Source organism: Streptomyces malachitofuscus (assembly GCF_055571035.1).
On sequence record NZ_JBVIGA010000037.1, the window covers coordinates 1 to 57,671 of the forward strand.

Annotated in this window: 38 protein-coding genes; 21 read left to right on the forward strand and 17 right to left on the reverse strand. The window is 73.5% G+C overall.

Annotation, left to right across the window (positions count from 1 at the left end):
• A partial coding sequence (locus ACZ44S_RS35955) for a type I polyketide synthase (RefSeq protein WP_466937016.1) occupies positions 1 to 1,913 on the reverse strand: 1,913 nt, incomplete at its 3' end.
• 36 nt (positions 1,914 to 1,949) lie between these two features.
• Positions 1,950 to 11,450, reverse strand: a complete 9,501-nt coding sequence (locus ACZ44S_RS35960; protein WP_466937018.1) for an SDR family NAD(P)-dependent oxidoreductase — start codon at positions 11,448 to 11,450, stop codon at positions 1,950 to 1,952.
• A gap of 348 nt (positions 11,451 to 11,798) precedes the next feature.
• Here ACZ44S_RS35960 and ACZ44S_RS35965 point away from each other — a divergent pair, with 348 nt between their 5' ends.
• Entirely contained in the window at positions 11,799 to 12,836 is a 1,038-nt protein-coding gene (locus ACZ44S_RS35965; RefSeq protein WP_466937020.1) for a 3-dehydroquinate synthase family protein, read from the forward strand.
• Between the two features lie 53 nt (positions 12,837 to 12,889).
• Here the strand turns inward: ACZ44S_RS35965 and ACZ44S_RS35970 are convergent, their stop codons facing one another.
• The 4 genes from ACZ44S_RS35970 to ACZ44S_RS35985 all read right to left on the reverse strand — a co-directional run bounded on the left by ACZ44S_RS35970 (position 12,890) and on the right by ACZ44S_RS35985 (position 17,864).
• The gene (locus tag ACZ44S_RS35970; RefSeq protein ID WP_466937095.1) at positions 12,890 to 13,795 is read right to left on the reverse strand and encodes an ROK family protein; all 906 of its coding nucleotides are present in this window, start codon (positions 13,793 to 13,795) and stop codon (positions 12,890 to 12,892) included.
• Positions 13,796 to 13,813: 18 nt separating this feature from the next.
• Complete coding sequence (locus ACZ44S_RS35975; protein WP_466937022.1) at positions 13,814 to 16,459, reverse strand: non-ribosomal peptide synthetase; 2,646 nt, start codon at positions 16,457 to 16,459, stop codon at positions 13,814 to 13,816.
• Positions 16,414 to 17,340: a GNAT family N-acetyltransferase gene (locus ACZ44S_RS35980; RefSeq protein WP_466937024.1), complete on the reverse strand. Its 927-nt coding sequence runs from the start codon at positions 17,338 to 17,340 to the stop codon at positions 16,414 to 16,416. Before ACZ44S_RS35980 ends, ACZ44S_RS35975 begins: the two co-directional genes overlap by 46 nt.
• An 86-nt stretch (positions 17,341 to 17,426) precedes the next feature.
• The gene (locus ACZ44S_RS35985) at positions 17,427 to 17,864 is read right to left on the reverse strand and encodes a type II 3-dehydroquinate dehydratase (protein WP_466937026.1); all 438 of its coding nucleotides are present in this window, start codon (positions 17,862 to 17,864) and stop codon (positions 17,427 to 17,429) included.
• Positions 17,865 to 18,210: 346 nt separating this feature from the next.
• Here ACZ44S_RS35985 and ACZ44S_RS35990 point away from each other — a divergent pair, with 346 nt between their 5' ends.
• From ACZ44S_RS35990 to ACZ44S_RS36025, 8 genes are all read left to right on the forward strand, one after another.
• Positions 18,211 to 19,374, forward strand: coding sequence for a DegT/DnrJ/EryC1/StrS family aminotransferase (locus ACZ44S_RS35990; RefSeq protein WP_466937028.1), 1,164 nt, complete (start codon positions 18,211 to 18,213; stop codon positions 19,372 to 19,374).
• On the forward strand, positions 19,371 to 20,486 hold the full coding sequence (locus tag ACZ44S_RS35995) for a Gfo/Idh/MocA family protein (protein ID WP_466937030.1): 1,116 nt from the start codon (positions 19,371 to 19,373) through the stop codon (positions 20,484 to 20,486). The genes ACZ44S_RS35990 and ACZ44S_RS35995 overlap by 4 nt, the downstream gene beginning before the upstream one ends.
• Before the next feature lie 77 nt (positions 20,487 to 20,563).
• Entirely contained in the window at positions 20,564 to 21,298 is a 735-nt protein-coding gene (locus ACZ44S_RS36000) for an HAD-IA family hydrolase (RefSeq protein WP_466937032.1), read from the forward strand.
• A 227-nt stretch (positions 21,299 to 21,525) separates the two neighbouring features.
• Positions 21,526 to 22,830, forward strand: coding sequence for a 3-deoxy-7-phosphoheptulonate synthase (locus ACZ44S_RS36005; protein WP_466937034.1), 1,305 nt, complete (start codon positions 21,526 to 21,528; stop codon positions 22,828 to 22,830).
• Between the two features lie 132 nt (positions 22,831 to 22,962).
• The gene (gene aroA, locus ACZ44S_RS36010; protein WP_466937036.1) at positions 22,963 to 26,034 is read left to right on the forward strand and encodes a 3-phosphoshikimate 1-carboxyvinyltransferase; all 3,072 of its coding nucleotides are present in this window, start codon (positions 22,963 to 22,965) and stop codon (positions 26,032 to 26,034) included.
• 51 nt (positions 26,035 to 26,085) lie between these two features.
• Positions 26,086 to 27,255 carry an acyl-CoA dehydrogenase family protein gene (locus ACZ44S_RS36015; protein WP_466937038.1) on the forward strand — a complete coding sequence of 390 codons (1,170 nt, stop codon included), beginning with the start codon at positions 26,086 to 26,088 and terminating at the stop codon, positions 27,253 to 27,255.
• Complete coding sequence (chcA, locus tag ACZ44S_RS36020; RefSeq protein WP_466937040.1) at positions 27,252 to 28,091, forward strand: 1-cyclohexenylcarbonyl-CoA reductase; 840 nt, start codon at positions 27,252 to 27,254, stop codon at positions 28,089 to 28,091. The genes ACZ44S_RS36015 and chcA overlap by 4 nt, the downstream gene beginning before the upstream one ends.
• Positions 28,092 to 28,129: 38 nt before the next feature.
• A complete protein-coding gene (locus tag ACZ44S_RS36025) occupies positions 28,130 to 30,205 on the forward strand; it encodes an oxidoreductase (protein WP_466937042.1) in 2,076 nt (691 codons plus the stop codon).
• Between the two features lie 65 nt (positions 30,206 to 30,270).
• Here the strand turns inward: ACZ44S_RS36025 and ACZ44S_RS36030 are convergent, their stop codons facing one another.
• Entirely contained in the window at positions 30,271 to 33,060 is a 2,790-nt protein-coding gene (locus tag ACZ44S_RS36030) for a helix-turn-helix transcriptional regulator (protein ID WP_466937044.1), read from the reverse strand.
• Positions 33,061 to 33,898: 838 nt separating this feature from the next.
• Between ACZ44S_RS36030 and ACZ44S_RS36035 the strand changes: the two genes are divergently transcribed.
• Positions 33,899 to 34,867 (forward strand): alpha/beta fold hydrolase, encoded by a 969-nt coding sequence (locus ACZ44S_RS36035; RefSeq protein ID WP_466937046.1) that lies wholly within the window; start codon positions 33,899 to 33,901, stop codon positions 34,865 to 34,867.
• A gap of 66 nt (positions 34,868 to 34,933) precedes the next feature.
• Here ACZ44S_RS36035 and ACZ44S_RS36040 read toward each other — a convergent pair whose 3' ends face one another.
• The 4 genes from ACZ44S_RS36040 to ACZ44S_RS36055 form a co-directional block, all read right to left on the reverse strand.
• Positions 34,934 to 35,212, reverse strand: coding sequence for a hypothetical protein (locus tag ACZ44S_RS36040; protein WP_466937048.1), 279 nt, complete (start codon positions 35,210 to 35,212; stop codon positions 34,934 to 34,936).
• Positions 35,213 to 35,356: 144 nt separating this feature from the next.
• Positions 35,357 to 35,626 carry a hypothetical protein gene (locus tag ACZ44S_RS36045; protein ID WP_466937050.1) on the reverse strand — a complete coding sequence of 90 codons (270 nt, stop codon included), beginning with the start codon at positions 35,624 to 35,626 and terminating at the stop codon, positions 35,357 to 35,359.
• A gap of 211 nt (positions 35,627 to 35,837) precedes the next feature.
• Positions 35,838 to 36,107, reverse strand: a complete 270-nt coding sequence (locus ACZ44S_RS36050; RefSeq protein WP_466937052.1) for a hypothetical protein — start codon at positions 36,105 to 36,107, stop codon at positions 35,838 to 35,840.
• Positions 36,108 to 36,218: 111 nt separating this feature from the next.
• Complete coding sequence (locus ACZ44S_RS36055) at positions 36,219 to 36,479, reverse strand: hypothetical protein (protein ID WP_466937054.1); 261 nt, start codon at positions 36,477 to 36,479, stop codon at positions 36,219 to 36,221.
• A gap of 317 nt (positions 36,480 to 36,796) precedes the next feature.
• Between ACZ44S_RS36055 and ACZ44S_RS36060 the strand changes: the two genes are divergently transcribed.
• Positions 36,797 to 37,036, forward strand: coding sequence for a chaplin (locus ACZ44S_RS36060; protein WP_466937056.1), 240 nt, complete (start codon positions 36,797 to 36,799; stop codon positions 37,034 to 37,036).
• Between the two features lie 200 nt (positions 37,037 to 37,236).
• Here the strand turns inward: ACZ44S_RS36060 and ACZ44S_RS36065 are convergent, their stop codons facing one another.
• Together ACZ44S_RS36065 and ACZ44S_RS36070 are read right to left on the reverse strand one after the other, a co-directional pair.
• Positions 37,237 to 37,509 carry a hypothetical protein gene (locus ACZ44S_RS36065; RefSeq protein WP_466937058.1) on the reverse strand — a complete coding sequence of 91 codons (273 nt, stop codon included), beginning with the start codon at positions 37,507 to 37,509 and terminating at the stop codon, positions 37,237 to 37,239.
• Positions 37,510 to 37,667: 158 nt separating this feature from the next.
• Positions 37,668 to 38,498, reverse strand: a complete 831-nt coding sequence (locus tag ACZ44S_RS36070) for a hypothetical protein (RefSeq protein WP_466937060.1) — start codon at positions 38,496 to 38,498, stop codon at positions 37,668 to 37,670.
• Between the two features lie 317 nt (positions 38,499 to 38,815).
• Between ACZ44S_RS36070 and ACZ44S_RS36075 the strand changes: the two genes are divergently transcribed.
• The 8 genes from ACZ44S_RS36075 to ACZ44S_RS36110 all read left to right on the forward strand — a co-directional run bounded on the left by ACZ44S_RS36075 (position 38,816) and on the right by ACZ44S_RS36110 (position 48,714).
• Positions 38,816 to 39,895 carry a DUF3344 domain-containing protein gene (locus tag ACZ44S_RS36075; protein WP_466937062.1) on the forward strand — a complete coding sequence of 360 codons (1,080 nt, stop codon included), beginning with the start codon at positions 38,816 to 38,818 and terminating at the stop codon, positions 39,893 to 39,895.
• Positions 39,896 to 39,939: 44 nt separating this feature from the next.
• Entirely contained in the window at positions 39,940 to 41,190 is a 1,251-nt protein-coding gene (locus tag ACZ44S_RS36080) for a glycosyltransferase (RefSeq protein ID WP_466937064.1), read from the forward strand.
• Positions 41,187 to 42,614, forward strand: coding sequence for an exopolysaccharide biosynthesis polyprenyl glycosylphosphotransferase (locus ACZ44S_RS36085; protein ID WP_466937066.1), 1,428 nt, complete (start codon positions 41,187 to 41,189; stop codon positions 42,612 to 42,614). The genes ACZ44S_RS36080 and ACZ44S_RS36085 overlap by 4 nt, the downstream gene beginning before the upstream one ends.
• A 6-nt stretch (positions 42,615 to 42,620) precedes the next feature.
• Positions 42,621 to 43,964, forward strand: coding sequence for an O-antigen ligase family protein (locus tag ACZ44S_RS36090; protein WP_466937068.1), 1,344 nt, complete (start codon positions 42,621 to 42,623; stop codon positions 43,962 to 43,964).
• 635 nt (positions 43,965 to 44,599) lie between these two features.
• Positions 44,600 to 46,135, forward strand: coding sequence for a lipid II flippase MurJ (locus tag ACZ44S_RS36095; protein WP_466937097.1), 1,536 nt, complete (start codon positions 44,600 to 44,602; stop codon positions 46,133 to 46,135).
• The gene (locus ACZ44S_RS36100) at positions 46,119 to 46,883 is read left to right on the forward strand and encodes a polysaccharide deacetylase family protein (protein WP_466937070.1); all 765 of its coding nucleotides are present in this window, start codon (positions 46,119 to 46,121) and stop codon (positions 46,881 to 46,883) included. The genes ACZ44S_RS36095 and ACZ44S_RS36100 overlap by 17 nt, the downstream gene beginning before the upstream one ends.
• Positions 46,883 to 48,067 (forward strand): glycosyltransferase, encoded by a 1,185-nt coding sequence (locus ACZ44S_RS36105; RefSeq protein ID WP_466937072.1) that lies wholly within the window; start codon positions 46,883 to 46,885, stop codon positions 48,065 to 48,067. The genes ACZ44S_RS36100 and ACZ44S_RS36105 overlap by 1 nt, the downstream gene beginning before the upstream one ends.
• Positions 48,064 to 48,714: a YveK family protein gene (locus ACZ44S_RS36110; protein WP_466937074.1), complete on the forward strand. Its 651-nt coding sequence runs from the start codon at positions 48,064 to 48,066 to the stop codon at positions 48,712 to 48,714. The genes ACZ44S_RS36105 and ACZ44S_RS36110 overlap by 4 nt, the downstream gene beginning before the upstream one ends.
• Positions 48,715 to 48,746: 32 nt before the next feature.
• Here ACZ44S_RS36110 and ACZ44S_RS36115 read toward each other — a convergent pair whose 3' ends face one another.
• Positions 48,747 to 50,066, reverse strand: a complete 1,320-nt coding sequence (locus tag ACZ44S_RS36115; protein ID WP_466937076.1) for a glycoside hydrolase family 26 protein — start codon at positions 50,064 to 50,066, stop codon at positions 48,747 to 48,749.
• A gap of 169 nt (positions 50,067 to 50,235) precedes the next feature.
• Between ACZ44S_RS36115 and ACZ44S_RS36120 the strand changes: the two genes are divergently transcribed.
• On the forward strand, positions 50,236 to 51,543 hold the full coding sequence (locus ACZ44S_RS36120; protein WP_466937078.1) for a carboxylate--amine ligase: 1,308 nt from the start codon (positions 50,236 to 50,238) through the stop codon (positions 51,541 to 51,543).
• A 2-nt stretch (positions 51,544 to 51,545) separates the two neighbouring features.
• Positions 51,546 to 52,811: an FAD-dependent oxidoreductase gene (locus ACZ44S_RS36125; protein WP_466937099.1), complete on the forward strand. Its 1,266-nt coding sequence runs from the start codon at positions 51,546 to 51,548 to the stop codon at positions 52,809 to 52,811.
• Between the two features lie 104 nt (positions 52,812 to 52,915).
• Here the strand turns inward: ACZ44S_RS36125 and ACZ44S_RS36130 are convergent, their stop codons facing one another.
• The 3 genes from ACZ44S_RS36130 to ACZ44S_RS36140 all read right to left on the reverse strand — a co-directional run bounded on the left by ACZ44S_RS36130 (position 52,916) and on the right by ACZ44S_RS36140 (position 57,548).
• On the reverse strand, positions 52,916 to 53,845 hold the full coding sequence (locus ACZ44S_RS36130) for a chaplin (protein WP_466937080.1): 930 nt from the start codon (positions 53,843 to 53,845) through the stop codon (positions 52,916 to 52,918).
• A 152-nt stretch (positions 53,846 to 53,997) separates the two neighbouring features.
• On the reverse strand, positions 53,998 to 54,894 hold the full coding sequence (locus ACZ44S_RS36135) for an ABC transporter permease (protein ID WP_466937082.1): 897 nt from the start codon (positions 54,892 to 54,894) through the stop codon (positions 53,998 to 54,000).
• A complete protein-coding gene (locus ACZ44S_RS36140) occupies positions 54,891 to 57,548 on the reverse strand; it encodes an alpha/beta fold hydrolase (RefSeq protein ID WP_466937084.1) in 2,658 nt (885 codons plus the stop codon). The genes ACZ44S_RS36135 and ACZ44S_RS36140 overlap by 4 nt, the downstream gene beginning before the upstream one ends.
• Positions 57,549 to 57,671: the final 123 nt, after the last annotated feature.

Sequence of the window (57,671 nt, forward strand, 5' to 3'; positions counted from 1 at the left end):
CACAACCCCGCCAACGACACCATCACAGCCCACAACACCGGCTGCACCACATCAACCCGCTCCAACGCCTCCTCATCACCCAGCACATCCACCAAAGACCACTCAACAAACGGCGCCAACGCCTCCCCACAACGCCCCATCCACTCCGCGAACACCACCGACTCCGCCAGCAACTCCACCGCCATCCCCACCCACTGCGCCCCCTGACCCGGGAACACAAACACCACACCCCCGCAACCACCCGCAGAAACAGACCCGGACACCTCCCCGGCAAAAGCACCCAGACGCTCCACCGCCTCCTCACGACCACCGGCAACAACCACACCCCGATGACCGAACACCGGACGCGACATCAAAGACAGCGCCACATCAGGCAGAGCAACCCCCTCACGCTCCGCCAGAAACGCACCCAGCCGACCCGCCTGCGCACGCAACGCCTCAGGACTCCTACCGGACAGAACCAACGGCACCGGAACCCCGGAAACCGCGGGAGCCGCAGGAGCCGCGGGGGTCCCGGCGGGCTCCTCCGCCGGGGCCTGCTCCAGGATGACGTGGGCGTTGGTGCCGCTGATCCCGAAGGAGGAGACGCCCGCGCGCCGCGGTTCGTCGCGCTCCGGCCAGTCGCGGGCCTCGGTGAGGAGCTCCACCGCGCCGGAGGTCCAGTCGACCTCGGGCGTGGGGGCGTCGACGTGCAGCGTCTTCGGCAGCACCCCGTGCCGCATCGCCTGCACCATCTTGATCACACCCGCCACGCCCGCGGCGGCCTGCGTGTGGCCGACGTTCGACTTCAGCGAGCCCAGCCACAGCGGCGCGCCCTCCGGGCGGGAGCGCCCGTAGGTGGCGAGGAGGGCCTGGGCCTCGATCGGGTCGCCGAGGGACGTGCCGGTGCCGTGGGCCTCCACCACGTCGACGTCGGCGGGCGAGAGGCGGGCGTTCTCCAGTGCCTGGCGGATCACCCGCTGCTGCGAGGGACCGTTCGGCGCGGTCAGGCCGTTGGACGCGCCGTCCTGGTTCACCGCGCTGCCCCGCACCACAGCCAGGACCTGATGGCCGTTGCGGCGGGCGTCCGACAGACGCTCCAGCAGCAGCACGCCCACGCCCTCGGCCCAGGCGGTGCCGTCGGCGCCGGCGGCGAAGGCCTTGACGCGGCCGTCCGCGGCCAGGCCGCGCTGCCGGGAGAACTCCACGAAGGCGCCCGGGGTGGACATGACGGCCACGCCGCCCGCGAGGGCGAGGGTGCACTCGCCGCTGCGCAGCGACTGGGCGGCGAGGTGGATGGCGACCAGCGACGAGGAGCAGGCGGTGTCGATCGTCACGGCGGGGCCCTCGAGGCCGAGGGTGTACGCGACGCGGCCGGACACGACGCTGCCGGCGCCGCCGGTGAGGACGTACCCCTCGATCTCCTCGGAGCCGGTGCCCATGCGCGGGGCGTACTCCTGGCCGGCGACGCCGGTGAAGACGCCGACGCTCTCGCCCTTGAGGGCGGTGGGGTCGATCCCGGCGCGCTCCAGGGTCTCCCAGGAGGTCTCCAGGAGGAGCCGCTGCTGCGGGTCCATCGCCAGTGCCTCGCGCGGCGAGATCCCGAAGAACTCGGCGTCGAAGCCGGCCACGTCGTCGAGGAACCCGCCCTCGCGGACGTAGGACGTGCCGGACACGTCGGGGTCGGGGTCGTAGAGGCCGTCGAGGTCCCAGCCGCGGTCGGCGGGGAACGGGCCGACGGCGTCGACGCCGTCGGACACCAGCCGCCACAGGTCGTCGGGGGAGGTCACTCCGCCGGGCAGCCGGCATCCCATGGCGACGACGGCGACGGGTTCGGTGCGCCGGTTCTGCTCGTCGCGCAGCTTCTCCCGCGTCTGCTGCAGCTCGGCCGAGACCCGCTTGAGGTAGGTGAGCGCCTTGTCGTCGGTGGTCATGGAACCTGATCTCCTCTTGGGGTGCCTGAGGGCGGGTCAGCCGAGCCCGAGCTCGTTGTCGATGAAGGCGTAGACGTCGTCGGCGGAGGCGGCTTCGAGCCCCCGGGTCCGGTCGGTGTTCTCGGCGGGGCCGCCGGCCAGGCCGGCCTCTTCGAGGCGCGATCCGAGGAAGCGCAGGCGGGAGTGGATGCCGGAGTGCTCCAGCTCCTCCGCCAGCAGGGCGTCGAGCGCCGCTTCCAGGGCGTCGAGTTTGGTGGTGACCGGGTCGGACTCCTGGTCGATGGCCTTGAGCAGGTAATCGGCGAGAGCGGTGGGCGCCGGGTAGTCGAAGACGGCCGTCGTCGGCAGTCCGGTGCCGGCCGCCTTGGCGAGCCGGTTGCGCAGTTCCACCGCGGTGAGCGAGTCGAACCCGGCCTCCTTGAAGGCGCGTTCGGGGACGACCAGTGAGGCGTCGGCGTGGCCGAGGACGGTGGCGGCCTCGCGGCGGACCACGTCCAGGACGAGGGCGGCCTTCTCCGCCGCGGGGAGTCCGGCGAGCCGTTCGGCCAGGGTGTGACCGGGGGCCGTGGCGGCGGCCGCGGTCCGGCGTGGCGCGCGCACGAGCGCGCGCAGCATCGGCGGGAGGGTGCCGGTCGCGGCGCGTTCGCGCAGCACACCGAGGTCGAGGCGGGTCGGTACGAGGACCGGTTCGGCGCTCGTCAGGGCGGCGTCGAGGAGGGCCAGGCCGTCCTCGGCCGTCAGTCCCACCATGCCGTCGCGCGCGGTGCGCCGCAGGTCGGCCTCGGCGAGGCTGCCGGTCATGCCGCTGGCGTGGGACCACAGGCCCCAGGCGAGTGACGTGGCGGGCAGTCCCTCGGACCGGCGGGCGCGGGCGAGGCCGTCCAGGAAGGAGTTGGCGGCCGCGTAGTTGGCCTGTCCGGGGTTGCCGAGGGTGCCTGCGGCCGAGGAGAACAGCACCAGGGCGGCGAGGTCGAGGTCCCGGGTCAGGTCGTGCAGGTGGAGGGCGGCGTCGGCCTTGGGGCGCAGGACGCCGGCCGTTCGCGCGGGGGTGAGGGAGGCCAGGACGCCGTCGTCGACGACGCCCGCGGTGTGCACGACCGCCGTGAGGGGCGCGGTCGCCGGGACGGAGGCCAGCAGCGCGGCCAGCGCGTCGCGGTCGGCGGCGTCGCAGGCCTCGACGGTGACGTTCGCGCCCAGTGCGGTGAGTTCGGCGGCGAGGTCGCGGGCGCCGGGCGCGTCGGGGCCGCTCCTGCTGGTGAGGAGCAGGTTGCGGGCGCCATGGGCGGTGACGAGGTGGCGGGCGACGAGCGCGCCGAGGGAGCCGGTGCCGCCGGTGACCAGGACGGTGCCGTCGGGGTCGGGCCGGCGCGGCAGGGTCAGGACGGCCTTGCCGGTGTGGCGGGCCCTGCTGAGGTGCCGGAAGGCGTCCGGGGCCCGGCGTACGTCCCACGCGGTGACGGGCAGGGGGGTGAGGGCGCCGCGGTCGAAGAGGCCGGCGAGTTCGTCGAGCAGTTCGCGCACCCGGTCGTGGTCGGCCTCGACGAGGTCATAGGCGCGGTACCGCACGCCCGGGTGGCGTTCGGCGACCTCGGTGGCGTCGCGGATGTCGGTCTTGCCCATTTCGAGGAAGCGGCCGCCGCGCGGGAGCAGGCGCAGTGACGCGTCGACGAACTCGCCGGCCAGGGCGTCGAGGACGACGTCGACGCCGCGTCCGCCGGTGGTGTCGAGGAAGCGCTGTTCGAAGTCGGTGGTGCGGGAGTTGGCGATGTGGGCGTCGTCGAGTCCCTGGGCGCGCAGGCTGTCCCACTTGCCGGGGCTCGCGGTGCCGAGGACGTCGGCGCCGAGGTGGCGCGCGATCTGGACGGCGGCCATGCCGACGCCGCCGGCCGCGGCGTGGACGAGGACGGTCTCGCCGGGCCGGACGTCGGCCAGGTCGCGCAGGCCGTAGAGGGCGGTGAGGAACGCGATGGGCGCGGCGGCGGCCTGGGCGAAGGTCCAGCCGGCGGGGACGCGGACGAGTCTGCGGTGGTCGGTGGTGGCCTCGGGGCCGAAGGCGCCGCCCGGGAACAGTCCCATGACCCGGTCGCCGGGCTCCAGTCCGTCGACGCCGGGGCCGGTGGCGAGGACGACGCCGGCGGCCTCGCCGCCGATCGCGGCGTCGCCGGGGTACATGTCCAGGGCGACCATGACGTCGCGGAAGTTGATGCCCGCGGCACGGACGGCGACGCGTACCTGGCCGTGGGCCGGGGGTCCGGGGTCGGCGTCCGGCACGAGGGCAAGGTTCTCCAGGGTGCCGGGCCCGGTGGTGTCGAGGTGCCAGGCGCCGGTGTCGGCGGGGACGGCCAGGGCGGGCGCGGCGGCGGACACGAGGCGGGGCACGGTGACCTCGCCGTCCCGTACCGCGAACTGCGTCTCCTCCAGCGCGTCGGCGACGGCGGGGATCCCGGTGAGCGCGTCGCGGGAGGTGTCGAGGGGGTCGGTGTCGGCGAGGAGGAGGCGGCCGGGGTGCTCGGACTGGGCGGAGCGCACGAGGCCCCACACGGCGGCCGCGGCCGGGTCGGTGACGGTCTCGCCGTCGCGGACGGTGACGGCGCCGTGGGTGAGCACCAGGAGGCGTGCGGCCTCGTCGGTCCCGGTGTCGGCGAGGAACGTCTGCAGGTGGGCGAGGACGCGTGCGGTCAGCGCGTGCACGTCCTCGGGCCGGGTGCCGTCGCCGGTGGCGTCCAGGACGCGGACGCCGTCGAGGCCGTCGGGGCGGGCCGTGACCGTCAGCGGTGTCCACTCGGTGCGGAACAGCGACGCGTGTCCGGTCGGGCCGGTGGCGCGCAGCCGTTCGGCGGCCACGGGGCGCAGGACGAGGGAGTCGACGTCGGCGACCGGTGCGCCGGCGGGGTCGGTGACGCGCAGGCGGACCGTGTTCTCCCCGGCGGGGGTGAGCCGTACCCTCAGGGCCTCGGCGCCGGTGGCGTGCAGGCGTACGCCGTTCCACGCGAAGGGCAGCAGGCGGGATCCGTCGGCGGGTTCGTCGACGGCGCCGAAGGCGCTGGGGTGCAGGGCGGCGTCGAAGAGGGCGGGGTGCAGGCCGAAGAGGGCCGCGTCGTCGCGGTGTTCGTCGTCGAGGGCGACCTCGGCGAAGACCTCCTCGCCGAGCGTCCACGCGGCGCGCAGTCCCTGGAAGGCGGGGCCGTAGGCGTAGCCCTCGCGGGCGCGCCGCGGGTAGAAGTCGGTGACGGGCACGGCCGTGGCGCCCGGCGGGGGCCAGGCTCCGGTGTCGGGGGCGGGGGCGTCGGCGGGTGCGGTGAGGGTGCCGCTCGCGTGGCGGGTCCAGGGTCCCTCGTCGCCGTCGGGGCGGGAGTGGACGGAGACGGGGCGGTCACCGGCCTCGTCGGGGGCGCCGGCGTGCACCCGGATGCGGACGGCGCCGGTCTCGGGCAGGACCAGGGGTGCGGCCAGGACGAGTTCGCGGACGGCGCCGCAGCCGACCTCGTCGCCGGCCCGGAGGGCCATCTCGACGAGGGCCGTGCCGGGCAGCAGGACGGTGCCGCCCACGGCGTGGTCGGCGAGCCAGGGCCGGTCGGCCGGGGAGAGGCGGCCGGTGAGGGTGACGGCGTCGGCCTCGGGCACGTCCACGGTCGCGTCGAGCAGCGGGTGCCGGGCCGCGGTGATGCCCGCGGCGTCCAGGTCGCCGGCGGCGGGGGCGGCGTCGAGCCAGTAGCGCCGGTGCTGGAAGGCGTAGGTGGGGACGACGGGGGTGGGGCGGGCGGAGCCGCCCGCGAGCAGGGCGGTCCAGTCGACGGGGGCGCCCCTGGTGTGGGCGCGGCCGACGGCCGTGAGGAGCGTCGCGGGTTCGGGCCGGCCGTCGCGCAGGGCGGCCACACAGTCGACGTCCTCGGGGAGGGCGTCCTGCGCCATGGCGGTCAGCACACCGCCCGGGCCGAGTTCGAGCACGGTGGTGACGCCCTGTTCGCGCAGGGTGCGCAGGCCGTCGGCGAAGCGGACGGTGCCGCGGACGTGCCGCACCCAGTAGTCGGGGGTGCGCAGTGCGCCGGGGTCGGCGAGGGCGCCGGTGAGGTTGGAGACGACGGGCAGGTCCGGGGCGTGGAAGTCGAGCCGGGCGGCGACGTCGCGGAAGGCGTCGAGCATGGGTTCCATGCGGGCCGAGTGGAAGGCGTGCGAGACGCGCAGCCGCTTCGTCCTGCGGCCGAGGGCCGCGAACCGGGCGGCCACCGCCTCGACGGCGGAGGTGTCGCCGGAGAGGACCACGGCCTCGGGGCCGTTGAGCGCCGCGACGGCGACCGCCCCGGTCGTCTCGGCGGCGACCTCGTCCTCGGTGGCCTGCACGGCGATCATGGCGCCGCCCTCGGGGAGGCGCTGCATCATCGCGCCGCGGGCGGCGACGAGGGCCGCGGCGTCCTCCAGGGACCAGACGCCGGCGACGTGGGCGGCGGCGAGTTCGCCGATGGAGTGGCCGGCGACCAGGTCGGGGCGCAGGCCCCAGGACTCGACGAGCCGGTGGAGGGCGACGCCCACGGCGAAGAGGGCCGCCTGGGTGTAGGCGGTACGGTCGAGCAGTTCCGCCTCGGGGGTGCCGGGTGCGGCGAAGACGACGTCGCGCAGGGGGCGTTCGAGTCCGTGGTCGAGGGCGGCGCAGGCCGCGTCGAAGGCGCGGGCGTAGGCGGGGAAGGCGTCGTACAGCTCGCGGCCCGCTCCGGGGCGTTGGGCGCCCTGGCCGGAGAAGACGAACGCGAGCCGGCCGCCGGTGGCGGTGCCGGTGGTGCCGTCGCCGTCGGCGAGGGCGGTCAGGGCGGTGCGGGCCTCCCGCGCGCAGGAGGCGACGACGACCCCCCGGTGGTCGAAGGCCCGGCGTCCGGCGAGGGTGAGGGCGACGTCGGCCGGGTCGGGGGCGTCCTCGGCCCCGAGGAGGGCGGCGACGCGTCCGGCCTGGGCGCGCAGGGCCTCGGGGGACTTGGCGGACAGGACGTACGGGAGGAGTCCGTCGGGCAGGGCGCGTTCCGGCGTGCCGGCCGGGGACGGTACGCCGACGGGCGGGGCCGCGGGGTTCTCGGGCTGTTCGAGGAGGACGTGGGCGTTGGTGCCGCTGATCCCGAAGGAGGAGACGCCCGCGCGGCGCGGGTGCCCGGTCTCGGGCCAGGGCCGGGACTCGGTGAGGAGTTCGACGGCGCCGCGGGTCCAGTCGACCTCGGGCGTGGGGGCGTCGACGTGCAGCGTCTTCGGCAGCACGCCGTGCCGCATCGCCTGCACCATCTTGATCACACCCGCCGCGCCCGCGGCGGCCTGGGCGTGTCCGATGTTCGACTTCAACGACCCCAGCCACAGCGGCCGGTCGTCGCCGGGGCGTTCCTGCCCGTAGGTGGCGAGGAGAGCCTGGGCCTCGATGGGGTCGCCGAGGGACGTGCCGGTGCCGTGGGCCTCGACCGCGTCCACGTCGGCCGCCGACAGACCGGCGTTGGCCAGCGCCTGCCGGATCACCCGCTGCTGCGCAGGACCGTTCGGCGCGGTCAGGCCGTTGGACGCTCCGTCCTGGTTCACCGCGCTGCCCCGCACCACGGCCAGGACCTCGTGGCCGTTGCGGCGGGCGTCGGAGAGCCGTTCGAGGAGCAGCAGGGCCACTCCCTCGGACCAGTTCGTGCCGTTCGCGCCCGCGGCGAAGGCCTTGACGCGGCCGTCGGGGGCGAGGCCGCGCTGCCGCGAGAACTCGACGAAGCTGGAGGGGGTCGACATCACGGCGACGCCGCCGGCCAGCGCCAGGGAGCACTCCCCGGTGCGCAGCGCCTGGGCGGCCAGGTGCAGGGCGACCAGCGAGGACGAGCAGGCGGTGTCCACCGTCACGGCGGGGCCCTCGAAGCCGAAGGTGTAGGACACCCGGCCGGAGAGGACGCTGCCGGCGCCGCCGACGCCGAGGTAGCCCTCGACCTCCTTGGCGGGCCGTACCGCGCGGGTGGTGTAGTCGTGGTACATGGATCCGGCGAAGACGCCGATGTCGGCGCCGCGCAGCGTGTCCACGTCCAGTCCGGCGCGTTCGAAGACCTCCCAGGAGGTCTCCAGGAGGAGCCGCTGCTGGGGGTCCATCGCGACGGCCTCGCGCGGGGAGATCCCGAAGAACTCGGCGTCGAAGCCGGCGACGTCGTCGAGGAACCCGCCCTCCATGACGTAGGACTTCCCGGCCGCGTCGGGGTCGGGGTCGTACAGGTCGCCGAGGTTCCAGCCGCGGTCGGCGGGGAACGGGGAGCGGCCCTCGCCGCCGTCGGCAACGAGGCGCCACAGGTCCTCGGGCGAGGAGACGCCGCCGGGCAGCCGGCAGCCCATCGAGACGATGGCGATCGGGTCGTCGTCGGGGGCCGCCGCGCGGCGGGCGGAGGGGGCGGGCTCGTCGGCCGGCCCGCCGTAGACCTCGCGCAGCAGTTGCCGGGCCAGGGCCTCGGGGGTGGGGTGGTCGAAGGCGCTGGTGGCGGGGAGCCGCAGTCCGGTGGCGGTGTTGAGCCGGTCGCGCAGGGAGACCGCCATCAGGGAGGTGAACCCCAGTTCCTTGAAGGCGCGGCCGGCCCGGACGTCCTCGGGGCCGTCGTGACCGAGGACGGTGGCGGTCTCGTCCCGCACCAGCCGCAGGAGGTGCTCCTCGCGCTCCTCCTCGGGCAGGCCCTCCAGCCGGTCGCGCAGGTCGGCGTTCCCGGCCGGCTCCCGGCGGGCCGTGATGTCGATCAGTCCGCGCAGCGGGGCGGGGACCGGGCCGGTGAGCAGGGCGGCGTTGTCGAGGCGCATCGCGACGAACGCGGCCTCTCCCACGGCGTGCGCGGCGTCGAACATCACCAGCGCCTGCTGTTCGGTGAGTTCGCCCGCCCCGTAGGGGACGGCGCCCGCGGCGGCGCCGTCGGCCCAGGGGCCCCAGGACAGGGACAGGGAGGGCAGGCCGTCGGCGCGCCGGTGATGGGCCAGGGCGTCCAGGGCGGCGCACTCGGAGGCGATGTCGCCGGCGCCGGGGGCGCCGAGGACGCCGACGGGCGAGGAGCACAGGACGAACGCGCGCAGGTCGAGGCCGGCGGTCAGGTCGTGCAGTGCGTGGGCGGCGGCGGACACCGCGCCGGTGCCGGTGATCTCCTCCGCGTGCACGACGGCCGTCAGCGGGGGCCTGCCCCGGTCGGCCAGCAGTGCGGAGAGGGCGTCCCGGTCGCTCGGGTCGCAGGCGACGGCGGTGGCGCGGGCGCCGGTCCGGGCGATGTCCTCGCACAGGCTCTGTACGCTCTCGTCGCCGTGGCCCGGCGTGTGGGCGAGGAGCAGGTGGCGGGCGCCGTGCGCGGTCGCGAGGTGGCGGGCGAGGACCGCGCCCTGGATCGTGGCGGCGCCGGTGACGAGGACCGTCCCGTCGGGGTCGAGCAGCGGACGCGGCGCCTCCTCGACGTCCATGGAGACGCGGGCCAGTCGCGGCAGGAGGGCGACGCCGGAGCGGACGGCGAACTGCGGCTCGCCGGCGGCGACCGCGGCGACCAGGGGCCGTGCGCCGTCGGCGCCGAGGCCGTCGGTGTCGAGGTCGGCGAGGACGAGCCGGCCGGGGTACTGGGTCTGCAGGGCGCGGACGAGGCCCCACAGCGGGGTGTGCGCGGGATCCAGCACGTCCTCGCCGTCGCCGGCGGCCACGGCGCGCCGGGTGAGCACGACGAGCGTGACGTGCCGGTCGTGGTCGTCGGCCAGCCGGTCCTGGAGGGAGGCGGTGAACTCCTCGATGCCCGCGCCGGAGTCGTAGGCGGTGCGGTCCAGGAGGAGGACGTCGGTGCCGTGGGCCGGGGTGCGGACGGCGGCCCGGTCGGAGAGGACCTCGCACGGGGTGCCGGTGTCGCGCAGCGCGGCGGCCACGCCGAGCGGGTCGGGGCCGGCCAGGGCCCAGCCGCGCTGCCCGTCCCGGGTCCCGCCGAGCGGGAGCGGGGAGCTGGGTATCCAGTCGACGCGGAACAGCGAGTCGTACAGGCCGCTGCTGGTGGCGCGCAGCCGCGCGGGTGTCTCCAGGAGCCGGTGCCGGACGATCTTGCCGGAGGCGGTGCGCGGGATCGCCTCGATCTCGTAGAGCTCCTCGGGCACCTTGAAGTAGGAGAGGCGGTCGCGGCACGCGGCGAACAGCGCTTCGGTGTCCGGTCCCTGGGGGCCGGGGACGATGAACGCGACCGGTACCTCGCCGAGCACGTCGTGCGGCTTGCCGACCACCGCGACGTCGGCGACGCCGGGGACGGCGCGCAGGACCTCCTCCACCTCGCCGGGGTGGATGTTCTCCCCCGCGCGGATGATCAGTTCCTTCCTGCGGCCGGTGATGGTGAAGTACCCGGCCTCGTCGCAGCGGGCCAGGTCGCCGGTGCGGTACCAGCCGTCGTGGAAGGCGGCCGCAGTGGCCTCGGGCTGGTTGTGGTAGCCGGCCATGACGCTCGGGCCGCGCACCCACACCTCGCCCTCACGGCCGTCGGCGACGTCCTCGCCGGTCTGCGTGTCGACCAGGCGCACGCCCAGTCCCACCACCGGCAGTCCGCAGGAGCCCTCCGTGCGGGCGCCCGAGGGCCAGTTGACGGTGATGGCGCCGCAGGTCTCGGTGGAGCCGTAGGCGTCGATGAGGGGGATGCCGAAGACGCTCTCGAACGAGCGGCGCAGCGAGGCGGTGGTGACCGCGCCGCCGACCAGGGCCACCCGGAGCCGGGGGGCGGTGAAGCCGCGGTCGCGGGCGGCGTCGAGCAGGTAGTGCAGCAGAGTGGGGACGCCGGCCAGGAAGGTGGCGCGCTCCTCCTCCAGTGCGGTCAGCACGTCCTCGGCGGACAGGCCGTCGACGATGCGGGCGGTGGCGCCGACGGCCACCACGGAGAGCACGCAGGCGATGTGCGAGAGGCTGTGGAAGAGGGGGAGCGGCCAGACGACCCGGTCCTCGGGGCCCAGTCCGGGCACCGGCACGTAGCAGGCGGCCACCGACCACAGGCAGTTGCGCTGGGTGGAGAGGACTCCCTTGGGCAGACCGGTGGTTCCGGAGGTGTAGAGCATCCATGCGTGGTCGTCGAGCCCGAGGTCGTCCCGGGCCGGCGTGGCGGGCTCACGGGTCGCGAAGGCCTCGTAGGAGAGGAAGCCGGGCGGCAGCGGCTCGTCGCCGACCAGGACCACGGTCAGGTGGGGCCGGTCGGGCAGCAGGCGCCGCAGTTGTTCCACGTGCGGGTGGTCGGTGACGACGACCCGGGCGCCGCTGTCGTCGAGGAGGTGGGCGAGTTCCGCGTCGCTGCTGCGCGGGTTGACCGGGACGCCGATGGCACTGGCGCGCGTGATGGCGTAGTAGCTCTCGACGGTCTCGACGCGGTTGCCCAGACAGATCGCGGCACGATCACCCGGTTGCAGTCGCACATCAACGAGGTGCCCGGCCAGCCGCCTCGTGCGTGCCTCCAGATCGGCGTAACTGACGCTCCGTCGGGCATCGCGGTAGGCGACCTTGGCTCCGAAGTGCCGTGCCTGGTGGGCCAGCAGCTCGGGGAGCGGCCGGATCAGCTCCGTACGCAACATGTGTCGACATCCCTCCGGGGCGACAGCAGACGGGCAGCCCGCAATGGCAGATGGTTCGCCCTACCCGGGACAGTCTTGTCACCCGTCACGTCTCACGGCCCCCCTCATCACCCCCCTAGGCATCCCTAACCTGAAGAGTGACCAGAATTAATTCGCAGGGCGTTTGGTGCGGCGGGCCTGCGACATTAGGCTCCGGCGCCGGACCACTAGTCACTGCGTTGTCGGCCGTCGGCCCGAAATACCCCCGCGGAAAGCGGGCGTCGCATTCCGCCGCCGCCTCGGGATCGGGACGTTTCCCGGGTCGCCTCCGCCGTGGCGGGACCCTCAGGAAAAGGGACACGCGCAGACATGACGGATTCCGTACACCCCTACACCCGCATCCAGGTGGAACTCGGTGAGCGCTCCTACCCGGTCGACATCGGCCCCGGGGTGCGGCACTCGCTCTCCGGCGTCGTCGAGCGGCTGGGAGCGCGGCGCGCCGCGGTGGTCTCGGCCCGGCCCGACGCCTGGGTGCCCGACCCCGGGGTGCCCTCGCTGGTCGTGCAGGCACGCGACGGCGAGAAGGACAAGACCCTCGGCACGGTCGAGTCCCTGTGCCGGGAGTTCGTGCGGTTCGGCCTGACCCGTGACGACGTGGTCGTCTCCGTGGGCGGCGGCACGACGACGGACGTCGTGGGTCTCGCCGCCGCCCTGTTCCACCGCGGGGTGCCCGTGGTGCATCTGCCGACGACGCTGCTCGCGCAGGTGGACGCCAGCGTCGGCGGCAAGACCGCGGTGAACACGCCCGAGGGCAAGAACCTCGTCGGCGCCTACTGGCAGCCCAGCGCCGTGCTGTGCGACACGGACTATCTGGAGACCCTGCCGGAGCGGGAGATGCTCAACGGCTACGGGGAGATCGCCCGCTGCCACTTCATCGGCGCCGGCGACCTGCGGGAGCTGTCGCTGCCCGGGCAGATCGCGGCGAGCGTGGCGCGCAAGGCGCAGATCGTGTCCGCCGACGAGCGCGACACCGGTCTGCGTCATCTCCTCAACTACGGCCACACGCTGGGCCACGCGCTGGAGCTGGCGACGGACTTCCGGCTGCGGCACGGGGAGGCGGTGGCGGTCGGCACCGTGTTCGCGGGGCGGCTCGCCCTGGCCCTGGACCGGATCGACGAGCGGCGGGCGGAGGAGCACCTGGAGGTGGTGCGCCACTACGGGCTGCCGCACGAGCTGCCCGCGGACGTCTCCCCGGACCGGCTGGTCGAGCTCGTGCGGCTGGACAAGAAGGCGACGAAGGGGCTGACGTTCGTGCTGGACGGCAAGGAGGGGGCCGAGTTGGTGCGCGACCTGCCGGAGGACGTCGTCGCGCGGGTGCTGGCGGAGATGCCGCGTTCGGCGGAGTGAGAACGGCTGAGGGGGAGGTGTGAGGGCCGGGGCGTCCGCGGGTGCCCCGGCCCTCACGCCTCCGCGTTCCCGGTCCTGGCCAGCAGGACGGCGCCGTGCAGTGAGGAGAGGCCGCCGAGCCGGGCGGGCCGTACGGCCGGCGCCGGATGGCCGGGGCGGGCCAGGAGCGCCGTCCGGGCGGCGAGCATGTCGGTGAGGCCGGGCAGGCCGTCGGCGAATCCGCCGCCGACCACGACGGTCATGGGGTGCAGGAGTTCGCACACCCCGACGGCCGCGGCGGCCAGGGCCGCGCACCCCTCGCCCACCGGGCCGGTGGCCCAGGGGGCGCCGTCGGCGAATCCCCGCACCAGTTCCTCGTAGGCGACCTCGGCGCCGCGGGCGCGCGCGGCGGCGCGCAGCAGGGCGGGACCGGAGGCGACGGACTGCACGCAGCCGCGCCGCCCGCAGTCGCACCGCTGCCCGGACCGATGGTCGACGATCAGGTGGCCGATCTCGCAGGAGCCCAGCGCGGGGCCGGGCAGCAGCCGGCCGCCGAGCACGACGCCGCCGCCGATCCCGGTCCCGACCCCGAGGTACAGCAGGTCAGACAGGCCGGCGGCGTGCGCCTCCGCGAGGGCCGCGAGGTCGCCGTCGTCGGCGCAGACGACGTCCGCGGCGGCGAGGGCGTCGCGCAGCGCGCCGCCGACGTCGAGGCCGTTCCAGGCGGGCCGGTTGGGCCAGGCGGTGACGACGCCCTTCGCGTCCAGGGTGGCGGGCAGCGCCACGCCGACGCCCGCCGGTCCGTCCGGGGCGCCGGCGCACAGCTCACGGACCTCCCGGACCAGCAGATCCAGGTCGCGTACCGGGTCGGCGGTGCCGCGGGGCCACCGGAAGCCGGCCTCGCGGACGGTGCCGTCCGGGTACTCCGCGCGCAGGGCGACCTTGGTGCCGCCGACGTCGATGCCCAGGTGGTAGGCGATGGCTGTCTCCCGGCCCGGTCAGTCGGCGAGGTGACCGGAGACGATCTCGGCGACCGTGCCGAGCACGCGGGGGCTGCTGAGCATCTCCTCGTGACCGCAGCCCAGTTCGTGGCGGACGATGTCGCCCGCGACGTAGGGGGCCCAGGCCTCGCTGGAGGCGGCCTCGGCCACCGGGCTGGGGTCGGCCGCGAACAGGTGCATCGTGCCGCTGTACTTCTCCGGCGTGTGCGCCTTCCAGGCTCCGAGGTCGGTGAGCATGGTCTCGACGAAGGTCTCGGCCGCGCTCTTCCTGCCCCGCCAGGCGAAGTTGGTCGCCATGTCGGCGAACTCCGCGATGTCCTCGTAGCGCAGAGGCCGCTCGTACGCGTCGAGGTCCTTGCCGTTGATCAGCAGGATCAGCTCGATGAGGCCCTGCTCGTCGCGGTCCTCCTTGTCCGTGATGTGCGGGTTGGTGTTGAAGACACCGAGGAACTCGATCTGCTCGCCGCGCTTCTGGAACTCGGCGGCCACGGCGTGCGCGAGGATGCCGCCGAAGGACCAGCCCAGGATGCGGTAGGGGCCCTCCGGCTGCACGCCGGTGATGCGGTCCGCGTAGTCCGCCGCCATGGCCGCGATGGTGTCGACGGGGGTGTCGAACTCCTGGAAGGTGTGCGACTGCAGCCCGTAGATGGGGTAGTCGAGGCTGAAGTGCTGGGCGAGGACGCCGTAGCACCAGGCGGTGCCGCCGAGGTGGCGCATGCAGAACAGCGGCCGCGCCGAGCCCTTGGTCATCAGGGGCAGCAGCACGTCGAAGGAGTCCTGGGGCTCCTCGCCGGTCAGCCGCCGGGACAGCTCGGCGGGCGTCGGGGACTCCACGAGCATCCGGATCGACATCTCCAGGCCCATCTCGGCACGCACCCGGGCCAGGAGCCGGGCCGCGAGCACGGAGGAGCCGCCGAGGTCGAAAAAGCTGTCGCGCGGTCCGACCTGGCCGGCGCCGAGCACCTCGGCGAAGATCCTGGCGAGCAGCAGCTCGGACTGGGTGAGGTGGGTCTCGACCATGGCCGTCGCGGCGACGACGGGGGCGGGCAGCGCCTTGCGGTCGAGCTTGCCGTTGGGCGTGAGCGGGAACGCGTCGAGGGTCACCACGGCGGACGGCACCATGTACAGGGGCAGTGCCTCGGCGACCTGGTCGCGCAGCTGCCCGGCGTCGGGCGTGCGGTCCGCGGCGGCGGTCACGTAGGCCACCAGACGCCGGTCGCCCGGCCGGTCCTCGCGGACCGTCGCGGCCGCCTGGTCGACGTCGTCGGACCGCTCCAGGGCGGCCTCGATCTCGCCGAGCTCGATGCGGAAGCCGTGCAGCTTGACCTGGTGGTCGGCGCGGCCGACGTACTCCAGGTCGCCGTCGGGGCGCAGCCGTACCACGTCGCCGGTGCGGTACATCAGGCCGTCGCCGTCGCGGTCGGGCAGGAAGCGCTCGGCGGTCAGTTCGGGCCGGTTGAGGTAGCCGCGCGCCACGCCGTCACCGGCGATGAACAGCTCGCCCTCGGTGCCGGGGGCGACGGGCTCGAGGGCCTCGTCCAGGACGTACAGCCGGGTGTTGCGCAGCGGCCGGCCGATGACGGCGGCGTCCTCGGGTCCGGTGACCGGGTGGACGGTGGACCACACGGTCGTCTCGGTGGGCCCGTACCACTGGACGACCTCGGCGCCGAGGTCGAGGAGGGTCGCGGCGAGCTTCTCGGAGAGCGCCTCACCGCCGATGAGGATGCGCAGGCCGCGCAGCACCTCGGGGCTGACGGTGGACAGCATGTGCCAGTGGGTGGGCGTGGCCTGCGCGGTGCCGATCCTGCGGCGGGCGATCAGGTCGCCGAGCGCCTGCGGGTCCTGTCCGGTGGCCCGGGGCGCGATGACCGCGCGGGCGCCGGTGTAGTACGGCAGGAACAGCTCGGGCACCGACATGTCGAAGGTGGCGGTGGTCACCGAGAGCATGCGGTCGCCGGGGCCCAGGCCCAGCCGCTCCCGCATCGCCTCCAGGAGGTTGTGCAGGGCGCGCACGGGGATCTCGACGCCCTTGGGGGTGCCGGTGGAGCCCGAGGTGTAGATGACGTAGGCGAGGTCCTCGGGGCCCGTCGGGGCGTTCCGTTCGGCGTCCGTGAGGTGCCCGGCGGGCAGGGCGGCCAGGGTCGCGGCGGTCGCCGGGTCGTCGAGGACGACGGTGGGCAGGCCCAGCCGGGTGCGGTCGGCGTCGATGCGGGACGAGGTCAGCAGCACGACGGGGGCGGCGTCACGGACCTGGAACGCGACGCGCTCGGCGGGGTGCTCCGGGTCGAGCGCGAGGTAGGCTCCGCCCGCCTTCAGCACCGCGAGGAGCGCCACCAGGAGGTCCGTGGAGCGCGGCAGCATGACCGCGACGACGCGGTCGGGTCCCACCCCCAGGGCGACCAGGTGGCGGGCGAGCCGGTCGGCCCGCTCGTGCGCCTCCCGGAAGGTGAGTTCCTCGCCCTCGCATTCGAGGGCCGTGCGGTCCGAAACGGTGGCGGCCCGCTCCTCGAGCGCCTGCACCAGCATGTTCTTCTCCACGGGGTTCGTACGAATTCTCGCCGGGGTGCCGTCGGACGGCCGGGTGCGCGTCCAGGCCGTCAGACGGCCGGGGTGCGCATCCAGCGGTTCCAGTACGGACGCCATCCGTGCCGGTGCCAGAACGGCGTGGAGATCGGGTTGAACATCGCGTGGTAGCCGACCGAGGCGCCCATGCCCATGGCGTCCAGGTCGGCGTGGACCTGGTTGGCGAGGGCGGTGCCGATGCCCAGGCCTCGGTAGCCCTCCTTGACGGCCTGGCAGACCAGGTGCGCGACGGGGGTGGCGGTGATCTTCGTGGCGAGCCAGGCCTGCTGCATCTCGGAGGGGTCCTCGCCGCGGTGCATGCCGACGATGTCGCCCTCGTACTCGGCGACCCAGATCAGCGGCTCGTCGCGCTTGAACGAGGCGGTGATCTCCTCGCGCAGCAGCGCCTCGGTCGTGGACCGCTCCTCCGCGCCGCTGACGGCGGCGTCGAACCGGGTCTCCACCATCTGGAGTTCGCAGACGGCCTCGACGTCCGCGGTGGTGGCGCGGCGCACATGGACCCGGCGGGTCTCCGGCACCGGGGCGGTGCCCTTGATCCGGCCGATCATCACGAACTCGGGCACGAAGCCGAAGGAGCGCAGCACCTTGGTCATGGCCACGTCGCGGCTGGGCCATTCGACGGCGGCCATCGAGTCCGCGCCGGGGGCCTGCGGGTGGCCGCGCATGTGGTCCTGCCAGCGGGTCAGCAGGGCGGCCATCGCCTCGGGGCTCGCGACCCGCGGGGTCAGCTCCCACCGGTCCAGCGGGCCGAGCACGGCCTCCAGCGCCTCGGGGTCGACCCGGACGTGGGTCAGGTGGCCCTGCGCCCCCTCGGCCTCCAGGATCTCTTCGCCCTCGCCGGGCTCCGGCAGCGCGGCGGCCTCCGGGATCAGCCGGTCGACGGGGCGCAGCCGGTCACGGTGGGCGGCCAGCACTGCTTCCGCCGTCTGTATCTGGGGCATGGTGTCGTGTCCTCGGATCTCAGTCGTGTGCGGGGCGGCGTCGCGACACGCGACGGCCCGGGGGTGCGGGCGCGGGTGGCACCGGGTCAGTGGTCGGTGACCTTCTCCAGCAGCGCGCGGGCGGCGAGCCGGTATCCCGTGGCGCCCAGGCCGAAGATCACTCCGGTGGCGAGCGGGCCGGTGACGGACTCATGGCGGAACTGCTCGCGGGCCCAGACGTTGGAGAGGTGAACCTCGATCCACGGGCGCGGGTAGTTGGCGAGCGCGTCCCTCAGTCCCCAGCCGGCCATCATCAGGGCGGCGGGGTTGACGATCGCGCCGACCGAGTCGTAGTTGCCCTGGATCGTGCGGATCATCTCCGCCTCGCCGTCGTGCTGGAAGGCGTCGACTTTCCAGCCGCGGTCCGCCACTTCCTCGGCCACCCATCGTTCGATGTCGGCGAGCGTGTCCGTCCCGTATATCTCGGGCTGCCGATTCCCGAGAATTCCGAGATTCGGCCCGTTCACCAAGAGAAGCCTGCTCACTGCGCACCTTTGTCCGTAATACGGAAACACCGGGAGGTGGTTTTTATAGCACGGGGGCGGACCGCGGAGCACCGGATCCCGGTATGCGTGCAATCACAAGGGGGAACATAGGGGGTGCGACAGGGGAATGACGTCTCGCCAAGCACGGGTTAACGTGCTAACAGCGACGACCGAGCCCCTCCCGGGCCTGCTGCCCGGCGCGCGGACCGCGCCGGCGGTCGCGCTTCCCCATGCCGGCATCCGCGTGAACACCCCCGTCCGTGTCGGCCGGTTCGCCCGGTGACCCCCGCGGCGATCGCCGGCGGCAGCATTCGCATGCGCACAGACCGAAGGAGCAGGGAACAGCATGAGCAGTGGTGTCCAACTCGGTTCGGACCTTCCCGCGTGGCCCCAGTACGACGACGCGGAGCGGACCGGCCTCATCCGTGCCCTGGAGCAGGGCCAGTGGTGGCGCATGGGCGGCGGTGAAGTCGAGGCCTTCGAGGCGGAGTTCGCCGAGTACCACGGCAGCGAGCACGCCCTGGCCGTCACGAACGGCACGCACGCCCTCGAACTGGCCCTGGAGGTCATGGGGGTGGGACCGGACACCGAGGTGATCGTGCCGGCCTTCACCTTCATCTCCTCGTCCCAGGCCGCGCAGCGCCTCGGCGCGGTCGTGGTGCCGGTGGACGTGGACCCGGAGACGTACTGCCTGGACGCGGCCGAGGCGGCGAAGGCCGTGACCTCGAGGACCCGCGCCATCATGCCCGTGCACATGGCCGGCCAGTTCGCCGACATGGACGCCCTCGCCAAGGTCTCCGCCGACACGGGCGTGCCCCTGATCCAGGACGCCGCCCACGCGCAGGGCGCCACCTGGAACGGCAAGCGGGTCGGTGAGCTGGGCTCGGTCGCCGCCTTCTCCTTCCAGAACGGCAAGCTGATGACCGCGGGCGAGGGCGGCGCGGTGCTGTTCCCGACCGCGGACATGGCCGAGCACGCCTTCGTCCGGCACAGCTGCGGACGCCCCCGCGGCGACCGCGGCTACTTCCACCGCACCTCGGGCTCCAACTTCCGGCTGAACGAGTTCTCCGCGTCGGTGCTGCGCGCCCAGCTCGCGCGCCTGGGCGGGCAGATCGACACGCGCGAGAAGCGCTGGCCGGTGCTGTCCTCCCTGCTCGCGGAGATCCCCGGCGTCGTGCCGCAGCGGATGGACCCGCGCGCCGACCGCAACCCGCACTACATGGCGATGTTCCGGGTGCCGGGCATCACCGTGGAGCGGCGCGCGCAGGTCGTCGACACGCTCATCGAGCGGGGCGTTCCGGCGTTCGTCGCGTTCCGGTCCGTCTTCCGCACGGACGCCTTCTGGGAGAGGGGCGCGCCGGAGCTGTCGGTGGACGAACTGGCCCGCCGCTGCCCGAACTCGGAGGCGCTGACGTCCGACTGCATCTGGCTGCACCACCGGACCCTGCTGGGGACCGAGGAGCAGATGCACGAGGTCGCCGCCGTCGTCGCCGACGTGCTCGGCTCATGACGACGGCGCACCAGGACGGCCGGCCGGTCCGCACCGCGGTGGTGGGGCTCGGGTGGGCGGCCCGCTCCATCTGGCTGCCCCGGCTGGGCGGCCACCCGGGCTTCGCCGTGACCGCGGCGGTCGATCCCGACACGGCCTCGCGGGCGGCGGTCACCGCCGAATTCCCCGACGTGCCGGTCCTGGCGGCCGTGCACGAGGTCGACCCGGCCCAGGTGGACCTGGCCATCGTGGCCGTCCCCAACCACCTGCACTGCGAGATCGCGCGCAGCCTGCTCCTCAAGGGCATCCCGGTCTTCCTCGAGAAGCCGGTGTGCCTGACGTCGGCGGAGGCCGGGCAGCTGGCCGAGGCCGAACGCGCGGGCGGGGCACGGCTCCTGGCCGGCAGCGCCGCCCGCCACCGCGGTGACGTGCGGGCCCTGCTCTCGGCCGCCGGAGAGCTGGGCACCGTCCGCCACATCGAGCTGTCCTGGGTGCGGGCCCGCGGTGTTCCGGACGCGGGCGGCTGGTTCACCCTCGGCCGGCTGTCGGGCGGCGGCGCCCTGGTGGACCTGGGGTGGCACCTGTTCGACATCGCCGCCCCGCTGCTGGGCACCGCGGACTTCGCGCAGGTCACCGGCGCGGTCTCGGGCGACTTCATCGCGCGGGACACCGCCCGGGTCTCCTGGCGTGCCGAGGACGGCGGGGAGAGCGCCCGCTCCGGCGTCATCGACGTCGAGGACACCGCCCGCGCCTTCCTCGTCACCGACGACGGCGTCTCCGTCTCGCTGCACGCCAGTTGGGCCTCGCACGAGGAGCGCGACGTCACCCGCGTCCGGGTGGAGGGCACCGAGGGCTCCGCGACGCTGCGATGCACGTTCGGCTTCAGCCCCAACCGCCTGGAGCACCCGGAGCTGACCGTCACCGCCGACGGCCGGACCCGCACGCTCCCGCTGCCCGCCGAGGCCATCGGCACGGAGTACGACCGGCAGCTGGACGAGCTGCTCGCCCAGCTGCGCGGCCCGGACGGCCCGCACCGGGCCGTCGAGGAGGCGCGCCGCACCGTCGGCGCCATCGAGCGGATCTACTCCTCGGCGGACGCCGCCCGGGAGAAGGCCCCGTCGCACCGCGCGTGACAGGCACCGGCCGACCACCGGTTCGACCAGTCCCCCACACCAAGCCACCGCCCTGCGAAAGAGAGCACCACAGCGCCATGGACCGTCTTGGCACCACCCAAGGCCATGCCCTTCCCGCCCACCCCGGCGCTCCCGACGGCCACGGCCGCCCGGACGGCGTGGCGCGGGGGACGACCGCTGTCGTCTTCGACCTCGACGGGGTGCTGGTCAACAGCTTCCTCGTGATGCGGCAGGCGTTCACCACCGCCTACGCCGAGGTCGTGGGGGACGGCGAGCCTCCGTTCGAGGAGTACGAGCGGCACCTGGGCCGGTACTTCCCCGACATCATGGAGATCATGGGGCTGCCGCTGGAGATGGAGGAACCCTTCGTCCGCGAAAGCTACCGGCTCGCGCACCTGGTGCCCGCCTTCGACGGCGTGCCGGAGATGCTGCGGGAGCTGCGCGCGCACGGCATCGGGCTCGCCGTGGCCACCGGCAAGAGCGGGCCGCGGGCCCGGTCGCTCCTCGAACAGCTCGGGCTGCTCGACCTGTTCACCGTGGTGATCGGCTCCGACGAGGTGGACCGGCCCAAGCCCGCTCCCGACATCGTTCTCAAGGCGCTGGCCGTGCTGGGCTCGGACCCCGCGCGGACGGTGATGGTCGGCGACGCGGTCACCGACCTGAACAGCGCGCGGGGCGCCGGCGTCACCGCCGTCGCCGCCCTGTGGGGCGAGACCGACGAGCCGACCCTCCTCGCGGAGAACCCCGACATCGTGCTGCGCGCGCCGGCCGAACTGCTCGACGCGTGCTTCGGCCGGGCCCGTACCCCCTGAATCCGGGACGCGAATAAGGGGTGTGTAGGGGATCCCCAGGGGATTGGGGCGGGCCGCCGGCCGGTGAAAAACTCGGACCGGAACATTCACGGTGCGGTTCCCGCCCCCGGGGCGCGCAGCCCGTTCCCGGCCTTTCACGGCGCTCTGCGGAGAAAGCCGGAGGGTCTTCGAGGAGCATCCCCGCCGATCGCAGTCTTCATCCGACCGATTTTCACCGGAGACCCAACGTGGGAAAAGCCGTGACCGACATGCGTAAGCCGGCCCTGCAACAACCCGAGTGGGACGACCCGTCACAGGTCCGGCGCATCCGGGAGGTACTGGCCGCGCGTCCGCCGCTGGTGCGGTCCGAGGACGTCGCCGCGCTGCGGACGCGGCTGGCTCGCGCGGCCCGCGGCGAGGCGCTGGTGCTGCAGGCCGGGGACTGTGCGGAGAACCCGGCGGAGTGCGACGCCGTGCACGTGGCGCGCAAGATCGCGGTGCTCGACGTGCTCGCCACGACGATGGAGGCGGCCACCGGCAACCCCGTCGTGCGGATCGGGCGCGTCGCCGGCCAGTTCGCCAAGCCGCGGTCCCGGCCCGTGGAGCGGGTCGGGGATCTCGAACTGCCGGTGTACCGGGGCCACATGGTCAACGGTCCCGAGGCGGACGCGGAGAGCCGGCGGCACGACCCGCTGCGCCTGCTCACGTCGTACATGACGGCCAGCGACGTCATGGAGCACCTCGGGTGGCGCGCCCCGGCGGCCCCCGGCGGCCCGCCCCCGGACGAGACCCGGCTGTGGACGAGTCACGAGGCGCTCGTCCTCGACTACGAGGAGCCGATGGTCCGCGAGACGGGCGACGGGCGCCGCTGGCTCGGCTCCACCCACCTGCCGTGGATCGGCGAGCGGACGCGTCAGTTGGACGGCGCGCACGTCGACCTCGTCGCCGGTGTCGACAACCCGGTCGGCGTGAAGATCGGTCCGACCACCACGGCGGCCGAGGTCACCGCCCTGTGCGAGCTGCTCGACCCGCTCCGGGACCCGGGCCGGCTCGTCCTGGTCGCGCGCATGGGCGCCGATCTGGTGGCGGACCGCCTGCCCGCGCTCGTCGAGGCGGTCCGGGCGGCCGGCCACCCGGTGATCTGGCTCTGCGACCCCATGCACGGCAACACCGTCACCGCGCCCGACGGGCACAAGACCCGTCTGCTGGAGACCATGGCACGGGAGGTGCGGGGGTTCCTGCGGGCCGTGACGGAAGCGGGCAGCACGGCCGGCGGGCTGCATCTGGAGACCACGCCGGACGACGTCATGGAGTGCGCCGCCGATCTCTCCGTGTACGAGGGGGAGGCCGTGCGGCGCACGAGTCTGTGCGACCCGCGGCTCAACGCGGAGCAGGCCGTCGAGCTGCTTGCCGCGTGGTCCGGCACCGGGGCGGTCCCGGCCCCCGGGCGCTCCGGCACGCCCCGCGCGGCAGACAGAGAGGTCCTTGCCGAACAGGGCGCCGGTGTCCCCGCCGGAAGGCACCGGAGCACATGCGATGTCCCGATCCTCTGAATTCCACGACACCGGCGTCCCCCTTGTCCGTGTGCGTGTTCTCGATGCTCGGCATCGGTGTGCCGTGAGGATGCGGACGCTTTCCTTCTCCTGTCCCGGCCACCGTCCCAAAATCAGGGAGTAGTAGGGCCCATGCACCTTCTCGTCAAGGGAATTCAGCACCGGGCGACCGGTGAGATTCTCGTCCCGAACTCGAAGTACCACGCGCACCGCGCGCTGATCCTCGCCTCCCTCGCCGACGGTGTCAGCCGCATCCGGGGGCTGTCCGACGCGCGGCACGTCGAGTACACCGTGCGGCTGCTGCGCGACCTGGGCGTGCGGATCACTCGGGACGGCGACACCTTCGTGGTCCACGGGCTCGGCGGGCAGTACCGGCCGCGCCGGGAGACGGTCTCGGCCGGCAGCTCCGGCACCACGCTCTACTTCATGATCGGTCTCGCCTCGCTGTCGGACCGCGCCGTGTCGGTGTCCGGGCAGAAGTACTTCAGACGGCGCCCGGTCGGCCCCCTGTTGCGCGCCCTGGAGGAGATGGGTGTCGAGCTGGAGTCGGCGGACGACTGCCCGCCCGTCCTCGTCCGGGGCAGCAGGCCCGCGGGCGGCCACGTCCGGATCGCGGGCACCCTGTCCCAGTGGATATCGGGGCTGATCCTGCTGGCCCCGTTCGCGGCGCGGCACACCACGATCGAGGTGGAGGGAGAGCTCAACGAGCGGCCCTACCTGGAGCTGACCGTGGCGATGATGCGCCGGTTCGGCCTGGAGGTGACCGTCTCCGAGGACTGGCGGCGCTTCGACATCGAGCCGGGGCAGCAGGCGCGGACGGTCGAGCTGACCCTGCCGCCGGACATCGGCTCGGCCGCGTTCGGCATCGCCGCCGCCGCGCTGCACCCCAGCGACGTGCTGCTGCGCGGGATCACCACGCTGGAGGGCGGCCCGGCCGACCACCCCGAGTTCCACTTCCTCGACGTCGCGCGCTCCATGGGGGTGCCGATGGAGATCGACGAGGCGGCCGGCGGGCTGCGCATCCGGCAGGACGCGCCCCGGCTCACCGGGGTCGACGTCGACTGCCGGGACATCCCCGACATGCTGCCGGTCCTGTCCGCCCTCGCCACCTTCGCGCGCGGCGAGTCGGTGTTCCGCAACATCGCGCACACCCGGCTCAAGGAGTCCGACCGGGCGGCCGCGATGATCCAGCTCAACCGCATGGGCGGCCGCCTCGAACTCTCGGAGAACGAGCTGCGGGTGCACGGGGTGGACGCTCTGCGGGGCGCCAGGCTGTCCTCGTTCAACGACCACCGCGTCCTGATGTCGCTCGCGGTGGCCTCGTCGCGTGCCGAGGGGCGCTCGACGCTGACCTACCCGAACGCGTACCGCATCTCGTACCCGCGGTTCCTCGACGACATGAACACGCTCAACGTGCCGCTGACGGTGGAGGACGGCACGGCGAGGACCGCCGGCGACGGCACGGACACCGGTGCGCCCGCCGCGGAGACGGCGGGGACGGTGCCCGCCGCGGCGCCCGCGCCGGAGACGGCGGCGGGGACGGCGGAGCCCGTCGGTCCCGAGGCCGCCGCACGGTCCACGCTGCCGCAGTTGCTGCGCCGCCTGGCCGAGGAGCGGCCGCAGGAGACGGCCGTCGTGGACGTGCGCTCCGACCGCGACGAGCTGGTCACCTGGGGCCAGTTGGCCGAGCGGGTCGACCGGGCGGCGGCGCTGCTGCTACGGCTCGGGGTCCGGCCGGGCGAGAACGTGGCGTACCAGCTCCCGAACCGCGCCGAGTTCGTGGTCCTGTCGCTGGCCGCGCTGCGCATCGGGGCCGTGTGCTGCCCGGTCATCCCCTTCTTCCGCAAGCGCGAGCTCGGCTTCGTCCTGAAGCGGTCCTCGGCGCGGGTGCTGGTGGTGGCCGACCGGCACCGCTCGCGCCGGCCCGCCGAGGAGGTGCTGGACCTGGTCGGTGAGCACGGCTCGGGACTGGGTCTGGAACACATGGTGGTCCTGGCCTCCGCCGGCGATTCCACCCCGCTGCCGGACTCCCCGGCGGGCGTCGTGGCGGTGCACGACTGGGAGCAGGCGCTGGCGGCGACCACCGTGGACCGTGCGGCGCTCGACGCCCTGGCCCCGACGCCGGACGCGACGGCACAGCTGCTCTTCACCTCGGGCACCACCGGTGAGCCGAAGGGCGTCACCCAGCCCTCGCGGAACCTGGTCAGGGCCGCCGCGATGGAGATCGCGCACCTCGGGCTCCACGAGCGGGACGCGATCTGGGTGCCGTCGCCCCTGGCGCACCAGACGGGCTTCCTCTACGGCATGGTGCTCGCCCTGGTGCGCGGTGTGCCGCAGATCCTGCAGCCCGAGTGGAACGCCAAGCGGGCGCTGCAGTCGCTCAACGACCACCGGGCGACGTTCGTGCAGGCGGCGACGCCGTTCCTGTCGGACCTCGTGAAGGCCGTGGAGGAGAGCGGCGAGACGCCGCGCCACCTGCGGATCTTCGTGGCGACCGGGGCGACCGTGCCGCGGGCGCTGGCCGAGCGCGCGGGCCGTGTCCTGGACACCGCCGTCTGCGGGGCCTTCGGCACCACGGAGACCTGCCTGGGTGCGCTGTCCGCGCCCGGCGACGAGGCCCGGCAGCGCTGGGGCTCCGACGGCCGCGCGCTGGACGGCATCACCCTGCGGATCACCGACGACGCGGGGCGGGAACTGCCCGCCGGCACGGAGGGCAACTTCGAGCTGCGCTCCCCCACCGTCTTCGACGGCTACCTGGAACGTCCCGATCTGACGTCCGAGGCGTTCACCGAGGACGGCTGGTACCGCACCGGCGACCTGGCGACGATCGACACCGAGGGCTTCCTGCGGATCACCGGCCGGGTCAAGGACGTCATCAACCGGGGCGGCGAGAAGGTGCCCGTCGCAGAGATCGAGCAGCTGCTGTTCGAGCACCCCGCTGTGGACGACGTCGCGGTGGTGGCCATGCCGGACGAGCGGCTGGGCGAGCGGGCCTGCGCCTTCGTCGTCCCGGCGGGCGGCGCGGAGCTGACCTTCGAGGAGATGCGGCGCCACCTCGACGGGCACGAGGTGGCCAAGCAGTACTGGCCGGAACGCCTGGAGCGGATCGAGGCGCTGCCGCGCAACCCGATCGGCAAGGTGCAGAAGACCGAACTGCGGTCACTGGCCCGCGGACTGCGGCCCCACGACGAGGACCCCGGCTGACGCACGGCGACGGACAGCGGACCGGAACGAGAACAGGAACAGAGGCGGCACATGACGGACGAGCAGCGGTTCCAGGAGCTGCGCACCCAGGTCGAGCAGTGGGTGCAGGGGCCCGGCGAACGCTGGGCGGAGCGCATCGAGGAGACCGGGCAGGTGCCCGAGGAGCTGTGGTCGGAGCTGAACGGCCTGGGCTTCCTGCGGATGGCGGCTCCCGAGGAGTACGGCGGCCGGGGCCTCGGCTTCGCCCGCTGGATGGAGCTGATGGAGGTCTTCTCCCGCTCGCACGGCTCCATCCGCATGATCGTGCACGTGGTCAACGGCATCTGGCGGTCGATGGACGGCCACGCCGACGACGCGCAGCGCAAGCGCTTCGTGATCCCCTCGGTCACCGGTGAGATCAAGATCGCCTTCACCCTCACCGAGCCGGGCAACGGCACCGGCGCCGACATCACCACGTCGGTGGTGCGCAAGGGCGACACGTACTACCTCTCGGGACGCAAGCACCTGATCACCTTCGGTGTGCGCTGCGACTACTACCTGCTGGCCGCCCGCGTCGAGGGCAGTGCGGGGCACGAGGGCACGGTGGCCCTGCTGGTGCCGCGCGACGCCCCGGGCGTCACGGTCGAGGACACCTCCCGCACCATGGGCGTCACGGGCACCGACCACGCGTCGCTGGTCTTCGACGAGACGCCGGTCCCGGTCGACCACCGGCTGGGGGCCGAGGGCCAGGGCCTGGAGGTCTTCCTCGGCGGCTTCCTGACGCCGTCGCGGATCTCCGTCGCGATGAGCTGCGTCGGACTGGCCCAGCGCGCCCAGCAGCTGGCCGTCGACTACGCCCGCAACCGGGTGACCTTCGGCAAGACGCTGACCCAGCGCCAGGCCATCCAGTTCATGCTCGCCGAGAACGCCGCCGACATCGAGGCGGCCCGGCAGCTCGTCCTGCACGCGGCCCGGCGTTTCGAGGCGGGCGCCGACGACGCGTCCATGCAGTCGTCGATGGCGAAGATGCACGCGGTGACGATGCTGACGAACGTCACCGACAAGGCGCTCCAGGTGCACGGCGGCCTGGGCTACTGGAAGTCGCAGAAGATCGAGCGCGTGTACCGCGACGCGCGGGCCCAGCGCTTCGAGGAGGGCACCAACGAGGTGCAGAAGGCCGTCGTCTTCCGCGAGTTGCTCCAGCGCGCCACGTCCTGGGACGGAGAGGGAACGAACCGATGAACAGCACGCAGCAGCCGACGCCCGCCCGCGAACGGGTCTCGCTGATCACGGGGGCCTCGCGCGGCATCGGCCGTGCCCTGGCCCTCACCCTCGCCGCCCGCGGCGGCACGGTGGTCGTCAACTACAAGAAGAACACCGACCTGGCGCAGAAGACCGTCGCGGAGATCGAGGAGGTGGGCGGTCAGGGGTTCGCCGTGCAGGCGGACGTCGAGACCACCGAGGGCGTCACCGCCCTGTTCGACGAGGTGGCGGAGCGCTGCGGGCGGCTCGACCACTTCGTCTCCAACGCCGCGGCGAGCGCGTTCAAGAACATCGTCGACCTCGGCCCGCACCACCTGGACCGCTCGTACGCGATGAATCTGCGGCCCTTCGTGCTGGGCGCGCAGCAGGCGGTGCGGCTGATGGACAACGGGGGCCGCATCGTCGCACTGTCCTCCTACGGCTCCACCCGCGCCTACCCCACCTACGCGATGCTGGGCGGAATGAAAGCCGCCATCGAGTCCTGGGTGCGGTACATGGCGGTGGAGTTCGCCCCCTACGGCATCAACGTCAACGGGGTCAACGGCGGTCTGATCGACTCCGACTCGCTGGAGTTCTTCTACAACGTCGAGGGCATGCCGCCCATGCAGGGCGTCCTGGACCGCATTCCGGCGCGCCGCCCGGGCAGCGTGCAGGAGATGGCCGACACCGTCGACTTCCTGCTCGGCGAGGGGGCGGGCTACATCACCGGGCAGACGCTCGTGGTGGACGGCGGACTCAGTGTCGTCGCGCCGCCGTTCTTCGCGGACGCCGGGGAGGCCCTGGCGCTGCCGCCGCGGCCGACGCGCGACACCTGAGCCGGACGACGCAGCAACGGGGAGAGGGACGGATTCAGGTGTTGGAGCATGTCTTCAGGCCGCTCGCGATCGGCGGTCTGACGGTGCCGCACCGCATCGTCATGGGTGCCATGCACCTGAACCTGGAGGCTCTCGGCGACGACGGCGCCGCACTGGCCGCGTTCTACGCGGAGCGGGTACGCGGCGGTGCCGGGCTCGTCGTCACCGGCGGCTCGGCGGTGAACCCCGCGGGGTCCGGCGGCCCCGGCTACGGCGTGCTCGACGACGAGCGGCACCGGTCGGCGCTGCGCCGGGCCGTCGACGCCGTGCACGACGCCGGGGGTCTCATCGCCCTCCAGCTCTTCCACGCCGGGCGGTACGCGCCCAGCGGCCCGGACGGCGGGGAGCCGCCGGCGCCGTCCGCCGTGTACAGCCGGTTCTCCCGCACCGTTCCCCGGGCCATGACGCAGGAGGAGGTCGCCGACACCGTCGCCGCCTTCGGCCGGGGGGCACGGGCGGCGTGCGCGCTGGGCTTCGACGCCGTCGAGGTGATGGGCTCGGAGGGCTATCTGATCAACCAGTTCACCGCGCCCCTGACCAATCGGCGCGACGACGCGTGGGGCGGCGACCCGGCCCGGCGCCGCCGCTTCCCCGTCGAGGTGCTGCGGGCCGTGCGGGCCTCGGTGGAGCCGGGCTTCCCGGTGCTGTTCCGGATGTCCGGCGCCGATCTCGTCGAGGACGGCACCCCGTGGCAGGAGACGGCGGCGCTCGCCGTGGAGCTGGCCGGGGCCGGCGCGGACGCGCTCGCGGTGGGCATCGGATGGCATGAGTCACCCGTGCCCACGGTGCAGTCCCAGGTCCCGCCGGGTACCTGGGCCGGGTACGCCCAGCGGATCAAGCGGGCGCTGCGCGCGGCGGGGCACGGGGCGGTGCCGGTGATCGCCTCCAACCGTTTCAACCGGCTCACGCAGGCCGAGGAGGTCCTGGCCGGCGGCGACGTCGACCTGGTGGCCATGGCCCGTCCGTTCCTCGCGGACCCGGCCATCGTCGACAAGTCCCGTACGGGCTCGGACGCCTCGGTCGACCTGTGCATCGCCTGCAACGAGGCGTGCATCGACCGGTCCTTCGGCACCGAGCGGGTGTCCTGCCTGGTCAACCCGCGGGCGGGTCACGAGCGGGACTTCCCGGCCCGGCCGTCCGCCGGACGCCGCGGCAGGTACGCCGTGGTCGGCGCGGGTCTCGCGGGCCTGGAGGCCGCGCGCACCCTGGCGCGGCTCGGACACAAGGTCGAGGTGTACGAGGAGGCCGACGAACCCGGCGGGCAGTTCCGGCTGGCCGCCCGGGTGCCGGGCAAGGCGGACTTCGCCGCCACCGTGCGGCAGCGCGAGGAGGAACTCGACGGCCTGGGGGTGCCCGTGTACCTGGGCCACCGCGTCGGTGCCCGGGACGTGCCCCTCCTGCGCACCATGGACGGGGTGGTGCTCGCCACCGGTGTCCGTCCGCACCGGCCGGGGCTGCCGGGCGCGGACCTGCCGCACGTCCTGGACTACGTTCGGGCGCTGGCCGACCCCGACGCGCTCGGTCCGCGGGTCGTCGTCATCGGCGGCGGCGGGATCGCGGTGGACCTGGCACATCTCCTGGCCGGCGGCTCCCCGGCGCCCACCGCGCAGGAGTTCCTCGCCTCCCGTGCCCTGACCGCGCCGTCCGGGTCGGTCACCGCGCCCGCGCCGGCCCCCGTCCGGCAGGTCACGGTGATGCGGCGCGGCGGCAGGATCGGCACCGGGATCGGCCCGTCCACCCGATGGGTGGTCATGGAGGAGCTGCGGGCGCGCGGCGTGCGCCTGCTGACCGGCGTCACGTACCGGAAGATCACGCCCGCCGGTGTCGTCGTCGAGGCCGAGGGAAGGACGACGCTGGTCGGCGCCGACCACGTCGTCCTCGCCACGGGCCAGGAGAGCCGGCAGGAGGTCGCCGCCGTGCTGCGCGCGGCCGGCGTCCCGTTCGAGATCGCCGGCGGGGCCGCCGACGCCCGTGCGCTGAACGCCGTGCGGGCCACGGCGCAGGGGCTGCGGGCCGCGCACCGCGTGGTGGAACGCGCCGGGGCGCCCGGGACGGGGAAGCAACGGTGGCCGTGACGGGACGGACAGGGGGAGCGCCGAGGACGCCGGCGGCCGCCGGGCGCGGCACGTCGCCGGGCGGGTCAGCCGGCCTCGCCGCGCAGGTAGCCCGGCAGGCTCTGCCGGTTCTTGACGGCCAGTTTGCGGTAGACCCTGGTCAGGTGCTGTTCGACCGTGCTGGGTGTGATGAACAGCTTCTCCGCGATCTCCCGGTTCGTGTACCCCATGACGGCCATGGAGGCGATCCTGCGTTCGGAGTTGGTCAGGGAGGCCACGGCCATGGCCCGTTCCTCGTCCTCCGGCGGCTCCGTCTCGACGCCCGTGTCCGGCAGCAGTTCCCTGCACAGGGGTTCCGCCTGGCACAGATGCGCCACGTGCCAGGCGCGGCGGATGACGACGCGGGCGCGGCGGTGCTTCCCCAGCGCGTGGTAGGCCCGGCCCAGGTCGCCCAGCGTCCGGGCCAGTTCGTACGTCGCGCCGCCCGCTTCCAGGATGTCGGCGGCCTCGGTCAGCAGGCGGGGGCGCTGGCCGAGCGAGCTGAACACGGCCATCAGCCGCAGGGCGAGGGCCCGGCTGACGGTGTCCTCCAGGCCGGGGAGCGAGAGCTGCTCCTTGACCAGGCGTTTGGCCTGGTCACGGTTGCCCTGGAGCAGCCACGCCTCCGACGCGCTGGTCCGCCAGGGCACGATGCCGGGCAGGTCCAGGCCCCACTTGCCCATGAGTTCGCCGCAGGACAGGAAGTCGCCGAGCGCCGCGCGGGTCCGGTTCATGGCCAGGTAGTAGTGCCCGCGCGCGTAGAGGTAGTGCAGCCCGTAGCGGCTCTGGAACATCTCGTCCGGGACGCCCTGGGTGACGAGGGCCGTGGCGCGGTCGAGGTCTCCCATGCGGGTGTGGGCCAGGATCAGGGTGCCGAGCGGGAGGCCGACGGCGGTTCCCCATCCCTGGACGGAGACGTGTTCCAGGGCGCGCTCGCCGTGGGTCACGGCCTCCGCGAGGTCGCCCCCGCGCAGCCGGATCTCGGCGGCCGCGGCGTTCAGGATGCCCTGCCACATCGGGGAGGGGCTGCCGGTGCGGCGCTCGTCCAGGCTCCGGCAGCGGTTGGCGGCCTCGCTGAGCCGGCCGCTGTAGACGAGGGACATCAGCGCGAGGAGCGTGGCCTCCTCGGCCCAGGGGGCGTTGTGGTTGAGGTCGAGCTGGCCCAGGACGTGCGAGGCCCACTCCTGCATCTCGCCGCTGCGTCTGCGCACGAGGCCGCCGGCGAGGGCGCCGATCGACTGGAGCCAGAAGGCGCGGCCGCGGGTGGTGGGTGCGCCCTCGGGGCCGGTGGGCGCGGGTCCGCTCTGCACGCGTCCCGCGAGCGGCGGATAGGCGCAGGCCAGCCACACCTCCATGTCGTGCAGTTCGGCCGGCCGGCCGGACGTGCCGGACGACGCCGCGAGGCCCGCGGACGGCAGGCGGGTGGCCCGTTTGCGCAGCAGGGCCAGAATGTCGACGGCCTCCTGGGTGCGGTGCAGCCACAGCAGTTGCCGGACGAGCAGCATCGCCTCGTAGTGGTCGAGCTGGTCGCTGCGCACGGCCTCGGTGAGTGCGAGCAGGTGGCGCAGTGAGGCCGAGGGGTTGAGCTGCCATTCGACCTGGGCGAGCCGGGCGCGGGCCGTCCAGCGGTCCCGCTCGTCGGTGGCGGCGTCCTGGGCGGAGTTGAGGTACCTCAGGGCGCGTTGCACCCTGCCGTGCAGCAGCGCCTCCGAGGACGCCTCCAGCAGGACGCGCAGGGCCCAGGGTTCCGAGACCCCTCCGGCCTCGGCCAGGTGGTGGGCGGCGTCGCCGACCGCGCCGCCCTGGTGGTACAGCAGCCGTGCGGCCCGCTGGTGCAGCTGGGCGCGGTCCTCGGCCGGCAGGTCGTCCAGGAGGGTGCGCGCGGCCAGTTCGTGCCGGAACCGGCCGTCCTCGAGCAGCCCCGCCTGGGTCATGGTGCGCAACGCCCGTTCGACGGTGCCCGGATCGGTGCCGGCGAGCTCTCCGAGCTGCTCCGGCGTGGCCCCGTCTCCGTACACGGCCATGGCGCGCGCCACGCGCAGGGTGTGGGAGCGGCTGCGGTGCAGGCAGGTGAGGAGGGCGCGTCCGAAGGCCGGCTGGCGCGTGCCGTCGCCGTGCCTCTCGTCGTGGATCAGGGCGTCGAGCAGCAGCGGGTTGCCGCCGCTGCGCCGGGCGAAGGAGTCGCCGAGCTCCCGGCCGCCGGGGATTCCGAGCCGCAGCCCCGCCAGGGTGTGCACGGCCTGCGCGGAGAGCGGTCCGATGCGAGCGGAGGCGACGGAGGACTGGCGCAGCAGTTCGGCGTGGAACGGGGAGTGGGTTCCGTCGGACTCGGCCAGTTCGGTCAGCACCATCAGGATCGGCGCCATGCTCAGTCTGCGGACCAGGAAGAGCAGGCACTGCTGGGAGGCGGCGTCCATGTGGTCGATGTCGTCCACGCACACCACGACGGGCGTGGTGGCGGCCAGTTCCGTGACGGGCCGGAAGAGGTCGTACAGGATCTCGGCCCTGTTGCTCTCCACGGCCTCGTGCATGTTCTCGGCCCGGGTGGTCGCCATCAGCCCGCGCAGCACCGGGGTGATGCGTTGGCGCAGTTCGGCGGGGAGGACCGGGCTGTCGAACAGCTGGCTCAGCGCCCCGAAGGGCAGGTCCCGCTCCTCCGCGGAGCAGACGGCGTTGAGGAGGACGACCTCGCTGGTGTGGGCGAGCTGCACCACCGCGCGCAGGAACTCCGTCTTGCCCGCTCCCACGGTCCCTTCCAGGAGCAGCACCTGCCCCGCGGCGGGCTGTTCCGCGGCCAGCCAGGTCTTCACACGCGCGAGCTGTTCCTCGCGCTCCATCAGGACGGTGCTCCACGGCCCGTATGGAACGGAACCGACCGGAAATGCCCCCGGGGGCAGGTCCCCAGTCATGTCTTCCCTCGCGTCGCACTCGGACCGTCGACATTCCGCGCTGTTTCTGCGGACATCACAGTTGAGGAACTCATACGTCTTCCCTGAGAGGCGTCTCGCTGTTCCAAGTGCCCACGCTAACCCGGCAGATAGCGTTTTCACGGGTGTCGTGTTTCCCATGCACCACCGTTACGCAGGGGAAGCACCACTGCACCCAGCGTCGACATGGGGCCGATTCGGCTCGTCATGAGCCCACCCTTGTGGACATTCCAAGCATTTTCCAGGGGGTGTTTTCGGACCGTGCAGCGCGACGAGAATCGAGAGGGGGGGAGAGAATCCCTGGGGAAACTTCCAGCAATCAACCAATGTTGAAACGATTCATCGCGTCCACGGCGCCTCGACCGTCCCATTCCGGTCGGCTGCTGACGCAATTCTTCCGTGAAGGCGCCTTTGCGACGTCGTCGCCGACGCGCCGACCGCGCCTGGGCCGGACGAGTCCGATGATCGTCCGCGGACGGCGCGAGGCGCTTCACGGTTCCGACGGCAAACGGCCCGGACGGTCGCCGGCGACCGGCGAGACGCTTCCGAGTGGCGCCCAGCCCTCGCCCCTTCCGGCGTCCGGCGAGCGCCCGCGGGAACGATCGCGGTCGGTCCGCGGCACGAATGACCCGGCAGGGACGCGAGCCTTCCTCCGGGATCGCCCACAATTGAGTGATTACGCCCGAATGGCACGTATCCGGGTCATCATGGGGCGGTTCCCCGTTGTCCGCCCTTCCCGGAGCCGCTCATGCGCACTGCCGTTGTCGCCGACCAGGATCCAGCGCCCGCCGGGGGCTCCGGGCCCCCACCTCCCGCGTCCGAGCGGGTGGAGGAGCGACAGCTCGTCTTCGGGGGTTTCGCGTACACCTGCCGGATCGTCCATCAGGACGCCCCGCGGACGGCTCCGCTGCTGCTGCTCGGCGGGTCGTCGCAGAACCGGTACTCCTGGCAGAGCCACGAGAAATGGCTGTCGCCGCTGTGCACGCTGATCACGGTGGATCTTCCCGGTTACGGCAGCTCGGACTTCCTCCCGGCCCACTACGACATCGACTTCCTCGCGGACGCGGTCCAGCACATGCTGACGGAGATCGATGTACCGCAGGTGAATCTGTTCGGCGGCTGCTTCGGCGAGGTGGTGGGACTGCGGTTCGCCCAGCGGCATCCGGAGTCGGTCCGGCGCATCGTCTTCGCGGCCGCGGCGATCCGCCTCCCCGAGCTCTACAGCGAGGCCGTCCCGCGACTGTCGCAGACGCTCGCGCGGGGCGACATCGCGCACGCCGCCGACGGGCTGGTGCGGCTGTTCATGTCCAACCCGGAGGCCGGCAAGGTACGCAGGCACGCGGCCGTGGCGCGGTTGCTCCAGCACCAGTTCATGAACCAGACGCCGGAGGACATCCGGAAGGCGGTCGAGCACAACACACGGCTGGTGACGCACGGCTGTTACCGGCCGCTGCCGGTCCCCGCCGTGCCGTCCCTGGTGTTCACCGGGGAGTACGACACCCTGTGCACCCCGCGCATGGGGCGCGAGCTCGCGGCGACCATGCCCGGGGCTCTGTTCACCACCGTCAAGGAGGCCGACCACCTGGTCACGGTCGAGCGCAGGCAGGAATCCGCGGACCTGATCGCCCGGTTCTGCACCGACCGCCCCGTCGACGACCTGCCGTACTGCACTCCCGTCGAGGTTCCGCGCGCCGGAACCGCACCCGCCCCGGCGTGACGCCGATCGTGCGGAAGGGCCGGATCCCGAAGCGGGTTCCGGCCCTTTCGCACGACCGCGGCAGTGTCAGGACTCCTCGCCGTCGACGAGGACTCTGGTGGCGCAGGAGACCTTCGCACCGCTACCGGAGCACTGCTGCTTCATGTCGTTGACGACGTGAATCGTCCCGTGCTTCTCGCTGGTGATCCGATCCTTGCGCACGTCCTCACAGCGCACATGACCCCTGCCGTCGTCGGTGCACTTGCCGGGACTCTCGACAGCGGCTGCCTGGACGGCGCCGAGGCCGATCAGGGCGGAGCTCCCCAGAACCCCTGCCATCACCGTGATCTTGATCGACTTGAACATCTACCTTTTCCTCAACGCTCGGCACCGCCGCGACCGCGCGGCGGCGCCGTTAGGGATGCCAGAACGGCCAACGAAGCGGGGCAGGCCCGGAGCCCGGATCGCATGCGACCGAACGCCAGGGCCTGCCCCATCACCCGAGGGTGGTCACTCGCCACCGAGGGCGAGGTTGCTGGCGCACTCCACGGCGTTCGTCTCCTTGTTCTCGGCGTTGCCGAGGCCGAGGATGCCCACCGCGAGGTTGATGTCGTCGATGGCGATCAGCGACTGGACCGAGTTGTCCTGCGCGCAGGTGGTGGTCTGGCTGTTGTTGATCTCCACCTCCGGCTCGTCACCGGCGTGGCCGACGCCGGCACCGAGGAAGCTGACGCTGCCGAGCATCGCCACGACAACAGCAGCCTTCTGGAACTTGCGCATTTACTGCTCCATTCTGGATTTGACGCGACCCCGGACGGGCCGGTCGGTGACAGCCGCCAAATGTAGAGCGACCTTTGCGACAATTGATAGCGAAACGCCGAACGGTATTCACATGACAGAAAAAGACCCCGTCACACTGCTGTCGCCATTTCACACAATCAGCCTGGCAATTCGACGGTCGAGCGACACGCGTTTGCGCGTCGCCGCGCAGTCAGGACTTCTCGCGCTCGACGACGAGGGTGCTGCTGCAGGTGAGCTCACCCTTGCCGGAGCAGCTCTGTGACGTCTTGTTGTCGACGCGGACCGTGCCGTCCTGTTCGGTGACGCGGTACTCGCTCACCTGGACGCAGCGAACCTGACCCTTGTCGTTCTTGGTGCAGCTGCCGGGACTCTCGACACCGACGGCCTGGGCGGCGCCGACAGCGATCAGCGCGAGGCTCCCCAGGAGGCCCGCCGCCGCGATCTTCTTCGACTGGAACATCAACCTTTTTCCTTGACGGTCGTGGGGTGGCCGAGGAGGCCGGGCGGGCCCGGGTCCGCGCCACGAGGGCGCGGAACCCGGTGCCCGCCGGGCTCACCTGACAGCGACTGCTCAGCCGAGGTTCGAGGAGCAGGCCACGGCGTTGGTCTCGGTGTTCTCCGCGTTGCCCAGGCCGAGGAGCGCGCCGACACCGGCGTTGACGTCGTCGACCGAGATCAGCGACTGAACCGAGTTGTCCTGGGCGCAGGTCGTCGTCTGCTTGCTGTTGAGCTCGAAGCTCGGGTCGTCACCGGCGTAGCTGACGCCGGCACCAAGGAAGCTGACGCTGCCGAGCATGGCCGCGACGACAGCGGCCTTCTGGAACTTGCGCATTACCTCTCCGTTCTCGTGTGGACGCAGCCCGTTATGGGCCGGTCACTGACAGTTGTTAACGTAAGCGAGCTTCGCGACTTTGGGTAGCTGAAACGCCTATATGCGTAAGTTTCTTGTGAAGGTGCAGGTCAGAGTCGTGTTCGACTGCCTCAAACGGTCGACAGAGACGGCGGGTCGAGGTCACCGTTCGCCCCAAAGACGGATCAACGAGTGATCTCTGGACATTAGCCGTGACCCGGTACACCGCCCTCGCGTTGAGCGGGGAGTGCGGCCGCTCGTCATGCTGCCGCGCTTACCAGACCAGTAAGGAGAACGTGATGTCTCGCATCGCGAAGGCGGCCACCCTGGCTCTCGGCACGGGTGCCGTGGTGTTCAGCGGGGCCGGTATGGCCTCTGCCCACTCCGGCGCCGAGGGTGCGGCGGTTCACTCGCCCGGTGTCGCGTCCGGCAATGTGATCCAGGTTCCGGTCCACGTGCCCGTCAATGTGTGCGGCAACACCGTGAACATCATCGGCTTCCTCAACCCGGCCGCCGGCAATGTCTGCGTGAACGACTGACGTATCACAGGGACTTACGGCTACGGACGTCCGTCGTAGTGCCCCCGAGAGCCCCGGCCGCCTCGCGCGCCGGGGCTCTTGCCGTACTCGAGCGACACCTCGAGCGACACCTTGAGCGACACCCGTTACCGAGCGACAGCGGCGCCACAACAATTCGGCCCCCGGTGGGAAACCGGGGGCCGAATTCGCTGGTCCTTGTTTCAGGCGCGCAGCCCCACATCGCCGTGCACCGGCTTGGCCTCGTTCACGACGGCGGCCGCTTCCTTCGTGGTGCCCAGAACCGAGTCCTCGTCGGAGTCGACGAGCGAGTCCGACTCGTACAGCGGCATGAGCTCGAAGGGGACCGCGGTGCGCAGGCCGGTGTCGAGGCCGGTGGACGCCAGGTCGGTGGAGTCCGCGGCGTACGCGGGGGCGGCGACACCGGCGGCGATCAGGGACCCGGCAAGGACGGCGGCAACCTTCAGGGACTTCATCGTGTTCCTTTCTTCGGCAACGCGGGGCGCCGGAGGGGAATTGTGTCGCCGTGCTCAACGATCCCCGGCCCGGGCGGAAACCGGGAAGTCGAAGATTGCCAAGTCCTCATATGAAATCTATGAACGACTGATGGGGTGAATCCCGCTTCGTACGGGGTTCACGAAGTCGGCAGAAGGAGCGAGGTGAGCGCGGGGAGCGTGGTCGGCGTGGTGGACTGCGACGGCGTCGCGGCGGCGGGTGCGGGCAGGGTGGTGACCTGGGTGTCGGCACCGGTCAGCGCCTGGACGAGGGCGTCGACCCGGGCGAGCAGGTTGCCGACCGGTGACGTGGCCGCGTCGATGGAGGCATCCGCGGACTCGTCCGTCGTCGCGGCGGTGGACTCGTCGGTGGTCTCGGTCGTCGACTCCTCGGCCGTCGACTCCTCGGCGGCCGTCCCGGTCGTCGACTCCTCGGCGGCCGCGGTGTCGTCCTTCGGCAGGAGCATGCCCAGGAGGTTGTCGAGGGCTTCCCTCACGGTTCCGAGCGCGTCGCTCGTGGGGTCGGGGGCGGTCTCGCTCGCCTGCGGCAGGAGCACACCCGTCGCAGGAGCGGTGACGGCCGGAACCGTCGCCTCGGACGAGGACGAGGACGAGGACGAGGACGTGGACGAGGACGTGGTCACCGAGGTCATCATGACCGTGGTCGAGGGGGCGTCGTCCGCCGCCCTGGCCACGGCGGCCCGCGCGGCGTCGCCCAGTTTCATGGCCCGGTCCCGGGGCAGTTGACCGCCGGGCGCCTCGAGCACGGCGTTCACCAGGTCGGCGACCGGGGCGAGTTCGCTGCCGCGTGCGTCGACGTGCCCGATCTGCGTGAGCAGCGCGGCGGACGACGCCGCGCGGGCGCTGTCCGGGGCCGGGTCCGCTGCCATGGCGGCAGGGCCGGTGGTTCCGGCCAGTAGGGCGGCGCACAGTGCGCCGAGTGCGATACGCCGTGCCGGCAGAGCGCGCATGGAGATTCCTTTCGCGGGGTTTCGGATCTTGAACTCACCGTGGGAGCGCCCACGACCTCCCGCAACCGGGCGTACGCCGTTCAGTGCCGGCCTTCACTCTCTTGCACGTTCTGCCTGGTCAGGCGGCGCACCGGGCCGGGCGCCACGCAAACCTGGCTTCACATTTCCAACACACTTGGCACCCTTAGCGGAATTTCGATGCATTTGTCCGTTTGGTGACTAGAGTTGCGAACCTCCGAAGCACCCTCATGGGCGGACGCATCGCACTCGTCCCCGTTGCCTGCCGCCGCCACCCGTTCCGAAAGGCTCCGACGGACATGCGTCAAACCCTGGGTCAGCTGCTTCGCCGTACGACGGTGGGTGCCCTCGTGCTCGCCGCATTGTGGGCACCCTGCGGCCCTGCCGCCGCCGCACCGGCCGCGCCCGCGCCGGAGGCCGAGGGCCTCGCCTTCGGCGAGCGCTACCGGGCGCTCCAGCACGGCAACATCGTGCGCGCGGCCAACTCCTCGGCCACCTGCCGCACCTCGGTGTCCTCCTGCCGCAAGGTGCGCAACGGCGACGCCGACGGTGTGAACGGCGACTTCGACATGGGCTACATCGATGTCGACGACGACCCGAACACGTACAACTCCTCCCGCGCGGAGGTCCGGCTGCCCGCCGGCGCCCGCGTCACGTACGCCCGTCTGTACTGGGGCGGCAATCTCCTCGTGGGCGAGCAGAAGCCGGCCGCCGACAACGAGCGGGTGCTGATCGCCGAACCCGGCGGCGCCTACAAGGAGCTGCTCGCGGACACGGTCGTGGGCCACCGCGTGGCGGACGGCGCGGACGCCTTCCAGGCCTCCGCGGATGTGACGCGGCTGGTGCGGGACAGCGCGCCGGGCCTGTACACGGTGGCGCAGCTCAATGTGGCCTCCGGCAAGTCGGCGGCAGGTGCCTGGGGCGGCTGGACGCTGGTGGTGGCGTACGAGGACCCGGCGGAGCCGCTGCGGCACCTCTCGATCTGGGACGGCTTCACGGCGCTGTCCGGCGGGGGCGCGGAGATGGCGCTGCACGACATGCCGTACGCCGCGAACGCCGACGGGCAGGTGGGACTGGTCGCGTACAACGGCGACCGCGGCACCACCGGCGACTCCCTCACCATGAGCGCGGGCGACGCCTCGGCCACCGCGCTGGGTGACCGGGCCAACCCGCTCGACGACGTGCTGAACTCCACCGTCTCCGGGGGCGCCCCGGCCCGCGTACCGGCGTACGCCAACACCCTCGGCTACGACTCCGACGTGTTCGGCCTCGGCGCGCACCTGACGCGCGCCGGTGACCGGGCCACGGTCCGCCTCACGTCCCAGCGGGACGCCGCGTGGGCGGGTGTGCTGTTCGCCGTCGTCGACGCCCGTCCGTGACCGTGTCGCCGCCCGTCCCCGACCCCTGCCCGAGCGAGGAAACCGTGCCCACGGAGCTGTCAGCGTCCGGACACCGGCCGCGGGTCCTGCACCTCACCCAGCCCGTGGACGGCGGGGTCGCGCGGGTCGTGACGGACCTGGTCCGGGCCCAGCTGGCGGACGGACTGCACGTCACCGCGATCTGTCCCGACAGCGCGCTCGCCGGTCAGTTGCGCTCGCTCGGCGCGCACGTACGGCACTGGCGGGCGACCCGCTCGCCGGGTGCGTCGCTGGTCCGGGAGGTGCGACAGCTGGCCCGGCTGCTCGACGAGGTGCGCCCCGATCTGGTGCACGCGCACAGTGCGAAGGCCGGACTCGCCGGGCGGCTCGCGGTGCGCGGGCGGATCCCCACCGTGTTCCAGCCGCACGCCTGGTCGTTCGAGGCGGTGGGCGGCTCCACCGCGGCCCTCGCGCTGCGTTGGGAGCGGTGGGCGGCACGCTGGGCCGCCCGGGTGGTGTGCGTGAGCGAGGCCGAACGCGCCACCGGCGTGCACGCGGGGATCACCGGCCGGTGGGCCGTCGTACCCAACGGCATCGACCCCGAGCGTTTCCGCCCGGCCCCCGCGGACACCGTACGGGCCGGGCTCGCGCCGCTGGCCGGTCTGCGCGCGCAGGCGCCGCTCGCCGTGTGCGTGGGCCGGCTGTGCCGGCAGAAGGGGCAGGACGTCCTGCTGCGGGCCTGGAACGCCGTACTGCGCCAGGTTCCGGACGCGCGGCTCGTCCTGGTCGGCGACGGGCCGGACCGTGACCGGCTGCGCGCCGCCGCCCCCGCCTCCGTCCTCTTCGCGGGGGCGGTCGCGGACGCCTCGCCCTGGTACCAGGCCGCCGACCTCGTCGTCCTGCCGTCCCGCTGGGAGGGCATGGCGCTGGCCCCGCTGGAGGCGATGGCCTGCGGGCGGCCCGTGGTCGTCACGGACGTCGACGGCGCCCGCGAGAGCCTGCCGCGTTCCTTCGCCGCCCCGTGCGTGGTGCCGCCGGAGGACCCGGAGGCCCTGGCGGGCGCCGTGGCCGCGCTGCTGCTCGACCCGCCGCTGCGTACCTCCCTCGGCGACCGGGGCCGCCGCCACGTGCTGTCCCTCCACGACGTGCGGCACACCGCGAGGGCGGTCACCGGCGTCTACCGCGATCTGCTCGGCACCTGGCCGGCCGCGAGCGCGACATGGGCGCGTGTGCACCGGGTGGCCGAGGACGCCGGCGCCCAGCGGACGTCACAGCCCGTCGAGCCCTCCGAGCACAGGGAGTCCATCCACTCGTGACCGCCGAACGCACCGTGCCCTCCCCCGGCGTACCGCCACGGGACCACGGATTCTCGCCCGTCTCCGTCATGCCGCCGCGCGGCACCGACGACGGTCCCCGGCTGCCCGCCTCGCGGCCCCCGGCCCGGCCGGACTCTCCGGTGCCGCTGCTCGTCGCGGACGGTGCGGCCGTCCTGCTCGCGGTGCCGGTGCTCGTCGGCGCGCGGCCGCATCCCCTGCTTGTGGCCCTGCTGATCGGGGCGTCGCTGCTGCCGCGTCCGCGCGGTCCACGGCCGTGGACGCCGGGGCTGCTGGACGAGCTGCCCGCCGTGTGCGGTCGTGCCGCGGTGGCCTGGCTGGCGACCGCGGCGCTGTGGGCGGCGTACCGGCCGGAGTCGGCGCTGTCCGCCGGGACCCTGCTGGCGGGGCTCGCCGTGCAGGTGACGGCGGGCGGTGTGCTGCGGGCGGTGGTGCACGGGCGGCGGCGTGCCGCGCTGCGGCGGCACCCGCACGCCGCGCTCGTCATCGGGCCGGCGGCGACCGCGCGGCGCGTGGCCGCCGCCGTGCTGCGCCACCCGGGGTGCGGGGTGCGGCCGGTGGGGATCGTCGCCGGGCAGGCCGACGGAGGCGAGGGCGTGCCCGTGCTGCGCACGGACGAGGAGGTCGAACGGGCGGTCATCCAGAACGGGGTACGGGCGGTGCTCGCCGTCCATCCGTCGGTGCGTGCCGAACAGGAGCCGCTGCGGCGGTCGCTGGCCGCCTCCGGATGCGCGGTCTGGGAGATCGACGCCGACGCCGCGCCCTGCCCGGCACGGGAACGGCTGGCCGGATTCGCCTGCCGGCGGCTGGACTTGGGCCCGGCGCACGGCGGCGGCGTCAGCAAGCGGCTGCTCGACATCCTGGTGTCGGGGGCGCTGCTGCTGCTGGTCAGCCCGCTGCTGCTGGTGTGCGCCGTGACGCTGCGGCTCAGTGACGGGCCGGGTGTGGTGTTCCGGCAGGAACGCATCGGCCGGAACGGGAAGCCGTTCACGCTGCTGAAGTTCCGCACCCACCGCCCGGCCGACGAGCACGAGTCGGCGACCCGGTGGAGCGTGGCCGGCGAGCACGAGATGGGACGGTTCTGCCGCATGCTGCGGCGCACCTCGCTCGACGAGCTGCTCCAACTGTGGAACGTGCTCCGCGGCGACATGAGCCTGGTCGGTCCACGCCCCGAACGGCCGTACTTCGTGACGCAGTTCAGCCAGACGTACCCGGGATACGCGGCCCGGCACCGGATGCGCACCGGCATCACCGGACTGGCGCAGGTCCACGGGCTGCGCGGTGACACCTCGATCGAGGACCGCTGCCGGTTCGACAACGCCTACATCGACGACTGGTCGCTGTGGGGGGACGTCTGCATCCTGCTGCGCACCGCGGTCACGCTGGTCCGTCCGACGGGGAGCTGACGATCCGTGAGCCACGTCCTCGTCCCCCTGCCGCGCCGGGCCGCCGCACTGGTGCCGGTCCTGCCGCTGGTGGCGGTGGTCGTCCTGCTGGCCCTGCCGCCGGCGGGGGACGGCGCGGGGCCCGCCGACGTGGTGTCCGCGCTGGTGGTGGGGTACTGCGTGATCCGGCTGCTGCGGGAACGGCGGCGGCCCCTGTCGCCCCGCGCGGCGGTGGTGCTGGGGCTGCCGGTCGTGGGGCTCGCGCTCGCCGCCATGGGGTCGGACTCGACGGCGGCGGGGATCGGCGGCATGTGCCGCTATCTGCAGGTCTTCGTGCTGGTTCCGGTGGCGGTGCTGGTGCTGCTCCGGGGCCGGGCCGACTTCCGGGTGCTGGCCTGGTCGTTCGTGGGGCTCGCACTCTGGCAGGGGGCCGTGGGGGTGCACCAGTACGTCACCGGGACCGGCGCCTCCTACCGAGGGGAGACCATCCGGGCGGTCGGTACCTTCGGGGCGCAGGACGTGATGGGCATGGCGACGGCGGTGTCTCTGGGCCTGGTGTGCGCGGCCGGTCTCGCACTGGGCCCGGCGCCGCTGCGGCAGCGGGTGGCCGCCGCCGCGTGCGCGCTGGTTCTGGTGCTGCCGCTGGCGCTGTCCTTCAGCCGGGGTGCCTGGATCGCGACCGCTCTCACCTGCTCCGTGCAGCTGGCCCTCGCGGGGCTGCGGCGCGCGCTGAAGGCGGGGGCGGCCCTGGTCGCCGCGGGGGTGATCCTGACGGGCGGATTCGGGGTCGGTACGGCGATGCTGCAGGAGCGGATCGACAGCATCACGGAGGTCACCGACGCCCCGGACCAGTCCGTGATCGACCGGTACACCCTGTGGGCGGCGGCCGCCGGCATGTGGCGCGAGCACCCGCTGACCGGTGTGGGACTGAAGGGTTTTCCCGAGTACCGCGACGGACACGCGACGCTGGCGCTGTCGTCGGGCAGCGATGTCGAGGGTGCGGGCCAGACGTACCAGAGGCAGCCGCTGCTCTCCCCGCACAGCATGTATCTGCTGGTGCTGAGCGAGCAGGGCCTGGTCGGGCTGATCACGCTCGCCGGGAGCTGGCTGGCGCTGCTGGTGTGCGCGGTGCGCGGGCTGCTGCGGGTGCGCCGGCGCGGGCCCGGCCTGGACTGCGCGCTCATCGCGTGCGGCCTGCTGCTCTGGCAGCTCACCGACTTCGTGTACGGCGACATCGGCGGACCCTCGACCGTACTGACGGGCCTGGCCCTGGGGCTGACGGCGTGGTGGGCCCTCCCCCGTGACGAGCGGCTGGACGCCGCGTGCCGGGACGAGGTGCCCGGGCGGCTCGAGGAGGCCGTGGCGCGATGACGGTGGTGCCTTCGCAGACACCCGGTCCCGGCCCTGGTCCCGGGCACCCCGTGCACGGCCCCGACGCCCCGGAGCCCAGCGGCACGAGGACCGGCGACACGGGGACCGGCGGCACGAGGACCGGCGACACGGGGACCGGCGGCACGAGGACCGGGGACACGAAGGCCGGCCTCCGCAAGCCCGACGGTCCGGCGCCGGATCCGGGCGCGTCCGAGGGCCGCCCGTCCGCGCCCGGCGGTCACGAACATCGCGGCCCGGCGCCGAGCCGGCCCACGGCGGGCAGGCCCACCCCGACGGGACCGCGGACCGGTCGGTCGCTCGGCGACGGCAGCCGTCCCGCCGGAGCCACGACCGTGACGGGCCGGCCGGGCGACACCGCCCCGGACACACCCCCCACCGGCACACCCACCGCCCACCGGCACGCGGCCCGGGACTCCGAGGGCGACGAGGCCCGGCCCCGGCCGAACGGGACCGACGCGGGCACGCCCGTCGACACCGCACCCCCGACCCAACGACCGGGCACACCTCCCACCGGCGCGTCCACTCCCGCGGGGGCCGGGGCCCGGGAGAGGGAGGTCGGGGGCGGGAAGGCGGCGTCGCGGGGGTTCTTGGCGCGGGCGGCGATGGTCACGGCGGTGTTGTCGATCGCCGGGTCCGTGCTCGGGCTGGTGCGGGACCAGTCGCTGGCGCGGTTGTTCGGGGCCGGGAGCGACACGGACGCGTTCCTGGTCGCGTGGACGGTGCCGGAGATCGCCGCCACGCTGCTGATCGAGGACGGGCTGGCGATCGCGCTGATCCCGGCGTTCAGCGTGGCGCTGGCGCGCCGGGCGCGGGGCGTTCCCGGTGACCCGGTGCGGGAGTTGGTGCGAGCCACCCTGCCGCGGTTGTGCCTGGCCTTCGCCGCGGTGGCCGCGCTGACCGCCGCCGGGGCTCCGTTCCTGGTCCGGGTGCTGGCGCCCGGTCTGCCCGATCCGCGCCTGGCCGTCGACTGCACCCGGCTCACCGCGCTCAGCCTGCTGGCCTTCGGGCTCGCCGGGTACTGCAGCGCCGCCCTGCGGGCGCACCGGCGCTTCTTCGCGCCGGCGGCGATCTACGTCGCCTACAACACCGGCATCATCGCGACGATGTTCCTCCTCGGCGCGGAGTGGGGCGTGCGCGCCGCCGCGGCCGGGGTCGCGGTGGGCGGCTGTCTGATGGTGGCGGTGCAACTGCCGTCGCTGTGGCGGCAGCTGGCCTCCCGCGCGCCGCGGCCCGCGGCCGTCACCGGGCCGGCCGACGAGGAGCGGACGGTGCGGCTCGCGCTGATCGCCGCCGTCCTGCTGTTCGCGCTGTGCCGCCAGTCGCAGGTCCTCGTCGAACGGTTCCTGGCGTCCTCCCTGCCCGCCGGTGCCATCTCGCACCTGAACTACGCGCAGAAGGTCGCCCAGATCCCCATGACGCTGTCGCTGATGGTGTGCACGGTCACCTTCCCGGTGGTGGCGCGCGCCCTCGCGGACGGTGACACGGGCCGGGCCCGCGCCCGCGTGCAGCGGGACCTGGTGCTGGCGTCCTGCGTGGTGCTGCTGGGCATGTGCGCGGTGATCGCCTGCGCCCCGCAGATGATCCACCTGCTGTTCGAACGGGGCGCGTTCACCGCCGCCGACACCGCCGCCACGGCGGGCGTCATGCGCGTGTACGCCCTCGGTCTGCTCGGCCAGACCCTCGTGGGCGCCCTCGTCCGCTGCTACTTCTCGGCGGGCCGCCCGCGTTGGTACCCCGTCGGCGTGATGGCCGCGGGCATCGCCGCGACCTCGCTGATCGGTGCCGTGACGGTGGGCCGCTGGGGGGTGGCGGGGATCGCCGCCGCCAACGCCTTCGGCATCACCGTCACCGCCGTCCTGCTGCTGTCGGGCCTGCGCACCGCCCGCGGCGGTGCCGCCACCGGCGTCACGGTCGGCGTCCGCACGGTTCTGGCGCAGCTGGTCCGGCCCGTGCTCGCCTCGGCCCTCGCCGTCGCCGCCGGGGCGTACGCGGCGAGCCGGTTCGCGTCGCCGGTGGCGGCGCTCGCGGCCGGCTGCCTCGCCGTGACCGCCGTCTTCGTCCCGCTCGCCCTGTCCGTCCTGGGCTCCGCATCCGCCGTGCGCTCCGTACGCACCGTCACACGAAAGCTCACACATGGCCGCTTCCGTTGATTCCCTCGACACCCGCAGCTCCTCGGCGTCCCGGCCCGGGCCCGTCCCCTGGGTGGCGATGTACCACTCGGTGGGCGACTGTTCGGACGACCCGTACCGCATCACCGTCACGCCCGAGCGGCTCGAGCGGCAGCTGATGTGGCTGCGGCGGCGCGGGCTGCGGGGCGTGTCGGTCTCGGACCTGCTCGCCGCGCGGGCCCGGGGCGAGGGGCGGGACCTGGTCGGTCTCACCTTCGACGACGGCTACACCGACTTCCTCACCGCCGCCCTGCCGCTGCTGCGCCGTTTCCGCTGCGGCGCCACGCTCTTCGTCCTGCCGGGGCGGCTCGGCGGCGACAACGCCTGGGACCCGCTGGGCCCGCGCAAGCCGCTGCTGACCGCGGACGGCATCCGGCGGGCCGCCGCCGAGGGCGTGGAGATCGGCTCGCACGGACTGACCCATGTCGACCTCACCCTCGCGGACGACGCCGCCCTCACGACCGAGGTCGCCGAGAGCCGCGCCCTTCTCGCCGAGCTGACCGGGGCTCCGGTGCACGGGTTCTGCTATCCGTACGGCACGGTCGACGCGCGGGTCGTCGAGGCCGTACGGGCGGCGGGTTACCGCTACGCCTGCGCGATCGACCCCGGGCCGCTGACCGGCCCGCACGCCCTGCCGCGCGCGCACGTGGGGCAGAAGGACACGGCGCTGCGCCTGTACCTGAAGCTCCGGCTGCACCGGATGCGCCGGCGCCCGGTGGAGGGCGTGTGATGAGGGCCCTGCACATCATCACCGGGCTGGGGGTCGGCGGTGCCGAGCTGCAGTTGCGGCTGCTGCTGCGTCATCTGCCCGTCGAGTGCGACGTGGTGACGCTCACCAACCCGGGCCCGGTCGCGGAAGGGCTCGGCGCGGACGGGGTCCGCGTGGTGCACCTGGGCATGAACGGCAACCGCGATCTGGCCGTCCTGCCCCGGCTGGCGCGGCTGATCCGCTCCGGCGGCTACGACCTGGTGCACACCCACCTGTACCGGGCCTGTGTGTACGGCCGGCTGGCCGCGCGGGTCGCCGGGGTCCGCGCGGTCGTCGCCACCGAACACTCGCTGGGCGATACGCAGATGGAGGGCCGCCGGCTGACCCCGGGGGTGCGCGCGCTGTATCTGGCGAGTGAGCGGCTCGGCTCGGCGACGGTCGCCGTCTCCCCCACGGTGGCCGACCGGCTGAAGCGCTGGGGCGTGCCCGCCCCCCGCATCGAGGTGGTTCCCAACGGCGTCGACGTGGACCGATTCCGCTTCGACCCGGAGCGGCGTGAGCGCACCCGGCGTCGTCTCGGGCTGCCGGAGGGCGCGTTCGTGGTGGGCGGCGTCGGCCGGCTCACCCGGGGCAAGCGGTTCGACGTGCTGGTGCGGGCGCTGGCCCGGCTCCCGGAGGACCACTGGCTGCTGCTGGTCGGCGGCGGCCCCGAGGAGCACGTGCTGCGCCGCACGGCCCACGAGGCCGGGGTGGCCGGGCGGGTCCTGTTCACCGGGGAGCGCCCCGGTCTCCCCGACGGCTCGCCCGGTCCCGATCTGCCCTCGCTCACTTCGGCGATGGACCTGTTCGCCTCGCCGTCCGCGGAGGAGGCCTTCGGGCTGGCGGCCGTGGAGGCACTGGCGTCCGGCCTGCCCGTGCTCTACGCCTCCTGCCCGGCGATCGAGGACCTGCCGCCGACGGCCTGTGCCGCGGCCCGGCGGGTGCGCGGCGGACCGGACGCGTACGCCCGCGCGATCGCCGAGGCCGGCGCGGCGGGCCCCGGCCCGCGCACCGCCGGGGAGGCCGCGCGCCACTACAGCATCACCCGCAGCACGGCCCGCCTCATGGACGTGTATGCGGCAGCCGTCGCCGGCACGTCGGCGTCCCCCGCACCCCGGCCGTCCTGGCCGTCCCCGCACGTCCACAAGGGAGCAAGCCCGTCATGACCGACACTCCGACCCGTCGGCGCCTTCCGTCCCTGGCCCGCGTCAAGCGGCTGCCGGCCTGGTCCGCGCTGGTGGCGGGCACGCTCGGCGGCGGGCTGCTCGGCGGCGCGTACGGACTGCTCACGCCCCCGTCGTACACGGCCACCAGTTACGTCGTGGCCGTGCCAACCGGTCAGGCCACCCCGGACGCCGCGCGGGGCTTCGCGCAGGCCTACGGGCGGGTGGCCACGCAGCTCGCGGTGCTCGGGGACGCACAGGTGTGGGCGGGGGTGCCGGTGCGCACGCTGCGGGACAGCGTGCGCACGGCGACCTCGCCGGACGCCCCGATGGTGTCCGTCTCGGCGACCTCCACACGGCCCGACGAGGCGGTCGACATGGCGAACGCGGTCTCGCGTGCGCTGACCCGGCACGCGGAGGACACCAAGGGCAGCACGCAGGTGCGGCTGGTGCAGTTCTCGCGCGCGGTGAAGCCCGGCGGGCCGGCGTCCGCCTCGTCGGCGGTGACCGCTCTGGTGGGGGCGAGCGCGGGCGGGCTGCTGGGCGGCCTGGCCCTGCTGGCACGGCCGAGGCGGGGCGGCCGGGACGACGACTCGGCGCCCGCCGCCTCGGTGCCCGGCCCGGCCACGGCCGCCGATGTGCAGCGGTGACGGCGGTGGAGCGGGCCGGGACGGCGGCCGTGCTAGCGGCTGCGCGACCACCAGTCGAAGCGGAGGCAGAGCTTTCCGCCCAGCCAGTACTCCACCCAGCGGCCCAGGTCGAGCGGCGAGCAGTTCTCCGGGGGAAGTTGCTCGGTCGGCGCGGACGGTGCCGGGGTGACCTCGGGGGTGGTCTCCGGGTCCGCGTCGTGGGTGCGGCCGTAGAGCATCTTCTTGTAGACGCGGGAGGATTCCGGGTTGTCGTCGCACTGCCACACCCCGTGCGGGCAGTAGTCGGTCACCGTGTTGTAGAGGGGCCGGTGCTCCTCCATCCACGCGAGCATGCGGCGCATGTATTCGGGATTGTCCCCGTTGCGGAAAAGCCCCCACTCCGGGTACGAGATCGGCTTGTTGTGGGCTTTGGCGAAATCGACGTGCGCCTGGAGTCCGTAGGGTTCCTTCACCTGTTCGTCGAAGGAGCGTCCGGCCGGCTGGTCGTAGGAGTCCATGCCGACGATGTCGACCGTGTCGTCCCCCGGGTAGCACTCCGTCCAGGGAATGGCGTCCCGGCCCCGGCTCGGCGTGAAATCGAAACGGAATTTCTGGCCCGGCACCGCGCGCATGGTTTTCACGATGCGGTTCCAGTACTTCTTCCAGGACTCCGGGTCGGGCCCGCACCGGTGGGTGTAGGTGACGCCGTTCATCTCCCAGCCGAGCACCAGGATGGTGTCCGGCACCTTCAGTTCGACGAGCCGCTCGGCGAGGGCGCGGAAGTGGTGGTCGAACTCGCCGGCCGCGCCCCGCCGCAGCAGTCGCCGGACCTCTTCGTCGGAGACGCCCTCCTCGTTGCGCTCCTGCATGGGGACGTTGAGGACGAGCATCCGGTCGTCCCTGGCGTTGCGCCAGTGCGCCCACGACTCGAGGAACCCGATGTCGCCCTCGATGTCGCTCCAGTGGTTCCCGGGCAGGTAGGTGTGCCCGACGCGCAGGTCCGCGCCGCCCAGCCAGCGGCTGAGCTCCTCCATGCGGGCCACGCCCCGGTCGTCGGAGGCGAGGAAGGCGCCGAAGGCCGGCAGGGCCCGGTCCCGCCCCGGGGCGGGCGGTGCGGAGGGCTGCGGCGTGCCGACGGCCGGGACGGCGGGGATCACGGGTGTGGGAAGGGTGGGCAGGGAAATGGTCGGCGTGGGAATCGTGGGCCTCGGGATCGCGGGCGCGGCCCCGGGCTCCGGCGGGGCGGGCAGTGCGGGACGGGAGTCGTCGGCCCGCGCCACCCCCGCCCCCGCCGCGAGAGCGGCCGACACGACGGCCACCGCCGCGCCCACGGCCATTCCCCGGGCCCGGACCCGCCTGTGCTGTGGGGCCATTGGCTGCTCCTCTTCTCGCTCTCGTCCGCCTTGTGTCTGAGACCTCGCTGTTGACGGCCAGTCATATGAAGTCAGTCATAGGAAATCCGACGGTGCCACCGTCACTGCGGCTTTCGAGTGCCGGGCTGACCCGTGCGGGTGAGCCGGTTCCAGAAGAAAGTGAGACTGCGTGTCACTGCTTGACATCCGAGTCCCCGCCGTATTGCTGCGGATCGACCGGAATCCCTTTCACCACGGAACGCTGGGCGCCGTACGGTCGCTCGGCCGGGCCGGTGTGGAGGTGCATGTCGTCGCCGATTCCGCGGGAAGTCCCGTGTCCCGCTCGCGCTATGTGCGCCACATGCACCCGCCGCCGCCCCCGGAGGCGACCGGGGACGAGATCCTCGCCGTGCTGCGCCGCGTGGCCGGGCAGGTCGGGCGTCCGGCCGTGCTGGTCCCGCTGGACGACGCGACCGCGATCGCCGCGGGACGCCTGCGCGAGGAACTCGCGCCCAGCTATCTGCTGCCCGCGATGCCGGTCACGCTGCCCGAACGCGTCGCCGACAAGGCCGAACTGGCCGCCGTGTGCGCCGCCGTCGGCATCCCGCACCCGGAGACACTCGTCCCGGACAGCCCCGCCCGTGCCGTCGCCGACGCGGAGCGGCTCGGGCTTCCGCTGGTCGCCAAGTGGAGCCGTCCCTGGCTGCTCCCGCCCGGCAGCGGACTGCGCAGCACCCGGCTGGTGCACACCGCCCATCAGGTCCGGGAGCTGTACGCGCGGGTGGCGGAGGCGGGCAGCCCGCTGCTGCTCCAGTCGTATCTGCCGCCCGGAGAGGACCGGGACTGGTTCTTCCACGGCTACGCCGACCGTTCGGGCACGGTCCGGGCGGGCGGCGCCGGCCGCAAGCGGCTGTCCTGGCCGCGCGGCGCGGGACTGACCGCGGTGGGCCACTGGACCCCCAACTCCGAGATCTGCGCGCTCGCCGAACGCCTCACCGGTGAACTCGGCTACCGCGGCGTCTTCGACCTCGACTTCCGCCGCTGCGGCACGACCGGCCGCTACCACCTCCTCGACTTCAACCCGCGCCCCGGCGCCCAGTTCAGGCTGTTCGCGGACAGCGCGGGGCTGGACGTCGTACGCGCCCTGCACCTGGATCTGACCGGCCGTCCGCTGCCGGACGGGGATCCGGTGGCCGGGCGGTCGTTCGTGGTGGAGAACTACGCGCCGTTCGCCGCGCTGCGCACGGCGCCCGGCGGACGCGAACTGGCCTGGTACGCCGGGGACGACCCCGGGCCCGGACGGGCGATGTGGGCCCTGTGGGCCCGCCATGTGTCCGGCCGGCTGCGCAGGCGGCTGAGCCCGCCGGCGCAGGTACCGGCGCCGCGCCCGAGCCCAGGGGGAGCTCCGTCCTCCAGGACCTCCCGGACCTCATGGATCTCCCGGACTACCCGGACCTCACGGACCTCACGGACCGACAACGAGAAAGCGAGCAGCTGATGATGTACGACCTTCTGGTGGTGGGCGCGGGTCCGTACGGTCTGTCGATCGCGTCCCACGCCGCGGCCGCCGGACTGAACCTGCGTGTCTTCGGCCGGCCGATGGCGTCCTGGCGGGACCACATGCCCGGCGGCATGTTCCTGAAGTCGGAGCCGTGGGCGTCCAACCTCTCCGACCCGGCGGGGCGCTGGACCCTGGACGCGTACTGCACCGAGCGGGGCATGACGGCACGTCACGCGGAGCCCATCCCGGTGGACGCGTTCGCCTCGTACGGCCTGTGGTTCGCCCGCAACGCCGTGCCTGCGGTGGACGAGCGGACGATCACGCGGGTGTCGTCGGGCCCCGACGGCTTCACGGCGGTCACCGGGGACGGGGAGGCGCTGCACGCGCGGACGGTGGCGCTGGCGGTCGGGGTGATGCCGTTCATCGAGGTGCCGGGGACCCTGCGCGGACTGCACCCCACGCTCGTGACGCACAGCAGCCACCACAACGACCTCGGCCCGTTCCAGGGCAAGGACGTCACCGTGATCGGCGGCGGCCAGGCCGCCCTGGAGACGGCGGCGCTCCTCGCCGAACAGGGCACGCGGGTACGGGTGCTGGCGCGGGCGGAACGGCTGCGGTGGAACGACGTCCCGCCGGCCCTCGAGCGTTCCTGGTGGCAGTCGGCCCGCTCGCCGCACAGCGGTCTCGGCCCCGGCTGGCGGAACTGGTTCTACTCCGAGCGCCCGGGTCTGTTCCGGCGGCTTCCGGAGGCGACCCGCTCGCGGGTCGCGGCCACGGCGCTGGGTCCGGCCGGCGCCTGGTGGGTGCGGGAGCGGGTGGAGCGGGCGGTGGACCTGCTGCCGGGCCACGAGGTGACCGCGGCCGCCGCGGTGCCCGGCGGCCTGCGGCTGGACCTCACCGACCGGTCCGGCGCCCGGCGCAGCCTGGAGACCGAACACGTCATCGCGGCCACCGGGTTCAAGGCCCACCGTGACCGGCTCGGTCTGCTCTCCACGGAACTGCGCGGGACACTGACGGTGCTGCCCGACGGCTCCCCCGCGGTCGGGCACGGCTTCGAGTCCTCGTATCCCGGTCTGTTCCTCGCGGGCCTGGTGACCGCGTCCGGCTTCGGCCCGGCGATGCGCTTCGTGCACGGCGCCACCTTCACGGCGTCGACCCTGGTCCAGGGTGTGCGCCGGCGGCTCGGGGCGGCCCCGGTGCGCGGCACGGTTCCGGTGCCGGGGAGCGGCAGCCGCAGCGGGGCGCCGTCGCCGGTGCGCGGCTGACCTGGAGGTACGACGAAGCGTCCCCCGAACCTGACCGGTCCGGGGGACGCTTCGTCGGAAGGGTACGGATGCCGGGCGGGGCGGGTCCGGCACCCGTCGAGGGGTTACCGGCGGGCGAGACGGCCGCGGCGGTACAGCATCGCCCCGCCCGTGATCAGCACCGCGCCGGCGGCCGAGGCCGCCATCATGCCGTCGCTGCCGGTCTCCGCGAGGTGCGGCGGGTAGCCGGGCTCCTCCTCGGCCGGCGGCTCCTCGGCCGGCGTGGGAGGCGTCTTCACCTTGGCGGGAGGCTCCGGCGTCTCCTTCTCCTTCTCCTTCTCCTTCTCCTTCTCCTCCTCGTGGACCGTCCCGTTGACGCAGGTGTTGCCGTTGGCGTCGTTGAACAGGCCGACGAGGTTGACGCTGTTGCCGCACGCGTTCAGCGACAGGTCGACGGGCGCCTGGATGACGTTGCCGGACAGCACACCGGGCGAGCCCTTGGCGGCGCCCACCGCGTGCGCGCCGCCGTCGGAGCCGGAGTGCGAGGTGTCGGACAGGGACTCCGTGTACGAGGAGGAGTCCGCCGAGCGGTCCGCGGACTTGTCGGAGTCGTGCGCCGCGCCGTGGCCGGAGAGGTTGGCGCAGGTGTTGTCGTACGCGCCGTTGGCCACCGCGAGACCGTTGACGGTGTTCCCGCAGGCGTTCACCGGCGCGTGGATCGGTGCCTGCACGTTGTTGCCGGAGCCGACGCCGGGCGAGCCCTTGGTGCCGCCGACCGCGTGCGCGCCGTCACCGTGCTTGTCACCGGAATCGCTGTTGACACACGTGTTGTCGGAGGCCTCGTTGAGCGCCCCGACCGCCGTGACGGTGTTGCCGCAGGCGTTCACCGGCACGTGCACGGGCGCCTGCACGTTGTTCCCGGACAGCACACCGGGAGAATCCTCGGCACCGCCCCCCGCGAACGAGTCGGCGAGGGCGGGGGTTCCGTACAGGGACAGAATGCCCGTGGCGGCGGCGGCCGCCGCGAACACTCCCCTGCTCAGGGTCTGTCGCAATGTGGTTGTCTTCCTGCTTGAAGAGTCGGGAGCGGCCACGCGTTCTGGCCCTCCGCTGCCGCATGGCCTACTCCCTCATCAACCCGGCTCCGCGGAATCGGTTGCGCAGGTTCACCCGGTTGGCCCGCGTGACGCACACGCCGGCCGGGCTGTCAGGACACCACGTCCTTGCGCACGAACCCGCGGAACGCCAGCGCGAACAGCACGAGCGCGTACGTCACGGAGACCGCCGCGCCCTGGATCATGCCGGACCACTCCGGGGTCGGCTGGACGGCGTCCGCCCAGGCGAACTGCCAGTGCGCGGGCAGGAAGTGACGCCAGTCGCCGAGCGCGGTGACGGCGTCCAGCACATTGCCGACGATGGTCAGGCCGACGGCTCCGCCGACCGCGCCCAGCGGGGCGTCGGTGCGGGTGGACAGCCAGAACGCCAGCCCGGCGGTGACCAGCTGCGACACGAAGATGTACGCCACGACCACCACGAGCCGCTGCGCCGCCGTGCCGGGGTCGAGCGCGCCGCCGGTGGGGATCTGCAGGGACCCCCATCCGTAGGCGATCGTGCCGACGGCCAGCGCCACCACGGGGAGCAGCACCATCGCGGCGAGGCTCAGCCCCAGTCCGACGACCAGCTTGGACCACAGCAGCCGCATCCGGGGCACGGGCGCGGCGAGCAGATAGCGCAGGGAGGACCAGCCGGCCTCGGAGGCGACCGTGTCCCCGCAGAACAGGGCGACCGGGATGACCAGCAGGAAGCCGGCGGACACGAACAGGTTCACGGCGGCGAAGTTGGCGCCGGACGCGGTGGCCGTGTCCATCAGGTTCACGCGGTCGTTGTCCGGGCCGCCGTCCGGTGTGCCGCCGATCGCGAAGGCGATCACCAGCACGAACGGCAGGGCGGCGAGGACGGCGCCCATCACGAGGGTGCGGCGGCGCTTGAGCTGGCGGACGAGTTCCACCCGCAGGGGCAGGGTGCGGCCCGCGCGGTAGCCGGCGGCGACCTCGACGGGGGCGCTCTGCCCGGCGGTCTCGTTCCGCTCGGTGAGCGTGCTCATGCGGAACCTCCGATCAGGGTGAGGAAGGCGTCCTCGAGGCGGCGGTGCGGGCCGACCGACGCCACGGGCACCTCGAGCCGGACCAGTTCGGCGACCAGGCCCGCGGCGGTGCCGTCGGCGTCGAGCCGGACCAGCAGCCCCTCGTCGGTGCGGTCGGCCGAGGCGACGCCCGGCAGCGCGGCGATCTTCTCGGCGACCGGCTCCTCCACGGGCGTGACGGTGCCGACGAGCAGGGTGTCGCCGGAGCCGACGATCTCGTGCACCGGGCCGGCCTGAACAAGCCGTCCGCGGTCCATGACGACGAGGTGGGTGCAGGACTGTTCGACCTCGGAGAGCAGATGGCTGGAGACGATCACCGTGCGGCCGCCGGCGGCGTACCGGATCATCACCTCGCGCATCTCGCGGATCTGTGGCGGGTCGAGGCCGTTGGTGGGCTCGTCCAGGATGAGCAGGTCCGGCAGGCCGAGCATGGCCTGGGCGATGGCGAGGCGCTGCCGCATGCCCTGCGAGTAGGTGCGCACCGCGCGGGCGAGGGCGTCCCCGAGTCCGGCGATCTCGAGGGCCTCGTCCAGGTGGGCGTCCTCGGGCGGTCGGCCGGTGGCCCGCCAGTACAGCTCCAGGTTCTCGCGGCCGGAGAGGTGGGGCAGGAAGCCCGCGCCCTCGACGAAGGCGCCGACCCGGGACAGGACCGGGGCGCCGGGGCGGATGGCGTGGCCGAAGACGCGGATCTCGCCGCCGTCGGGCCGGATGAGGCCCATCAGCATGCGCAGGGTGGTCGTCTTGCCGGCGCCGTTCGGGCCGAGGAGGCCGAGTACCTGGCCCTTCTCGACGCGGAACGACAGGTTCTGCACGGCGTACCGGTCCGAGGAACGGGCGTACCGCTTGCTCAGGCCGGTGATCTGGAGCGGGACCTCGGCCAGTCCGGGGTCGGGAGCCGGGGCGGTGGTGCGGCGGTGGCCGGTCAGCAGCAGGGCCAGCGCGATCAGCGCGCCGGCGATCGGCAGCCACACCACCCAGGCGGGCAGCGGGGCGGCGGCGGTGCTGACGCCCGGCGCGGTGGGCACGGTGAGGCCGCTCTTCAGGGAGACGGTGTACGTCGCCGGGGCGGCCGGCGAGGCGTGGCCGAGGTCGGTGGAGGCGAGGACGAGACGCAGCCGGTGGCCCTTCTGGACCTCGTGGTCGACGGCGGGGAGGGTGAGGGTCACGTCCTTGCCGGCCTTGGCGTCCTCGACGCGGACCGGGGCGACCAGCTGCGAGGGCAGCACCTGCTGCCGGCCGTCCGGCCCGACGTCGTACACCTTGCCGAACAGGACGGCGTCGTCACTCGTCGACTTGACGTGCACGGCGACGGTCGGCGAACCGGTGATCCGCAGATCGCTGTCGAGCGGGGCGGATTCGAAGCGGGCGTACTGGCCGGGGAAGTCCAGGGAGATGCCGACGCCGAGCGAGGACAGCTGCGCCAGTCCGCCGGAGCCGCCGAGGCCGGGCAGGGCGGAGACGGCGGGCGGGTTGGCACCGGCGGGGTTGTCGAAGCGCTGCTCCTGACGTCCGGTGAGGGGGATGGACCGGCCGCCGTCGCTCAGCCCCGGGTACGTGTCGGCGCTCGCGCCGTTCAGCACGGCCCGTCCGTCGGTGGAGTCGACGCCGCCGGTACGGGTGACGCGGAAGGCGGGCCCGGTGTCCGCGCTCCTGTCACCCTTGAGGTGCCGGTCGAACCAGCCCCGTACCCGCTCCTCCACGCGGTCGGTCTCCATGTCACCGCCGTCGTGTCCGCCCACGATCCAGTCGACGTCGACCGGGGCGCCGTTGGCGCGGATCGCCTGGGCGGCGGCGTCGGCCTGGCCGAGCGGGAAGAGGGAGTCCGACTGCCCCTGCACCAGCAGCGTGGGCACGTCGATGCGGTCGGCGACCGCGGACGGCGAACGGGCCTCGAGCAGCTCGCGGGCCTCGGTGTCCGGCACGCCCGACTCGGCGACCCGCTCGTACATCGCGCACAGCGCGGGCTCGAACCGGTCGCAGCCACCGCCGGAGTTGACGAAGATGCCGGCCCACAGCTTCTTGAACACGCCGTTCGGGAAGAGCGCGTCGGCGAGGTCGAAGTAGGTGATCGCCGGGGCGATGGCGTCGACCCGGTCGTCGTACCCGGCGCCGAGCAGGGCGATGGCGCCGCCGTACGAGCCGCCCGTCATCCCGACCCGGGGGTCGCCCTTCTTGTCGAGCCGCACCTCGGGCCGGTCCGCGAGCCAGTCGATCAGCCGGGAGACGTCGGCGACCTCGCCCTCGGGGTCGTTCAGCCCGATCTTCCCGGTCGACCTCCCGAAGCCGCGCGCGGACCACGTCAGTACGGCGTATCCGTCCCGGGCGAGCTTCTCGGCCTGCTCCCGCACGTCCTCCTTGCTGCCGCCGAAGCCGTGCCCGAGCAGCACGGCGGGCCGGCGGCCTTCGGGCCCGGCGGTGAAGTACGAGGTGTCGATCCGCACCCCGTCGCCCACTTTCATGACCCGGTCGGCACGGCGCACCGCGGGGGCGTCGTCGGAGGCGACGGCACTCCAGGTACCGGCACCGGCGAGCACGACGACGGCGGCCGCGGCGGCGGTGATCCGTCGCGGCCGCCGTGACCGCAGCCACCGCGATCCGGGCAGTCGAAGATCCATGCGTCAACGGTACGGGGCGAACCTGTCGCCCGGATGTCGACCGGAGACCGAACCGCGGCACCTCCCGGAGGCGTACATGACGACCGCCGCGTACCACGGGCGCGGTACGCGGCGGTGCCGGTG

Bases quoted from the DNA above. Each gene is read 5' to 3' on its own strand.
- ACZ44S_RS36060 (WP_466937056.1), top strand. From the start codon at position 36,797: ATGTCTCGCATCGCGAAGGCGGCCACCCTGGCTCTCGGCACGGGTGCC.
- ACZ44S_RS36110 (WP_466937074.1), top strand. From the start codon at position 48,064: ATGACCGACACTCCGACCCGTCGGCGCCTTCCGTCCCTGGCCCGCGTC.
- ACZ44S_RS35975 (WP_466937022.1), bottom strand. From the start codon at position 16,459: ATGGCGTCCGTACTGGAACCGCTGGATGCGCACCCCGGCCGTCTGACG.
- ACZ44S_RS36040 (WP_466937048.1), bottom strand. From the start codon at position 35,212: ATGTTCAAGTCGATCAAGATCACGGTGATGGCAGGGGTTCTGGGGAGC.
- ACZ44S_RS36000 (WP_466937032.1), top strand. From the start codon at position 20,564: ATGGACCGTCTTGGCACCACCCAAGGCCATGCCCTTCCCGCCCACCCC.
- ACZ44S_RS35980 (WP_466937024.1), bottom strand. From the start codon at position 17,340: ATGCCCCAGATACAGACGGCGGAAGCAGTGCTGGCCGCCCACCGTGAC.
- ACZ44S_RS35960 (WP_466937018.1), bottom strand. From the start codon at position 11,450: ATGTTGCGTACGGAGCTGATCCGGCCGCTCCCCGAGCTGCTGGCCCAC.
- ACZ44S_RS36115 (WP_466937076.1), bottom strand. From the start codon at position 50,066: ATGGCCCCACAGCACAGGCGGGTCCGGGCCCGGGGAATGGCCGTGGGC.
- ACZ44S_RS35990 (WP_466937028.1), top strand. From the start codon at position 18,211: ATGAGCAGTGGTGTCCAACTCGGTTCGGACCTTCCCGCGTGGCCCCAG.
- ACZ44S_RS36050 (WP_466937052.1), bottom strand. From the start codon at position 36,107: ATGTTCCAGTCGAAGAAGATCGCGGCGGCGGGCCTCCTGGGGAGCCTC.
- ACZ44S_RS36100 (WP_466937070.1), top strand. From the start codon at position 46,119: ATGGCCGCTTCCGTTGATTCCCTCGACACCCGCAGCTCCTCGGCGTCC.
- ACZ44S_RS36075 (WP_466937062.1), top strand. From the start codon at position 38,816: ATGCGTCAAACCCTGGGTCAGCTGCTTCGCCGTACGACGGTGGGTGCC.
- ACZ44S_RS36030 (WP_466937044.1), bottom strand. From the start codon at position 33,060: ATGGAGCGCGAGGAACAGCTCGCGCGTGTGAAGACCTGGCTGGCCGCG.
- ACZ44S_RS36105 (WP_466937072.1), top strand. From the start codon at position 46,883: ATGAGGGCCCTGCACATCATCACCGGGCTGGGGGTCGGCGGTGCCGAG.
- ACZ44S_RS36055 (WP_466937054.1), bottom strand. From the start codon at position 36,479: ATGCGCAAGTTCCAGAAGGCCGCTGTCGTCGCGGCCATGCTCGGCAGC.
- ACZ44S_RS36070 (WP_466937060.1), bottom strand. From the start codon at position 38,498: ATGCGCGCTCTGCCGGCACGGCGTATCGCACTCGGCGCACTGTGCGCC.
- ACZ44S_RS35965 (WP_466937020.1), top strand. From the start codon at position 11,799: ATGACGGATTCCGTACACCCCTACACCCGCATCCAGGTGGAACTCGGT.
- ACZ44S_RS36135 (WP_466937082.1), bottom strand. From the start codon at position 54,894: ATGAGCACGCTCACCGAGCGGAACGAGACCGCCGGGCAGAGCGCCCCC.
- ACZ44S_RS36045 (WP_466937050.1), bottom strand. From the start codon at position 35,626: ATGCGCAAGTTCCAGAAGGCTGCTGTTGTCGTGGCGATGCTCGGCAGC.
- ACZ44S_RS36140 (WP_466937084.1), bottom strand. From the start codon at position 57,548: ATGGATCTTCGACTGCCCGGATCGCGGTGGCTGCGGTCACGGCGGCCG.
- ACZ44S_RS36035 (WP_466937046.1), top strand. From the start codon at position 33,899: ATGCGCACTGCCGTTGTCGCCGACCAGGATCCAGCGCCCGCCGGGGGC.
- ACZ44S_RS35995 (WP_466937030.1), top strand. From the start codon at position 19,371: ATGACGACGGCGCACCAGGACGGCCGGCCGGTCCGCACCGCGGTGGTG.
- ACZ44S_RS36065 (WP_466937058.1), bottom strand. From the start codon at position 37,509: ATGAAGTCCCTGAAGGTTGCCGCCGTCCTTGCCGGGTCCCTGATCGCC.
- aroA (WP_466937036.1), top strand. From the start codon at position 22,963: ATGCACCTTCTCGTCAAGGGAATTCAGCACCGGGCGACCGGTGAGATT.
- ACZ44S_RS36125 (WP_466937099.1), top strand. From the start codon at position 51,546: ATGTACGACCTTCTGGTGGTGGGCGCGGGTCCGTACGGTCTGTCGATC.
- chcA (WP_466937040.1), top strand. From the start codon at position 27,252: ATGAACAGCACGCAGCAGCCGACGCCCGCCCGCGAACGGGTCTCGCTG.
- ACZ44S_RS36015 (WP_466937038.1), top strand. From the start codon at position 26,086: ATGACGGACGAGCAGCGGTTCCAGGAGCTGCGCACCCAGGTCGAGCAG.